This window comes from Rhizocola hellebori, assembly GCF_016862955.1.
GTDB lineage: Bacteria > Actinomycetota > Actinomycetes > Mycobacteriales > Micromonosporaceae > Rhizocola > Rhizocola hellebori.
On record NZ_BONY01000048.1, the window covers coordinates 1 to 57671 of the forward strand.

53 protein-coding genes and 1 pseudogene (1 of these 54 running past the window's edge) are annotated in these 57671 nt (G+C 66.1%); 25 read left to right on the plus strand and 29 right to left on the minus strand.

From position 1 onward, the window contains the following. The first annotated feature begins 99 nt into the window (after window positions 1–99). Window positions 100–1392, plus strand: a complete 1293-nt coding sequence (gene mycP / locus Rhe02_RS31620) for a type VII secretion-associated serine protease mycosin (protein ID WP_203912085.1) — start codon at window positions 100–102, stop codon at window positions 1390–1392. On the opposite strand, the gene Rhe02_RS31625 is transcribed toward mycP, so the two are convergent. Continuing rightward, window positions 1389–2273: a phosphotransferase family protein gene (locus Rhe02_RS31625; protein WP_203912086.1), complete on the minus strand. Its 885-nt coding sequence runs from the start codon at window positions 2271–2273 to the stop codon at window positions 1389–1391. The genes mycP and Rhe02_RS31625 overlap by 4 nt on opposite strands. A 27-nt stretch (window positions 2274–2300) precedes the next feature. Beyond that, a complete protein-coding gene (gene eccD, locus Rhe02_RS31630) occupies window positions 2301–3749 on the minus strand; it encodes a type VII secretion integral membrane protein EccD (protein ID WP_239124175.1) in 1449 nt (482 codons plus the stop codon). A 95-nt stretch (window positions 3750–3844) separates the two neighbouring features. Here eccD and eccCa point away from each other — a divergent pair, with 95 nt between their 5' ends. Next, complete coding sequence (gene eccCa, locus Rhe02_RS31635) at window positions 3845–7831, plus strand: type VII secretion protein EccCa (protein ID WP_203912087.1); 3987 nt, start codon at window positions 3845–3847, stop codon at window positions 7829–7831. Here the strand turns inward: eccCa and Rhe02_RS31640 are convergent, their stop codons facing one another. Then, window positions 7832–8332 carry an inorganic diphosphatase gene (locus Rhe02_RS31640; RefSeq protein ID WP_203912088.1) on the minus strand — a complete coding sequence of 167 codons (501 nt, stop codon included), beginning with the start codon at window positions 8330–8332 and terminating at the stop codon, window positions 7832–7834. Window positions 8333–8602: 270 nt separating this feature from the next. Here Rhe02_RS31640 and dacB point away from each other — a divergent pair, with 270 nt between their 5' ends. Then, a complete protein-coding gene (gene dacB, locus Rhe02_RS31645) occupies window positions 8603–10018 on the plus strand; it encodes a D-alanyl-D-alanine carboxypeptidase/D-alanyl-D-alanine endopeptidase (RefSeq protein WP_239124176.1) in 1416 nt (471 codons plus the stop codon). On the opposite strand, the gene tilS is transcribed toward dacB, so the two are convergent. After that, window positions 9999–10985, minus strand: a complete 987-nt coding sequence (gene tilS / locus Rhe02_RS31650; protein WP_203912089.1) for a tRNA lysidine(34) synthetase TilS — start codon at window positions 10983–10985, stop codon at window positions 9999–10001. The two genes, dacB and tilS, sit on opposite strands and share 20 nt — an antisense overlap. After that, window positions 10972–11988, minus strand: coding sequence for an Rv3626c family coenzyme F420 biosynthesis-associated protein (locus Rhe02_RS31655; protein WP_203912090.1), 1017 nt, complete (start codon window positions 11986–11988; stop codon window positions 10972–10974). Before Rhe02_RS31655 ends, tilS begins: the two co-directional genes overlap by 14 nt. Before the next feature lie 140 nt (window positions 11989–12128). On the opposite strand from Rhe02_RS31655, the gene Rhe02_RS31660 reads away from it, so the two are divergent. After that, the gene (locus Rhe02_RS31660; RefSeq protein ID WP_203912091.1) at window positions 12129–13643 is read left to right on the plus strand and encodes a gamma-glutamyltransferase family protein; all 1515 of its coding nucleotides are present in this window, start codon (window positions 12129–12131) and stop codon (window positions 13641–13643) included. A gap of 73 nt (window positions 13644–13716) precedes the next feature. Next, window positions 13717–16827 (plus strand): S8 family serine peptidase, encoded by a 3111-nt coding sequence (locus Rhe02_RS31665; protein WP_203912092.1) that lies wholly within the window; start codon window positions 13717–13719, stop codon window positions 16825–16827. 31 nt (window positions 16828–16858) lie between these two features. On the opposite strand, the gene Rhe02_RS31670 is transcribed toward Rhe02_RS31665, so the two are convergent. Then, window positions 16859–17806: a GlxA family transcriptional regulator gene (locus Rhe02_RS31670; RefSeq protein WP_203912093.1), complete on the minus strand. Its 948-nt coding sequence runs from the start codon at window positions 17804–17806 to the stop codon at window positions 16859–16861. An 85-nt stretch (window positions 17807–17891) separates the two neighbouring features. Between Rhe02_RS31670 and Rhe02_RS50625 the strand changes: the two genes are divergently transcribed. The 4 genes and pseudogenes from Rhe02_RS50625 (at window position 17892) to folE (ending at window position 21353) form a co-directional block, all read left to right on the plus strand. After that, window positions 17892–18014, plus strand: a complete 123-nt coding sequence (locus Rhe02_RS50625; RefSeq protein WP_275412658.1) for a hypothetical protein — start codon at window positions 17892–17894, stop codon at window positions 18012–18014. Window positions 18015–18018: 4 nt separating this feature from the next. Continuing rightward, window positions 18019–18582 (plus strand): hypoxanthine phosphoribosyltransferase, encoded by a 564-nt coding sequence (gene hpt, locus Rhe02_RS31675; protein WP_203912094.1) that lies wholly within the window; start codon window positions 18019–18021, stop codon window positions 18580–18582. 177 nt (window positions 18583–18759) lie between these two features. Next, window positions 18760–20682: pseudogene (ftsH, locus tag Rhe02_RS31680) on the plus strand (ATP-dependent zinc metalloprotease FtsH); the annotation flags it as partial. 44 nt (window positions 20683–20726) lie between these two features. Then, window positions 20727–21353: a GTP cyclohydrolase I FolE gene (folE, locus tag Rhe02_RS31685; RefSeq protein WP_203912144.1), complete on the plus strand. Its 627-nt coding sequence runs from the start codon at window positions 20727–20729 to the stop codon at window positions 21351–21353. 3 nt (window positions 21354–21356) lie between these two features. Here folE and Rhe02_RS31690 read toward each other — a convergent pair whose 3' ends face one another. The 12 genes from Rhe02_RS31690 to Rhe02_RS31745 all read right to left on the minus strand — a co-directional run bounded on the left by Rhe02_RS31690 (window position 21357) and on the right by Rhe02_RS31745 (window position 30438). After that, a complete protein-coding gene (locus tag Rhe02_RS31690) occupies window positions 21357–21998 on the minus strand; it encodes a hypothetical protein (protein WP_203912096.1) in 642 nt (213 codons plus the stop codon). Window positions 21999–22040: 42 nt separating this feature from the next. Continuing rightward, window positions 22041–23957, minus strand: a complete 1917-nt coding sequence (locus Rhe02_RS31695; RefSeq protein ID WP_203912097.1) for an FtsK/SpoIIIE domain-containing protein — start codon at window positions 23955–23957, stop codon at window positions 22041–22043. Window positions 23958–24013: 56 nt separating this feature from the next. Next, window positions 24014–24286 carry a hypothetical protein gene (locus Rhe02_RS31700; protein WP_203912098.1) on the minus strand — a complete coding sequence of 91 codons (273 nt, stop codon included), beginning with the start codon at window positions 24284–24286 and terminating at the stop codon, window positions 24014–24016. A gap of 10 nt (window positions 24287–24296) precedes the next feature. Then, a complete protein-coding gene (locus Rhe02_RS31705; protein WP_203912099.1) occupies window positions 24297–24812 on the minus strand; it encodes a nitroreductase family protein in 516 nt (171 codons plus the stop codon). 13 nt (window positions 24813–24825) lie between these two features. After that, window positions 24826–25899 carry a DUF2786 domain-containing protein gene (locus Rhe02_RS31710; RefSeq protein ID WP_203912100.1) on the minus strand — a complete coding sequence of 358 codons (1074 nt, stop codon included), beginning with the start codon at window positions 25897–25899 and terminating at the stop codon, window positions 24826–24828. A 186-nt stretch (window positions 25900–26085) separates the two neighbouring features. Beyond that, the gene (locus Rhe02_RS31715; protein ID WP_203912101.1) at window positions 26086–26406 is read right to left on the minus strand and encodes a hypothetical protein; all 321 of its coding nucleotides are present in this window, start codon (window positions 26404–26406) and stop codon (window positions 26086–26088) included. Further along, window positions 26399–26725, minus strand: coding sequence for a hypothetical protein (locus Rhe02_RS31720; protein ID WP_203912102.1), 327 nt, complete (start codon window positions 26723–26725; stop codon window positions 26399–26401). Before Rhe02_RS31720 ends, Rhe02_RS31715 begins: the two co-directional genes overlap by 8 nt. Further along, window positions 26726–27451 carry a hypothetical protein gene (locus tag Rhe02_RS31725; protein ID WP_203912103.1) on the minus strand — a complete coding sequence of 242 codons (726 nt, stop codon included), beginning with the start codon at window positions 27449–27451 and terminating at the stop codon, window positions 26726–26728. Next, a complete protein-coding gene (locus Rhe02_RS31730; protein WP_203912104.1) occupies window positions 27448–27786 on the minus strand; it encodes a hypothetical protein in 339 nt (112 codons plus the stop codon). The genes Rhe02_RS31725 and Rhe02_RS31730 overlap by 4 nt, the downstream gene beginning before the upstream one ends. 2 nt (window positions 27787–27788) lie before the next feature. Continuing rightward, entirely contained in the window at window positions 27789–28853 is a 1065-nt protein-coding gene (locus tag Rhe02_RS31735; protein ID WP_203912105.1) for a S8 family serine peptidase, read from the minus strand. After that, on the minus strand, window positions 28850–30058 hold the full coding sequence (locus Rhe02_RS31740) for a hypothetical protein (RefSeq protein WP_203912106.1): 1209 nt from the start codon (window positions 30056–30058) through the stop codon (window positions 28850–28852). Before Rhe02_RS31740 ends, Rhe02_RS31735 begins: the two co-directional genes overlap by 4 nt. After that, entirely contained in the window at window positions 30055–30438 is a 384-nt protein-coding gene (locus Rhe02_RS31745; protein WP_203912107.1) for a hypothetical protein, read from the minus strand. The genes Rhe02_RS31740 and Rhe02_RS31745 overlap by 4 nt, the downstream gene beginning before the upstream one ends. Window positions 30439–30791: 353 nt before the next feature. Between Rhe02_RS31745 and Rhe02_RS31750 the strand changes: the two genes are divergently transcribed. Then, complete coding sequence (locus Rhe02_RS31750; RefSeq protein WP_203912108.1) at window positions 30792–31148, plus strand: hypothetical protein; 357 nt, start codon at window positions 30792–30794, stop codon at window positions 31146–31148. Window positions 31149–31757: 609 nt separating this feature from the next. On the opposite strand, the gene Rhe02_RS31755 is transcribed toward Rhe02_RS31750, so the two are convergent. From Rhe02_RS31755 to folP, 8 genes are all read right to left on the minus strand, one after another. Then, window positions 31758–32894 carry a M23 family metallopeptidase gene (locus tag Rhe02_RS31755; RefSeq protein ID WP_203912109.1) on the minus strand — a complete coding sequence of 379 codons (1137 nt, stop codon included), beginning with the start codon at window positions 32892–32894 and terminating at the stop codon, window positions 31758–31760. Window position 32895: 1 nt separating this feature from the next. Next, window positions 32896–33429, minus strand: a complete 534-nt coding sequence (locus Rhe02_RS31760; RefSeq protein WP_203912110.1) for a hypothetical protein — start codon at window positions 33427–33429, stop codon at window positions 32896–32898. A 2-nt stretch (window positions 33430–33431) separates the two neighbouring features. Next, window positions 33432–35243 carry an MFS transporter gene (locus Rhe02_RS31765; protein WP_373320735.1) on the minus strand — a complete coding sequence of 604 codons (1812 nt, stop codon included), beginning with the start codon at window positions 35241–35243 and terminating at the stop codon, window positions 33432–33434. Then, entirely contained in the window at window positions 35240–38485 is a 3246-nt protein-coding gene (locus Rhe02_RS31770) for an ATP-binding protein (RefSeq protein ID WP_239124178.1), read from the minus strand. Before Rhe02_RS31770 ends, Rhe02_RS31765 begins: the two co-directional genes overlap by 4 nt. Then, window positions 38482–38844: a hypothetical protein gene (locus tag Rhe02_RS31775; RefSeq protein WP_203912111.1), complete on the minus strand. Its 363-nt coding sequence runs from the start codon at window positions 38842–38844 to the stop codon at window positions 38482–38484. Before Rhe02_RS31775 ends, Rhe02_RS31770 begins: the two co-directional genes overlap by 4 nt. Window positions 38845–38854: 10 nt before the next feature. Then, entirely contained in the window at window positions 38855–39145 is a 291-nt protein-coding gene (locus tag Rhe02_RS31780; protein WP_203912112.1) for a hypothetical protein, read from the minus strand. Between the two features lie 191 nt (window positions 39146–39336). Further along, on the minus strand, window positions 39337–39714 hold the full coding sequence (gene folB / locus Rhe02_RS31785; protein ID WP_203912113.1) for a dihydroneopterin aldolase: 378 nt from the start codon (window positions 39712–39714) through the stop codon (window positions 39337–39339). Next, on the minus strand, window positions 39702–40502 hold the full coding sequence (gene folP / locus Rhe02_RS31790) for a dihydropteroate synthase (protein ID WP_203912114.1): 801 nt from the start codon (window positions 40500–40502) through the stop codon (window positions 39702–39704). Before folP ends, folB begins: the two co-directional genes overlap by 13 nt. A gap of 9 nt (window positions 40503–40511) precedes the next feature. On the opposite strand from folP, the gene folK reads away from it, so the two are divergent. From folK to Rhe02_RS31810, 4 genes are all read left to right on the plus strand, one after another. Further along, window positions 40512–41030 carry a 2-amino-4-hydroxy-6-hydroxymethyldihydropteridine diphosphokinase gene (gene folK / locus Rhe02_RS31795; protein ID WP_203912115.1) on the plus strand — a complete coding sequence of 173 codons (519 nt, stop codon included), beginning with the start codon at window positions 40512–40514 and terminating at the stop codon, window positions 41028–41030. Beyond that, complete coding sequence (locus Rhe02_RS31800) at window positions 41027–41527, plus strand: DUF3180 domain-containing protein (RefSeq protein WP_203912116.1); 501 nt, start codon at window positions 41027–41029, stop codon at window positions 41525–41527. Before folK ends, Rhe02_RS31800 begins: the two co-directional genes overlap by 4 nt. A gap of 92 nt (window positions 41528–41619) precedes the next feature. After that, window positions 41620–42852, plus strand: coding sequence for an ABC transporter permease (locus Rhe02_RS31805; protein WP_203912117.1), 1233 nt, complete (start codon window positions 41620–41622; stop codon window positions 42850–42852). Window positions 42853–42979: 127 nt separating this feature from the next. Beyond that, window positions 42980–44164: a hypothetical protein gene (locus Rhe02_RS31810; RefSeq protein ID WP_203912118.1), complete on the plus strand. Its 1185-nt coding sequence runs from the start codon at window positions 42980–42982 to the stop codon at window positions 44162–44164. Window positions 44165–44388: 224 nt separating this feature from the next. Here Rhe02_RS31810 and Rhe02_RS31815 read toward each other — a convergent pair whose 3' ends face one another. Beyond that, window positions 44389–45525: an NADH-quinone oxidoreductase subunit D gene (locus Rhe02_RS31815; RefSeq protein ID WP_203912119.1), complete on the minus strand. Its 1137-nt coding sequence runs from the start codon at window positions 45523–45525 to the stop codon at window positions 44389–44391. Next, window positions 45522–46379, minus strand: coding sequence for an SAM-dependent methyltransferase (locus Rhe02_RS31820; protein ID WP_239124179.1), 858 nt, complete (start codon window positions 46377–46379; stop codon window positions 45522–45524). Before Rhe02_RS31820 ends, Rhe02_RS31815 begins: the two co-directional genes overlap by 4 nt. Before the next feature lie 117 nt (window positions 46380–46496). Between Rhe02_RS31820 and Rhe02_RS31825 the strand changes: the two genes are divergently transcribed. Genes Rhe02_RS31825 through Rhe02_RS31860 form a run of 8 tightly spaced genes read left to right on the plus strand, consistent with a single transcriptional unit; the run spans window position 46497 to window position 53812 of the window. Continuing rightward, entirely contained in the window at window positions 46497–47366 is an 870-nt protein-coding gene (locus Rhe02_RS31825; RefSeq protein WP_203912120.1) for a Rossmann-like and DUF2520 domain-containing protein, read from the plus strand. Then, window positions 47363–48172, plus strand: coding sequence for a pantoate--beta-alanine ligase (gene panC, locus Rhe02_RS31830; protein WP_203912121.1), 810 nt, complete (start codon window positions 47363–47365; stop codon window positions 48170–48172). The genes Rhe02_RS31825 and panC overlap by 4 nt, the downstream gene beginning before the upstream one ends. Next, window positions 48172–48600: an aspartate 1-decarboxylase gene (gene panD / locus Rhe02_RS31835; RefSeq protein ID WP_203912122.1), complete on the plus strand. Its 429-nt coding sequence runs from the start codon at window positions 48172–48174 to the stop codon at window positions 48598–48600. Before panC ends, panD begins: the two co-directional genes overlap by 1 nt. A gap of 46 nt (window positions 48601–48646) precedes the next feature. Next, on the plus strand, window positions 48647–49510 hold the full coding sequence (locus Rhe02_RS31840; RefSeq protein WP_203912123.1) for a septum formation family protein: 864 nt from the start codon (window positions 48647–48649) through the stop codon (window positions 49508–49510). Between the two features lie 50 nt (window positions 49511–49560). After that, window positions 49561–50463, plus strand: a complete 903-nt coding sequence (locus Rhe02_RS31845; protein WP_203912124.1) for a septum formation family protein — start codon at window positions 49561–49563, stop codon at window positions 50461–50463. 40 nt (window positions 50464–50503) lie between these two features. Further along, a complete protein-coding gene (locus Rhe02_RS31850; protein WP_203912125.1) occupies window positions 50504–52147 on the plus strand; it encodes an L-aspartate oxidase in 1644 nt (547 codons plus the stop codon). Beyond that, window positions 52144–53028, plus strand: coding sequence for a carboxylating nicotinate-nucleotide diphosphorylase (nadC, locus tag Rhe02_RS31855; protein ID WP_203912126.1), 885 nt, complete (start codon window positions 52144–52146; stop codon window positions 53026–53028). The genes Rhe02_RS31850 and nadC overlap by 4 nt, the downstream gene beginning before the upstream one ends. Before the next feature lies 1 nt (window position 53029). Then, the gene (locus tag Rhe02_RS31860) at window positions 53030–53812 is read left to right on the plus strand and encodes a type III pantothenate kinase (RefSeq protein WP_203912127.1); all 783 of its coding nucleotides are present in this window, start codon (window positions 53030–53032) and stop codon (window positions 53810–53812) included. Window positions 53813–53844: 32 nt separating this feature from the next. Here Rhe02_RS31860 and Rhe02_RS31865 read toward each other — a convergent pair whose 3' ends face one another. After that, window positions 53845–54579 (minus strand): class I SAM-dependent methyltransferase, encoded by a 735-nt coding sequence (locus Rhe02_RS31865; RefSeq protein WP_203912128.1) that lies wholly within the window; start codon window positions 54577–54579, stop codon window positions 53845–53847. 70 nt (window positions 54580–54649) lie between these two features. On the opposite strand from Rhe02_RS31865, the gene lysS reads away from it, so the two are divergent. The 3 genes from lysS to Rhe02_RS31880 all read left to right on the plus strand — a co-directional run. Beyond that, complete coding sequence (gene lysS, locus Rhe02_RS31870) at window positions 54650–56104, plus strand: lysine--tRNA ligase (protein ID WP_203912148.1); 1455 nt, start codon at window positions 54650–54652, stop codon at window positions 56102–56104. A 46-nt stretch (window positions 56105–56150) separates the two neighbouring features. Further along, entirely contained in the window at window positions 56151–56504 is a 354-nt protein-coding gene (locus Rhe02_RS31875; RefSeq protein ID WP_203912129.1) for a histone-like nucleoid-structuring protein Lsr2, read from the plus strand. A gap of 258 nt (window positions 56505–56762) precedes the next feature. Then, window positions 56763–57671, plus strand: partial view of an ATP-dependent Clp protease ATP-binding subunit gene (locus Rhe02_RS31880; RefSeq protein WP_239124180.1) — the 5' portion only. The gene runs 1635 nt beyond the window's last position; the window shows 909 of its 2544 coding nt (coding positions 1–909); its start codon is at window positions 56763–56765; its stop codon lies beyond the right edge, outside the window.

Sequence of the window (57671 nt, forward strand, 5' to 3'; positions counted from 1 at the left end):
GGCGTGAGCTAGAGCAACGCGCGGGGGTGGGGAGGTCGGGGGGAACTTCTTCTGGTCGATGGGGCGAGCTTCGTGCAGAATGGCGGCATCGTTCCCCCGATGACCACACCGAGCCAGGTTCCCGTGGCTCCCAGCGCCGGATCGCGTTCCCCCATCGCGACGGCGCTGTTGCGCGTTGCCGCGTCCGTGCTGCTGGCTGCGGTTCTGGTGGCTGCGCCCGGGTTCGCCAAGCGCGACGCCAAGCCGAAGCCGGTTGCCGTCATCGCCGAGATCCCGCGTGACAGCGTGCGCAGCGACCAGTGGCAGGTCGATCTGCTCAAGGGGCAGAAGGCTTGGCGGCTGTCGACCGGCAGCGGCGTGATCGTGGCGGTGATCGATTCGGGGGTGGCCGCGGACCATCCCGATCTGGCCGGGCAGGTGCTGCCCGGTATCGATCTGGTGAATCCGGGTGGTGATGGCACCGCCGACGCGGTCGGCCACGGCACCACGGTCGCCGGCCTGATCGCCGGCCGCAGCGACGACGGTCAAGGCGTGCTCGGCCTCGCTCCCGACGCGAAGATCCTCCCGGTGAGGGTTCTGGACGCGGAAAACAAGTACAACGACGCCAAGGTGGTGGCCGAGGCCCTGGTCTGGGCGGTGGACCACGGCGCGACGGTGGTCAACCTGTCCCTTGGCGGTGGCGTGGCCAGCCCCGCGCTGGCCGAAGCCATCGATTACGCGTTCGCCCGGGACGTGGTGGTCGTCGCATGTGTTGGCAACGTGCTCCCCAACGGGCCCACCTCGGTGTGGCATCCGGCTAGTGAGCCCGGAGTGCTGGCGGTGACGGCGCTGACCCCCACTGGCGATCTTTGGCGCCGTTCGCTGACCGGTGCCTCCACTGTGCTGGCCGCGCCCGGCTCCGATCTGGTCGGGGCCCGGCCCGGCGGTTATCAGCGGGTGCAGGGCACCAGCTTCGCGGCCCCGCTGGTCGCCGCGACCGCCGCGCTGATCCGCAGCCGTTGGCCGCAGATGTCGGCCGCCAACGTGGTGCAGCGATTGATAGTCACCGCCGATGACACCGGGTCGCCGGGACGCGACGACAGCTTCGGCTTCGGCATCGTCGACCCCTTCGGCGCGCTTACCGCGGATGTTCCCGAGGTGTTGACCAACCCGCTGGACAACACTCCGCCGCCCGGAAAGTCGGGCTTCGGCCCGGCCGCATCCGAGCCTTCCGTTGACGCCTGGCCGCCTCGCGAGCGCGGCCGCATCCGGCCCTTGCCCGGCCTGTCGCCGAACACGATGGCCGCCACAGGACCCGTTCCCCGCGGCGAGAAACCGGTCAGCCTTGCCGCGGCCATAGCCGGCGTCGGTGTTCTGGTCGTTGGCGGGCTGTCCCTGGTCCGCCGCCTCTAGCCGCCGGCGGGAAACAGCCAATCCATTGAGGCAAGGCATTTTTCGGTGTACCGGTCGAGCCCGGTTTGAAGGCCATACGCCAGATCTTCGAAGACGCTGCATCTGGCATAGAAGACGGCACGTTCCCGGAGCACCGCCACGTCGTCTCCGCCGATCGGATAGCGGTCAAGGGCTTCCCGAAGCGCACCCGGGCCGAGGTCGCGATAGATCAGCCCGAAATCGTGGGCCGGGTCGGTGATGGCGGCGTCGCCCCAGTCGATGATGCCGGTAGGCGTCCCCGAGGCGGGTTCGATCAGCACATGTTCGATGCCCAAATCGTTGTGGGAGAACACCAATTCCCTCCTGGCCGGTGGCGACGGGGCGTGCAGGAAGGTCTCGATGTCAGGCCGTAGCGACGCCGGTATCCACTCGGCGACGGTCCCATACGTCTCGGCCGCCTCGCGCTGCCACTGCGCCAGCGGCTGGTCATCGACGTCCACCAGGTCGGCCCATCGCTGCGCCGGTGAGGCGTGGAGAACCGCCAGCAGCTCGCCGAGGCGGGCCGCGATCGACGTGCCGACTTCTGATCGCCGATGGCGGGGCACCTCCAGCAGCGGGACGCCGGGGAGTTTGAAGTAAGCCAGGCAACCATGTTCCGCGGCAACGAACACCGGCTCCGGGACGGGCAGCGGTGAAACACCTGCGACCGCGGAAAGCAGGCGGGCCTGCTTGCCGAGCAGCGCTTGGTCCGGATCGTTGCTGAAGCGCACCACCAGCTCGCCGTTGACCTTGTAGGCGATGTTGTCCAGGCCCGAACCCAGCTGCTCCACCGAGCGCACTCGATAACCGGGCAGGTGCGCCTGCACAACGTCATGGACCTCGGCGAGGCTTGGGCTGGCCATCCGCCCAAGCCTATCGACCGTCCGTGGTTACGCTGTCCAGCTTTGGATGGCGGCGTAGATGCCCAGCACCCAGCCGGCCACCGGGACAACGCTGACGACTATGAGCAGGTCGAAGATGTCTGCGGCGCGGCCGACGTAGGGGGAGGGGGTTGTCCGGCTCCACGTCTGTCCGGCTAGGACGACGATCAAGGCGAGGACCACGGCACCGACCGCGAAGAAGGCGCGAGTGGAGCCATTGGCGGTGAACACCAGGCCGCCCAGCAGCATGATGTGCCCGAGCAGGCCGGCGGCGATCAGCGGCCCGCGCTGGCGGATGGTGACGAAAAGCCGGGAGCGCAGCAGCAGGGCGGTGGCCCCGACCGCGACGAGAACCCGGCCGGCGGTGCCACCGGCGACGGCGAGGATCAGGGCGGCGAAAGAGGCCAGCACCGTGTAGCCCAGCAGCATTCCGGTCAGCAGCTCCTCCGACCGGCTCACCGCGGCGAAAACGCGTGAGCGGTCGGCGATCTCGCCGGTTGCCCTTCCGCGGCCGCCGCTGCTGATCGCGCCGAAGGACTCGGCGTCGCGGGGCAGGGTGATCGACGGAACGGGGACCTTTCCAAATCGGATGGCCAGCACGGGCAGCAAACCGATGCCGCAGACGAGAGCGGCGATGACGATCGCGGCCGCGCCCGCCGCACCGAGCCCGGCCAGCAGCGCGGATATGGCGCCGAGCAGGCCCACCAGACCGCCGGCCATGAAGATGCGCATGCCGTGACCCACGCCGGCCGCGCCGAGGGCGGCGAAGAGGAGCATCGCGACACAGCCCACCAGCAATTGGGACGAACCGAGCCACAGCACGCTGGGGACCACACCGCTCTGCGCCGCACCGCCGAGAAGCAGTGCGCCACCGGCGAATGCGTAGGGCAAGGCGAAGCCGGCCAGCGCGCTGCCGGCGATGCCATCGCCATAGGCCCGCGAGGCGAGCACGCCACCCACCAGCAGCAGGACGGCCACGGTCAGTGCCAGATAACCACCGGGGGCCCAGGTCGGGCCGCCTTTCAGCAGCGACATGACCCCGGCGAGGAGAAGGATCGCGGCACCGGCCAATGTGGACACGCGGGTGGCGTTCGGCGTCCACGCCGCACCGCGGCGACGTGATCCAGCCGCGATCGCCTCGACCACGTCGTCATATTCAAGCTCCGGCCATTGTTCTCGCGCCGGTACCAGATGCAGCACCTCACCATCGCGAACCCCCAGCTGTTGCAGGGATTTCGCTTCGTCCAAGGTGGTCCCGTCGGCGCGACGGGCGATCCAGCCGCCATGCTGTTCGCCATCGTCGGCGAGGCCTATTCCGGCATGGCGCAATAATTCCGGCAATAGCTCCGCAAGTGCCACCATGGCCGGCAGCGCAACGTCGACCCGGCGTTGCGGTGTGTGCAGCGTGACGCGGGTGAGCCCGGAGCTCGAGGTGATGGTCGTGGCGGGGTGAGTCACGCGCTACAGACTGCCATATAACACCCATCCCCAGGCACCCGATGGATGGCATAACATGGGCCACGCTCGACAAGAGTGGGGGGAGGAGCGCGGAAATGGGAACGATCATTGTCAAGCGGCTGCCGAGGCGGCCCGCGCCCGAGATCCCCGCAGGTGAGCTGCTCATCGACCCACCCCCGGAGATTCCTCAGGCGTCCGGTGGCAAGTGGCAGCAGGCGCTGATGATGCTGCCCATGCTCGGTGGCACCCTGTCGATGGCGATGATGTACGGAGCGGGCACCGGTAAAGCCAACCCGATGTCCTATGTGGCGGGCGGCATGATGGGCCTGTCCAGCCTCGGCATGATCGCGGCAAGCTTCGCCGGCGGCGCAGGTCAGCCCAAGAAAGCGGAGATGATGGCGGCCCGCCGCGAATATCTTCGTCACCTCGCCGGCCTGCGCCGCAACGCTCGCAAGACCGTGCAGCAACAGCGGCACGGGCTCTACTACCGCCACCCCGATCCGCAGCGGCTTTGGTCCACAGTGGACAGCTTCCGGCTCTGGGAGCGCAGGCCGCACGACCCCGACTTCGGCATCGTCCGGGTGGGCATCGGTCCACAGTCGCTGGCCACGCCGCTGCTCCCGCCGGAGACCCGGCCGCTGGAGGAGCTCGAGCCGATGACGGCGGGTTCGCTGCGCCGGTTCCTTGACGCCTATTCGGTCATCGATGATCTGCCGGTGGCCCTGTCGATCCGGGGCTTTGGCCGGGTCTTCCTGCGCAACGATGTCGGTCATGGCGGCTACCGCGGCGCAAGCCAGAGTTACAGCGAGGAGGAGGGCTCAGAGGCGCACGGCCTGGCCCGCGCGATGCTCGCGCAGCTGGCCACCTTCCACGCCCCCGATGATCTGCTGATCGGCATCTGCTCGTCGATGTACCGCCGCGAGAGCTGGGACTGGGCCAAGTGGCTTCCCCACCACCAGCACCCCTCCAAAGTGGACGCTGTCGGCCCGGCTCGCCTCTTCGCCAGCACCGCCGCTGAGCTGGAAAGAATGCTCGATGACGTGATCGCCAACCGCCCGCGGTTCGGCACGGGTGACGGTGCCCCGCACGTCGTCGTGGTGCTCGATGGGGCCGACATGACCAACTCGGCTCACCTGTCGCTGCCCGAAGGGCTGGCCGGGGTCACCATTCTCGACCTTGACTCGCCCCCGCCGCGGCTGCTCGACCGCAGCATGCTCACCCTCGAGGTGGTCGGCCGCGGCCGGGAGCTGCACACCACGACCGCGATGTCGGTGGCGGAGGTCGGCGTGGCCGACCGGCTCAGCCTGCCCGAGGCGGAAGCGTTGGCGCGCAGGCTTTCCCCGCTTCGCCTCAGCGCCGCGGCGGTGGCCTCCGACGCCGCGATGACCAGTGAGAAGGGCCTTGCCGATCTGCTCGGCATTCCCGACCCGGAGCGGTTCGACGTCGCCTATGGCTGGGCGCCGCGTGCCAACCGCAACCGGCTGCGGGTCCCGATCGGTGTCGGACCAGACGGCACCTCGATCGAGATGGACATCAAGGAGTCGGCACAGGACGGCATGGGCCCGCACGGTCTGCTGATCGGCGCGACCGGCTCGGGTAAGTCGGAGTTCCTGCGCACCCTCGTGCTCGGGCTCGCGGCGACCCATTCGTCGGAGTTGCTGAATTTCGTGCTGGTCGACTTCAAGGGTGGGGCGACCTTCGCCTCGCTGGACAAGCTGCCGCACACCTCCGCGGTCATCACCAACCTCGAGGGCCAGGCCGGCATGGTCGACCGCATGGGCGACGCCATCGTCGGCGAGGTGATGCGACGCCAGGAGCTGCTCGCCAAGGCGGGAAACTTCGCCAACCTCAAAGACTATGAGAAGGCGCGGGCGGGCGGAGCGCCGCTGGCGCCGTTGCCCTCGCTGTTCATCGTCTGTGACGAGTTCTCCGAAATGCTCACCGCCAACCCGGAGTTCATCGAGATCTTTGTCCAAATTGGACGGGTGGGCCGCTCGATCGGCGTGCACCTGCTGCTGGCCAGCCAGCGACTCGAGGAAGGCCGGCTGCGCGGTCTGGACACCCATCTGTCCTACCGGATCGGCCTGCGCACCTTCTCCGCCATGGAGTCCCGCGCGGTGCTCGGCGTCGGCGACGCCTACGACCTGCCCAAGGCGCCTGGCCACGGGTACCTCAAATTCGGCTCGGAACCGTTGCAGCGCTTCAAGGCCGCCTATGTCTCCGGCTCGTTCAAGAAGGCCGGCCAGGCGGGCGAGCGCCGGCGCAACCCCGATATCGATTTGATCCATGAGTTCTCGACCCGCTTCATCCCGGTACCGGAAAAGCCAAAAAACGCCGAGCCAGAGGTGAACTGGGACGTCAAGCCGGGCGAGAGCCTCCTCGACGTGATGATCGATCGGATGGTCGGGCAAGGCCCGCCGGCGCACCAGGTCTGGCTGCCGCCGCTGGATATCTCCGACCCGCTCGATCTCCCGTTCGGCCAGGTGGGTCTCGTGGAAGGGCGCGGCTTGACGGTCGCCAACCCGGAGCTGCGCGGCTCACTGCGGGTCCCGGTGGGGATCATCGACAAGCCCGCGCAGCAGTTGCGCGATCTGCAGTGGGTGCGGCTGGCCGACGGCTCGGCCGGTCACGTGGCCGTGGTGGGCGGTGGCCAGAGCGGCAAGTCGCAGCTGCTGCGCACGCTGATCACCGGTTTGGCGCTGACCCACACCCCGCAGGAGGTGCAGGTCTACTGCCTCGACTTCGGTGGCGGCTCGCTGGGCGCGATCCGTGATCTTCCCCATGTCGGCGGGGTGGCCGGTCGCCTTGACGCGCTTCAGGTGCGACGCACGGTCAGCGAGGTGGCCGAGCTGCTGAACAACCGGGAGGCCCGGTTCGCCCAGCACGGCATCGAGTCCATGGCCGCCTACCGCAAGCTGCGCGCGGCGGGCCGCTTCAACGACGACCCGTTCGGCGACGTATTCCTTGTGGTCGATGGCTGGACGACGATCCGGGAGACCTTCGACGACCTCGAGCCGATCATCACCGACATCACCACCCGCGGTCTGGCCTACGGCGTCCACGTGGTGGCCTCGACCTTGCGCTGGCGCGACTTCCGGCCGGCCATCGCCGACCAGTTCGGCTCGAAGATCGAGCTCAAGCTGGGTGATCCGAGCGACTCGATCTGCCGCAACCGCAAGATCGCCCCGAACGTCCCGTCCCGGCCAGGGTTCGGCGTCACGCAGGACGGTCTGTTCACGCTCGCGTTGCGACCCGAGATCGACGCGGTGGGTCCGGCCGACGAGCTGGTGCGCCAGATCTCCAAGCATTGGACGGGCGCGCCCGCGCCCCGGGTCCGCATGCTGCCCAACGTCTATGCCTACGACCGGCTGTCCTTCGACGGGCTCGATCGGTGGACGCTGCCGCTCGGGGTCGGCGACGACCTCACCCCGGCCGCCCTGGACTTCATGTCCGACGTGCACCTGGTGGCGTTCGGCGAGAGCGAGTGCGGTAAGTCGACCATGCTGCGCCAGATCGCCACCTCGATCGCCAAGCGCTACGCGCCCGAGGACGCGAAGATCCTCATCGTGGATCCGAGGCGCAGCCTGCTCGGGGCGGTGACGACGCCGCACCTGATCGGCAACGTCAACAGCCTGGGCCAGGTGCCCGACTACATGAACGCGATCGCCAACAAGATGGCCGAGCGCCGTCCGCCCGCCGATGTCACTCCACAGCAGATGCGGGAGCGGCCGTGGCTGGCGGGCCGGGGCGAGTTCTTCCTGATCATCGACGATTACGACATCGTCGCCTCGATGCCGGTGCACCCGCTGACGCCGCTGGTGAACTATCTATTCGAGGCGAAGGACGTCGGCCTGCACCTGATCACGGTGGCCAACATGAACTGGAACAGGGCCGGTTACGACCCGGCGCTGGCCCAGCTCAAGTCGGCGGGTGCGCCTTACCTGCTGATGTCGGCGGACAAGAGCCTGGGCAACCCGTTCGGCGGCGCGTTGCGCAACGAGCGGATGCCGGCAGGCCGAGGCCGTCTGGTCACCCGGCGCGGCGCGCGGCTTATCCAGCTGGCCGATCTGCCAGCGCTCTAGTCAGTGCGCCGCGCGCTCGAGGCGCTCCTTCTCCCGCAGGAAGGAGCGCTTGATCTCGGCCTCGGCCTCGACGCGGCCGACCCAGGTCGCGCCCTCGACGCTCTTGCCCGGCTCCAGGTCCTTGTAGACCTCGAAGAAGTGCTGAATCTCGAGCCGGTCGAACTCGGGGACGTGATGGATGTCGCGAAGGTGTTCCTGCCGCGGGTCGTGGGCCGGCACGCAGAGCACCTTGTCGTCGCCGCCCTTCTCGTCGCGCATGCGGAACATGCCGATCGCGCGGCACAGGACAAGGCAGCCGGGGAAGGTCGGCTCCTGGATCAGCACGAGGGCGTCGAGCGGGTCGCCGTCCTCGCCGAGGGTGTTCTCAACGAAGCCGTAGTCGGCCGGGTACTGGGTCGACGTGAATAGGGTGCGGTCCAGGCGGATTCGCCCGGTCGCGTGGTCGACCTCGTACTTGTTGCGCTGTCCCTTAGGGATCTCCACCGTGACGTCGAAGTCCATTTCACGCTCCGCCTTGCCTGTATGTTCACGTCTGTCAGCCGACGCCGTTAGTGTCGCTTAGCGCGTCTCACATGCCCGAGGGAGGCTCCGTTGGGGAGGCCAGGTTCACACTACGACGCGGAGTCGGCAGGTGAGGCAGGTTCGCCCTTCCCGGGTTATCCACAGGCTGTTGACCAGGGGCAAAGTGGTTTTCCACGGAGTTATCCACAGCCAGGGCCCGCTTTACCCCCCAGTTATCCACAGGCTGTGCACAAGTCCACACCGCCGCCTGTGGAAAAGCGCCGGAAGCTGCGCCCGATCGTGCTGTCCGCGGCTCTGGCCCTTTTGCTGCTGATCGGGGTCGGTGGCTGGCACTGGTGGCAGAACAGGGCGACGTTCACCACACCCGCTCCGGCATCGAGCAGCGAGCCGATCCCGGGTCCGGTGCTCAAGCCGTTGACGGGTGCCGCGGTGCCGACCGGCAGCACCCTCAAGGAGCAGCTTGAGCCGCTGGTCGTGGGCACGGTGCTGGGCAAGAACGTGAGCGTCTCCGTGGTGGACCTGCGCTCCGGCAAGGTGCTTTACGAGCGCGATCCCACCAACACCGTGATTCCAGCCTCGAATACCAAGCTGGTGACCGCGGCCGCCGTTCTCGCCACCCGAGGCGCCGCATATCGGATCACCACCACGGCCGTCGCCGGTGCCAACCCCGGCGAGGTTGTTCTGGTCGGCGCGGGTGACGCGACCCTGGCCGTCGACGGGGAGGGCTTCTACGCCGGCGCGGCGCGGCTCGACCAGCTGGCGGAGCAGATAAAGAAGTCGCTCGGCACCACCAAACCCACCAAGGTGATCGTCGACGGCTCGCTCTACTCGGGGCCGGTGCTCGGCCCGGCCTGGGAGGCGAACGCGAACGAAGAGGGCTACACCTCCAAGATCACAGCCTTGATGATCGATGGGGCGCGCGAGGATCCGAAGGATCAGGAGACGCCTTTCGATCGCTACTCCGATCCGGAGCTGGCCGCCGGGCAAGCTCTTGCCAAGCTGCTGGGCGTGCCGAACAGTGCCGTGTCGCGCGGCACCGCGCCCGCGGCCTCCGGCACCGCCGCCCCCTCGGCTTCCGCGCCGATCGCTCCCGGCGCACAGCTGGGCGCGGTGAAGTCGGCGCCGATGTTGCGCCAGCTTGAGCAGATGCTTGGCCACAGCGACAACACTCTCGCCGAAGCGCTGGCCCGCCAGGTGGCCTTGGCGAAGGGAAAACCCGCCTCCTTCGAGGGCGCCGCGGAAGCGGTCGAGCAGGTGCTGACCGAGCTTGGCCTGCCCGTCGGCCAGTTCGACCTCGCTGACGGCGCGGGCTATTCGACGCAGAACCAGCTCAGCCCCAATGTGCTGACCGGCCTGATGACCAGGGCGGCCGACGGTAAGCACGCCGGGCTGGCCGACCTTTTCAACCTGCTGCCGGTGGCCGGTTGGTCGGGCTCGCTGGACTACCGCTTCGCCAAGCCCGAAGCAGCCAGCGGTCTGGGCGTGGTGCGGGCCAAGAGCGGCACGCTGCAGAAGGTCAACTCGATCTCCGGCGTCGTGCAGACCGCCGATGGAGGCCTGCTCGCCTTCGCGGTGCTTGCCGAAAACGTGCCGACCTGGCAATACCCGGCCCAGGACGCGCTCGACAGGATCGTCGCGAAGATCGCTAGCTGCGGCTGTAGCTGAGGGTTCGTCCCGACCGGTGCACGCTGATCCCGCCCGGCAGCTGGGTCGCGCCCTGCCCGTGCCAGGCGGTGACGAGCGCGTCGATCGCGGCCACGTGCCGGTGCGAAAGCGCCGCCCGGGGCACGCCCAGCGAGGTCACCCAGTGATGCAGCACGCGTGTCCTGATCGGGTCGGCAAGCGCGGCAAGCGCATCGACCGACAGGCCCGCTTCTGCCGCACACCGTCCAAACGCGACGATGGCTTCTTCATCCAGGTACCGGGAGTCCGCCGCCACGAGCGAAGCTGTGCGAGCGAGATTGGGCACCACATCGGCCCCCAGCGCCGCGACAATCGCGGGCATGACCGACGCCCGGACCCGGGCGCGCGTATAGGAAGGATCGACGTTGTGCGGGTCGTCCCAGACGGTCAAGGTCTGCGCCTCGCACGCGGCCCGGCAGGTGGCCCGCGAAATCCCCAGCAATGGCCGCACGAAAAGCACGCCATGGCGCTCGAATCGGGCCGGCATCGCGGAGATCCCGCGCGGCCCGCTGCCGCGTGCCAATGCCAGCAGCACGGTCTCGGCCTGATCGTCCTCCGTATGTCCTAACAGGACACAGGTCGCGCCGAGTCGTTGCGCCGCATCGGCAAGCGCCAGATAGCGCGCCTCCCGCGCCGCCGCTTCCGGCCCGCCCGAAGTTCCCACCTCCACGGTGACCACCTCGTTAGGCGTCGCCCCCGCCGAATCGGCCCACTTAACCACCGCCTGCGCCCGCTCGGCGGAACCATCCTGCAACCCGTGGTCCACCGTGACCACTCCCACGCGCGGCGCAACAAACACCGCAGCCGCTGCGAGCGCCAAAGAATCCGCGCCCCCCGAACAAGCCACCACCACCAACCCAGCGGCGGGCGGTGGGGGCGGGGTGGCGGTGGGGAGGGCCGCGCGGACGGCGTTGCGGACCGCTGCTACCGCGGGGCTAAGCCGCGACACGGTCCACCCAGGACTGCGGGGATGACAGCTCGTCGAGGCGGGGGAGGGTCTGCGGCGAGTCGAAGATGTGGTTGAAGCCGTCCATGCCGATGGTTTCGATCACCTTGGCCACGAAGGCTCTGCCCTGTGTGTACTGCTTGAGTTTCAGCTCGACCCCGAGCAACCGCCGCAGGTATTGCTCCAGCGGATTCGCCGCTGCCCGGCGGCGGTCGAAGGAGGCTCGGATTCGGCTGACGGAGGGGATGACCGAAGGGCCTACGCCGTCCATGACGACCTCTGCGTGTCCCTCCAACAGGGTCATGATGCAGGTGAGACGGTCGAGCACGGCCTTCTGCTCCGGGGTCTGCATGGCGTCGAGCAGGCTCACGCCATCTTTGCCGCGCGCAGCGTCGAGCATCTTGCCGGCCTGCTGCCAGACCTGGCGCGACGGTTCGGTGGCGGCGACGAACTGATGGATCTCGGCGACGAAATGGTCCCTCAGCCATGGGACGGCCGTGAACTGCGTGCGGTGGGTGACCTCGTGGATGCTCACCCAGAGCCGGAAGTCGCGCGGGTCGACGCCGAGTTTGCGCTCCACCGCGACCACGTTCGGCGCGACGAGCAGCAGTTTTCCGGGATTGTTGCCGAAGACCTCGTACTGCCCGAGGACCTTGCCCGATAGATAGGCCAGCAGGGTCCCGGCCTGGACCCCGGCCACCTTTGAGCTGACCGCGCCGGCCACGTTGCCGATCTTCGGATTGAGCTTGTCGGCCAGCGGCCCCAGGACTGTGCGCAGCCCGGCCACGTTTTCGGCGGCCCAGCTTTTGCGGTCGACCACGGCCACGGGCGCGTCGGCGAGCTGTGGCACCAGCCGGGTGTAGGCCGCGACGTGCTCACTTGCCTCCTCAGCGCACCGGCGCAGGTCGGCGACGACCGCGGTGGCCTCGCTCAAGGTCACGGAAGGCCCGGTCGGCCCGAGCCGTGCGGCGGTAGAGGTGGCCAGGTCCCAGTCAACGAGTGGCATATACCGACACTAGCCCGGCGTCGGCCGGGGACCTCACCTGTTCGCCGCACACCTCGCGAACCGGTTTGCGACCGCCATCGCGGGACAAACGCCCAAGGTCGGGCCTAGAGAGAGCTCTCAGCTGGGCCTAGGCTTGACCGATGCGTGCTCAATCGACCGGTCGATCACCGATCTACGGAGCTAACGGCGTCGTCGCGACGTCCCAGCCCCTCGCCGCCCAATCGGGTTTGGCGATTCTGCGTGAAGGTGGCAACGCTGTCGATGCCGCGATCGCCACGGCGGTGACCCTGACCGTGGTGCAGCCCGGGTCCAATGACATCGGTGGGGACCTGTTCGCCCAGGTGTGGGATGGCACGTCGCTGTATGGACTGAACGGCTCTGGCCGTACCCCACAAAAGCTTGGTTTAAATGTCTGGCAAAACGCCACCGAGCGCACCTTCGGATGGCTGCCGGTGAGCGTGCCGGGAGCTCCGGCCGGTTGGCGTGATCTGCACGAGCGCTTCGGGCGGCTGCCCTTCGAGAGGTTGTTTGCCGACGCTATTCGTTATGCGGAGCATGGGTTTCCGGTGTCGCCGGTGATAGCCGCCGGCTGGGCGCGGGTGAACGTGCCGGACCTGCCCGAGTGCCGTGAGTGGGCAACCGTCTACGGTCAGCGGCCCGGAGCGGGGGAGCTGTTTGTCAGCCATGAGAAGGCGCGCACGCTGCGTCTGATCGCGGGCAGCCATGCGGGCGAGTTCTATCACGGCGAGATCGCTGACGCCCTCGACGCGTTCGCGCGGGAGACCGGTGGGCTGCTCACCGCACAGGACATGGCGGCGCACACCAGCGAATGGGTCGAGCCGATCAGCGCGAGCTATCGCGGCTACACCGTGCACGAGCTGCCGCCCAATGGGCAGGGAGTGGCTGCGCTGCAGGCCCTCGCGCTGCTCGACGGGCTGCCCGAGCATGGCCTGCACGAGCAGATCGAGGCGATGAAGCTCGCCTTCGCCGACACCTTTGCCTATGTCGGCGATGCCCCCATGCCGGGGTTGCTCGAAGAGTCCTATGTGGACTCCCGACGCAAGCTGATCGGGCCAAAGGCGATCGAGCCGGTGCCCGGCGACCCGGTTCGGGGTGGGACGGTCTATCTGGCCGCGGCCGATGGCGAGGGGATGATGGTGAGCCTCATCCAGTCCAACTACATGGGCTTCGGATCCTTCGTGGTGCTGCCCGGCTACGGCTTCGGCCTGCAGAACCGGGGCGCCGACCTGTCGGACGACCCCGCTCATCCCAACGCGGCGGGGCCTGGGAAGCGGCCCTTCCACACCATCATTCCGGGCTTCCTGAGCCGTGACGGCGTGCCGGTCGGGCCGTTCGGGGTGATGGGCGGGCACATGCAACCCCAGGGCCATCTTCAGGTGGTGCTGGCCACCGTCGACGGCGGTCTGGATCCCCAGGCGGCGCTGGCCCAGCCGAGGTGGCGCTGGGAACGCGGCCTGCATGTCTTCGCCGAGCCGGAGCTGGACACCGACGGCCTCGCCGAGCGCGGCCATCGGGTCGAGGTGACCCGCGAGCGCGGCGGGTTCGGGATGGGCCAAGCGATCTGGCGGCTCCCGTCGGGAGGCCTGGTGGCCGGTTCCGAGCCGCGGGCTGACGGTCAGGCCGCAGCCTGGTAATACGAGGCTCGTTGTCCGGTTTGTGAAGCTACCGGTGATCGTGGGCCTAGTGATCTTGGCCAGTCTGTCCCAGGTGACAGTGAATTCCGCGGCCCATGCGGCCGACCAGAAGATAGGACCGGTGGCCAGGGAGGAGGCGGGCCGGACAGCGAGCAGCCGAATTGCCCGCACAGATCGAGCGCTGCTCGGCCGCAACGACACCGAGCCGATTCCGGTCCTGGTCAAGCTCGACCACGATCCGGTGGCCAGCTACCGCGGCGGGATCTCGGGCTACGCCGCCACCAGCCCGGCGCTGACCGGGCGGCGGCTGACCGGCTCGGACGCCGACGAACTCGCCTATGCCAAATACCTGGAACAGCGGGAGACGCGCTTCACCGACCAGCTCACGCAACGGCTGCCACAGGTCAAAGTCCGGCAGCGGCTGCGGACCGTCTACGGCGGGATGGCGCTGACCGTCCCGGCCAACCGGGTCAAGGATCTGCTCACGCTCGACAGTGTGGTGGCCGTACAGAAAGACGAGCTGCGCCAGCCGTTGACCGACTCGTCGTCACAGTTCATCGGCGCCGACCGCGTGCAGCAGGACCTGGGTGGAGCACGCCGTGCGGGCAAGGGTGTGCTCGTCGGCATCCTCGACACCGGGGCATGGCCCGAGCATCCCTCCTTCGCCGACCAAGGCGTGCTGGGTACCCCGCCCACGCTGAGCCGCAGGCGCCCATGCGACTTCGGGGAAGGGTTCACCTGTAACAACAAGCTCATCAGCGGGCAGGCGTTCCTCGACTCCTACCTGACCGTTCACGAGACCGAGACCTACACCACCGCCCGCGACAGCGACGGCCACGGCACCCACACCGCCTCCACCACGGCGGGCAACGTGCTTGAGAGCGCCAAGGTCTTCGGGGTCGAGCGCGGCCCCATCCGGGGGGTGGCTCCCGGCGCTTGGCTGGCCGTGTACAAGGTCTGCGGCGCGGAGGGTTGCATGTCCTCGGACTCGGCGGCCGCGATCTCGCAGGCGATCTACGACGGGGTCGATGTCGTCAACTATTCGATTTCCGGTGGTACGGATCCCTTCACCGACCCGGTCGAGATGGCGTTCCTGGACGCTTACGCCGCAGGCGTTTTCGTGGCCGCATCGGCCGGCAACTCCGGGCCCGGCGAGGGTACGGTCAACCACCTCTCGCCCTGGGTCACTACTGTCGCGGCGTCGACGCAGACCCGGGCGTTCGAGGCGACGCTGACCTTCAGCAACGGGCAGAAGCTCACCGGCGCCTCGATCACCGCCGGCGTGGGCCCGGCACCGGTGGTGCGCAACGGCAAATGTCTGGAGCCGGCCAAGGCCGGTGCCTTCCTGGGGAAGATCGTCGTGTGTGAGCGCGGCGGAAATGCCCGTGTGGACAAGGGCTGGAACGTCAAGCGGGGCGGCGCTGTCGGCATGATTCTGTTCAACCCGACGCTTCAGGACGTGGAGACCGACAACCACTGGCTGCCCGCCGTGCATCTTCCGGACAACGCCATCGTGTCCATTCTGGACAGTGCGCCGGACCTGACGGCCACCATCAGCGCTGGCGTCAAAGCCAAGGGCCGGGGCGACGTGATCGCCGGGTTCTCCTCGCGTGGCCCGGGCGGGCTCGCGCTCAAGCCGGACGTCACCGCCCCGGGCGTACAGATCCTCGCCGGGCACACCCCAAAGCCGACCGAGACCGCCGGCGGCCCGCCCGGCGAGCTGTTCCAAGCCATCGCCGGCACATCGATGTCCTCACCGCACGTGGCTGGCGCGGCCGCGCTGCTGGCCGCGAAGCGCCCCGAGTGGACCCCGGGTCAGCTCAAGTCCGCGCTGATGACGACCGCGCTCACCGACGTGGTCAAAGAGGACCTGACCACCCCGGCCGACCCCTTCGATTTCGGGGCGGGCCGGATCGCGGTCGACAAAGCAGCCCAGCCCGGGCTGACCATCGCCGAGACCGCGGAACGGATGCTGCGCTACGCCGACGACGAGGTCAACGCGATCAACCTCAACCTGCCGTCGGTCAACGCACCCATCATGCCCGGCCGGCTTCGTACCACCCGGGTCGTGCGCAACGACACCAACCAGCTGTTGACCTACCACCTGAAGTCGGCCGATGACGCGGTCACGGTCAGCCCTGCCGTCGTCACGGTCGCGGCGGGCAAGACCGCGTCGATTCAGATCACCATTTCCAGTCTCGCGAACGATGCCAAGTGGCGCTTCGGTTCGGTGACCCTCACCCCGGTGCTGGGCGGCTATCCGACCCTGCACCTTCCGGTCGCCTACCGGCCGAGCCAAGGGCTGGTGACGCTGACAAGCAAATGCACCGCGGAGCGAGTGGAGATCGGCGATTCCACGGAGTGCCGGGTGAAGGTGGCCAACACCGGATATGAGGACGCGTCGGTTTCAGTCTCCACCGAGACCGGACCCGAGCTGCGGCTCGCCTCTGGCGCCATCCGCAAAGCCGATCTCGCCGGCGTGGTCCCGGGGATTCCCGCACTGTCCAAGGTGGAGGATCGCCGGTTCAAGCGGCTTGCCGTCGACGCCGACCCGATCGGCGATGAAGAGATCCTCACTTACGACGTGCCGTCGTTCACCTACGCCGGGCAGAGTTACCAGCGCATCGGGGTGGTTTCCAATGGGTACCTGGTGATCGGCACCGCGACGAGTCAGGACATCCGTTTCGAGCCGCCGACCGAGGTGACCAAGGATCGGCCGAACAACGTTCTCGCGCCCTACTGGGCCGACCTGGACGGGACCGGGGCCGATGGCATCCGGGTGGCCACGGTGCAGTCCGAAGGCAAGACGTGGATCGTGGTCGAGTGGCAGGTCAACCTCTACGGGACCGACCAAACTCAGGTCTTTCAGGCCTGGCTGGCGACCGGGGCACAGGAGAGCGTCCGCTTCGCCTACGACGCGGACGCTTTGCCGAACGGGGCCAAGACCTTCGCGGTCGGGGCTGAAAACGCTTTGGGCAAGGGCGAACTGGTCAGCGTCGCGCCCTCGAACGATGTCGCGGTGGCCAGCTCCGGTGGGCGGCCGGGCGGAATGCTCGACTTTTCGGTGACGGTCACCGGTGTGCTGCCGGCGGCTCACGCCGCGGTCACCACTTCCATGCGGAGCGACGGGGTTCCTGGTACCACGCTGAAACAGGTGAAATTTGGGGTAGACGCGCCGCGTTGAAATTTGGCGCGTGCGAAGCAACGCGCATTTGCTAGCCGCGGAATGTTTGGCGGTAGTTCTGGGGTGTGGTGCCGGCTCGCTTGCTGAAGTGATGCCGCAGCGTCGCCCCATCGCCGAAGCCGGCCCGCACGGCAACCTGCTCGATGGGCAGGTCGGTCTCTTCCAACAGCCGTCGTGCGAAAAGCACACGCTGATGGGTGAGCCAGTCGTGCGGGCTGGCGCCTGTCTCGGCCCGGAACCGGCGCGCGAAAGTGCGCGGCGCCATGTGGCTGCGATGGGCGAGATCATCAACGGTCAGCGGCTCGTCAAGGTGGGTGAGCAGCCACTCCAGCAGCGGCTGGATGGTGTCGCAGTTGGCCATCTCGGCCACCGGCGCCTCGATGAACTGGGCCTGACCGCCCGCCCGGTGCGGCGGGACCACCATGCGGCGGGCCAGTTTGTTGGCGAAGGTCGCGCCGTGTTCCTGGCGCACCAGGTGCAGGCAGGCGTCGATGCCGGCGGCCGTGCCGGCGCTGGTGATGACGCGGCCGTCGTGCACGTAGAGCGCGTCGGGCACCACCTCGGCACTGGGGAAAGCCTTGGCGAGCTGGTCGGCGTACTTCCAGTGGGTGGTGCAGCGCCGACCGTCGAGCAGCCCGGCCTGCCCGAGCGCGAACGCACCCGAGCAGACGGAGAGGATCCAAGCCCCCCGCTCCGCCGCCTCCGTCAAGGCTGCGATCGCCTCTGGCGGGACGTCGGTGGTGACCGGATGGGCCGGGACGGCCACCAGATCGGCCGTTCTTAGTGGTTTGAGATCGGCGTGGGGCGTGACCATGAATCCCGAGCGGGTTTGCACCGGCCGGCCATCGACCGAGCAGAGCGCGAAATCGTAGAGCGGGAACCCGTCAACCGACCGATCGGTGCCAAACACCTCGCAGAGCACGCCAAGCTCAAACGGCGCGATCTGGTCGAAAGCGAGGACGGCAACCCTAGTGAGCATGGTTACATCCTACGTGGCAGAAATTCGAGGAGCAATGGCATGACTGCCACTGTCCTATCTGTCCCGGGCGGGCCAAACTAAGGACATGACACTCTTCCTGGTCCTTACAATGCTGGTGATCGTCGGTGGCCTGCTCGGCAACCTCGGGCTCATCAAGACGAATTACGACCCCGACGAGCCGCAACGCCCCTTCATCCGGCACTCTTGACCACATGGGCTGGTATGACGCGGACATCGAGCGCGTGATCATCACTGAAGACGAGCTACGCGCGAAAGTGAGCGAGCTTGCGAAGCAGGTCGCCACCGATTACGAATCGGTTGACGGCCTGCTTCTTGTTTGCGTCCTCAAAGGTGCGGTCATGTTCATGGCCGACTTCTCCCGCGCGCTCGCCGCTGCTGGTGGTCCCGCGGTCGAGCTTGAGTTCATGGCGGTCTCCTCATACGGCCAGGGAACGACCTCCTCCGGCGTGGTGCGGATCATCAAGGACCTGGACCGGGACATCGCCGGTAAGCACGTGATCGTTATCGAGGACATAGTCGACTCTGGTCTCACCCTGAGCTGGCTGCTGCGCTACCTGGAATCCCGCTCCGCCAAGTCGGTAGACGTCGTGGCGCTCTTCCGTAAACCGGACGCGATCAAGGTGCCGGTACCGGTGAAATATGTCGGCTTTGATATCCCCAACGAATTCGTGGTGGGATATGGGCTTGATTACAGCGAGCGTTACCGTGAGGTCCCGTTCGTCGGTATCCTCCACCCAGACGTCTATTCTCGGTAAGGTTCGGCCACTTTTCGCTCTGGGCGAAAGCCCGCTGTGAAAGAGCTGAAGCTTTAGCGCTCAACCGCCCGCGTGGATGAGCGGAGAGTTGGCACGGTGTACCTTCGACTGAGCTGACCTAACGGTAGTGAGGAATCACCACCGGCCTCTACTGACGATCAGGACCCGATAACCAGCATGGAGAGAACTCGAATCTTCCGCCGGCCCATCTTTTGGATCTTCGTGGTCATCGCTGGCGCGATCCTCGTCAGCCAGATGTTCACGAGTGGCCCGACATATAAAGATGTCGACACCTCGGTCGCCCTTGAGCAACTGGACAAGGGCGGCATCAAGAAAGCCCTGATCCTGGACAAGGAGCAGGTGCTTCAGCTTGAGTTGAAGGACAAGGCCAAGTTCGGCGACACCGAGACCAACCGGATCCAGACGCAGTACCCGTCCACGCAGGACGTCGACATCTTCACCGAGGTGCGCGACGCCAAGACGGCGGGCAAGGTCGACACCTGGAGCACCGAGGTCACCAAGGAGAGCGTGCTGCTCTCGCTTCTGGTCAACCTGCTGCCGATCGCGATCCTGGTCATCCTGCTGCTGCTGTTCATGTCGCAGATGCAGGGCGGCGGCTCCCGGGTCCTCAACTTCGGCAAGTCCAAGGCCAAGCTCGTCAGCAAGGACACGCCCAAGACGACCTTCGCCGACGTCGCCGGTGCCCAGGAGGCGGTCGAGGAGCTCCACGAAATCAAGGACTTCCTTCAAAATCCCGCCAAATACCAGGCGCTCGGAGCGAAGATTCCTAAGGGTGTCCTGCTCTTTGGCCCTCCCGGTACGGGTAAGACCCTGCTCGCCCGCGCTGTCGCAGGCGAGGCGGGAGTCCCCTTCTACTCGATCTCCGGTTCTGACTTCGTCGAGATGTTCGTCGGTGTCGGTGCGTCCCGGGTTCGTGACCTCTTCGAGCAGGCCAAGGCCAACGCGCCTGCCATCGTCTTCGTCGACGAGATCGACGCCGTCGGCCGTCACCGCGGCGCCGGCCTGGGCGGCGGGCACGACGAGCGTGAGCAGACCCTTAACCAGCTGCTGGTCGAGATGGACGGCTTCGACGCCAAGGGCGGCGTGATCCTTATCGCCGCCACCAACCGTCCCGACATCCTCGACCCCGCGCTGCTGCGTCCGGGCCGTTTCGACCGGCAGATCGCGGTCGACACGCCGGACATGGAGGGCCGCAAGGCGATCCTGCGCGTGCACGCCAAGGGCAAGCCGTTCACGCCCGACGTCGACCTCGACACCATCGCGCGCCGCACGCCCGGCTTCACCGGTGCCGACCTGGCGAACGTCATCAACGAGGCCGCCCTGCTGACCGCGCGTCAGGACAAGCGGGCCATCGCCGACGATCAGCTGGAAGAGTCGATCGACCGTGTGATCGCCGGCCCGCAGCGGCGCACCCGGGTCATGTCCGACCACGAGAAGAAGATCACCGCCTATCACGAGGGCGGTCACGCGCTCGTGGCATGGGCGCTGCCGCACGCGGCACCCGTGCACAAGGTGACGATCCTTTCCCGTGGGCGCTCGCTCGGCCACACGCTTGTGCTGCCGACCGAGGACAAGTACACCCAGACCCGGGCCGAGATGATTGACACGTTGGCGTATGCGCTCGGCGGCCGTGCCGCGGAGGAGCTCGTCTTCCACGAGCCCACCACCGGTGCCGGCAACGACATCGAGAAGGCCACCGCCATCGCCCGCGCGATGATCACCCAGTACGGCATGAGCTCGAAGCTCGGCGCGGTCAAGTACGGTACCAGCGGCGACGAGCCGTTCCTGGGCCGCAGCTACGGCCACGAGAAGGACTACTCCGACTCGATCGCCGCCGAGATCGACGCCGAGGTGCGGTCGCTGATCGAGCTGGCGCACGACGAGGCCTACGAAATCCTCGTCGAATACCGCGACGTCCTCGACAACATAGTGCTGGAGCTGATCGAGAAAGAGACCATCTCCACCGCGGACATGACCCGCATCTGTGAGCGCGTCGTCAAGCGCCCACCGATGGCGCCGTTCAACGGCTTCGGCAAGCGGGCCCCGTCCACCCAGCCGCCGGTTCAGATCCCGGCCGAGGTAACCCTCGTCGAGAAGTCTGAGAGCACAAGCTGAACGACAAGCTGGACTTCCTAGCAGCACGTCTGGTCGACGGCTCCCTCACCGGTACCCCGGTGGAGGAGTCCGTCGACCTTAAACGTATTGCCGCCGCGGTACGCGAAATTCTGATCGCCCTCGGCGAAAACCCCGACCGTGATGGCCTGCTGGAAACACCGGCCCGGGTGGCCCGTGCCTACGCCGAGCTTTTCGCTGGGCTGCGCGCAGACCCGTCCAAGGTTCTCAAGACGACCTTCGAAGCCGACCACGACGAGTTCGTCCTCGTTCGCGACATCCAGGTGTTCTCGCTCTGCGAGCACCACCTGCTGCCCTTCAAAGGGGTGGCGCACGTGGGCTACCTGCCCGGCGCAGACGGCCGCATCACCGGCCTGTCCAAGCTGGCCCGGCTGGTCGAGGTCTTCGCCCGCCGTCCCCAGGTGCAAGAACGGCTGACCTCCCAGATCGCCGACCTGCTGGAGTCATCGCTCGGCGCACGCGGCGTGATTGTGGTTCTGGAATGCGAACACATGTGCATGGAGATGCGCGGGATCCGCAAAGCCGGATCGCGCACGGTCACCAGCGCCGTTCGCGGCCTGCACAAGACCGACTCCAAGACGCGGGGCGAGGCGCTCGCGCTAATCAACGCCCGCTAGCGCTTACAGCACCATGAACAGGAAAGCCACCAGCACCACCGGCGCCGTGCACACCAGCGCCCCAATTTCGGGCGTCTTCGGCCTTCCCGGATAGATGACTCCGAGCAGCAGCCAGGCCATGCCGAACAGCATCGCCCCCATGGTCAGCCCGCACGCCGCGGCGTAGAACACCCTTGACCGCTCATCCACAAGCAGCGCGAACACGAGCTGAATCACCGTCGTCACCGCGGCCGCAGGCCCATACGCGACAAGGTTTTGCACCGCCTGACCCGGCTCGACATCGTCTATCCGCGCCAGCGCGGCGTCGGCCACCTCCACGGTGGAGCGGGCTTGCCGCAACGCGGCCACCACCACCTTCGGGCCGCCCGCCACAGCCATCTCCGCGGAACGCTGCTCGGCCGCATTGGGCACCAGCACCAGCGACTGGACACCCGCCTGCAGCGCGGCGTCCTGCATGCGAGCGGCCTGCATCCCCAGACGCGCCTGCACCACAGGCAACTCGGCCCGCGCCGCCACCACCGCCTCAGCCTCAGCGGCGGCGGTCGCCGCGGCCTGCTGCCTCACCGCGTCCAGCCGATGGGCCGAACCCAAATACTCCGACCATGCCGATCCGCGATCGCTCACGGCCGCCCCACCTTCAGTCATCCGCCCCACCTATCCGCATTCTCGTCGCGCTTCCTGGACGGGCTAGTCATGGGCGGTGTCGGGCTGGAGAGCAGCCGGCGGCCGCGGCGCGGGCACTCTTCCCGCCGCGTAGACCAGCGGTGGCGCGGAGGCGGGCTCCCGGGCCTGCCAAAGGCGCTGCCGTAACGCCGCCAGCACCTGCGCGTCGGCATGCGGGTCGGGGAACCTCACCGTCTTCTCATGCCCACGGGTGGCACCCCTGGGACCGCCGAGCCCACCGGCCGTGTTCACCACCGCACGGCCGACCGGCAGGCTCGCGGCCGAATCGTTGGTCGCTTCGAGCACATCGCCGCCGCCGGGCAGGGCCACCCTCACCAGGAACTGGCCGAAAATGTTGCTGCTACGTGCCTTCTGCGAGCACATCACCAGATGCATGCCCACCGACCGGCCCTGCTTCGCCACCGACTCCAGCAGATTGGCCGCCTCCGCCGCGATCTCATCATTGCCCGCGAGCAACCGCTGGAATTCGTTGATCACACAGACGATTCGTGGGATTGGTGCTCCCGCACTGCGCAGCTGGTGGAAGCGGGTCACGCCGGCGTCGTTGAGAATCGCTGTGCGGCGGGTCAGCTCACGCTCCAGGGAACGCAGCACGGCCAGGCCGCCCTCGCGGTCGCTGTCCACGCCCACCTCAAGTGCGTGCGGGAGCCACGACGGGTCCTCCTCGGTGGGCGTGAACTGGCGAAGTGCGCCGGTTTCGCTGAAGTCCAGGAGGTAGAGCTGGAGCTCGTCGGGGTCGTATCTGGTACACAATCCATAAAGGACATTGATGAGGAAAGCAGTCTTGCCTGCCCCGGCTCTGCCGCCCACCAGCCAATGTGGGGTCAGATCGGTGAAATGGAGCGAGACCGGCGTGTCTCCTGCAAGGCCGACCGTTGTGGACATTCCCTCGGCCGACGTCTCTGACCACCACTGGTCGGGGTCGGGGAGCAGGTCCATCAGGTGCACCTGCCCCTGGGCCGTGAACCGCTCGGCTAGCTCACCGCAGACACGCTGGGTCAGCCTGGCCGGTGGGTCAGGGTCAAGCTTCACCGGAACGTGCAGGCCGAGCCAGACCTCAGTGGGGCTGGGCCCGGTGGGAGGAGCCGCGGTCGCGAACGGCAGACCACCGATCAACGAATATTCGGTCCGCAAGCTGACCTGCGTGCTGGCCGGCAATGCGGGCAGAGCCGGTTTCGGTCCCAAAGGCAGCGGCGGCCAGCCCGCGATGATCAGGTGTAGCCCTGCGGCGGGCCCGTTCTGTGCCAGCCCGACGATGCGTGCCAGGTCGTCCTGCGTCACAGCCGACGGCAGCGCGGCAATGATCAGAAGCATCGTGCAGTCACGCCGCCGCGGACGGGCCGCCGGCCGGCGCTGATCGGCGGGCCTGTTCGGCATCACCCAGTGCTCGGCCTCGGTGAGGATCGCCTGCAGCCCCGCCCGCTCGGTCACCGCGGGCGGCATCAAACCCGCGTCGGCGAGAGCCCCGAACGGCGCGAAAAGCGCACCGCCGACCGCGTCGACGGCTCGCACAATCAAGGTGCCCGCGGGCGCCGTGGCGAGCAGCCGCAGCAGTATCGACCGCAGAGCCCCCGCCACCCGCGGATCGCGCGAGTCGGCGCTGAAAGTCAAATGGCCCGCGCCCAGGAGCGGCACCACGGCCGGAAACTCCACGTCGTCGAGGGGATGGCCCGACCCGATGCGGATGAACTCCGGTCGCCGCTGCTCGCCCAGCGGCCCGGGGTCCACTTTGTCCAGAGGCGCACCCAGCCATCCCGGCGTCAGCTTCGCCGCCGCCTGCGTCAGCCGCAGCGCCAGCTCGTGCTGCTCGGCCAGGTCGGTGCGCGGCAACGGAACATGATCATCGAGCGCCTGTGCCGCTGCGTGAACCACCGCTGCGGCCTGGCGATGCAATGCCGCAGCCTGCTCGATGCGTTCCATCTGCGACCACCCTTCGTGGACAGAAGGTTTCCTCGCGAATTTAACGCTTGGAGGCGTCAGTCGGTGTTGAGGTAATCGATAAATTTCGCTCTGATGAGCGGTTCGGAATCTCCGTACTGGTGACCGGTGAACTCCCGCCACAGCTGCACACTGTCGTCCACCGCCGCTCCAAGATCGGCCAGCTCTCGCTCCTCGGTCTCCGGGGAGGTCGGGAGATGGTGGAACAGGTCCCAAAAGAACCCGATATCCAGCTGCTTGCGCGCCTTCGTAAAGGCGCGCTCGCGCAACTCCTCCGTGCTCAGCTTCTCCAACTCAGCAAAGTTCGTCACGACTCATACCCTACGAGACCTCACGGCTATCCCATGTTTCCCAGTGCACGGCGTCTGTGAGCCGCTTCCGGCCGCCCATCACCGCCGGCCTATGTGTTGGCGCTGGATATCCGAGAGAGACGACGGCCAGGAGACTCATCTCCTGCGGGACATGAAGCAGCGCTTTGGCTTCAGCCGGGTGGTAGATCGCGCCAATGCAGGAGCCGACACCCAGCTCATGAGCGGCGAGCTGCAGATAGGCAGCACACTGGCCGAGGTCGAAGTAGATCCACGGCTGGTCGCTCGGCGCGGCGAACGCGACACAAACCGACGCTCCGGCCACGTGGCCCATGTAGTCGCCAAGCTTCGACAACGCGACCAGGGTCTCCCGCTCACGAACGGCGACAAGTTGCCACGGTTGGGTGTTTTTGGAACTCTGCGCCCGCAGAGCGGACTCAAGTATCTTGTCGAGCACCTCCGGCGGCACTGGCTGATCGGTGAACTGGCGCACGGCTCGCTTGGTGTTAATCGCCTTCAGAACATCCATGACCAGTAGTCTTTCATCGAACCGACGTCAACGGCGCGCGTTGCGGCTGCAGCGAGGCGCGATCGGCGGCGGCCCGCCCCGCAAACCAGCCAGCTCTGTTGCCCACCGGCGAGGTCGTGGTGATGATCTGCGGGAACAGCTCCTTGACGGCCTCCTGCACAGCCTCTGCACGACTGGCGAGCACAGGCAGCAGTGAACTGCCGTGCTCCCGCTCGGCCTCGGTGCTTGCCGTCGCCGTCGCCTCGGTGAGCCGCTGCTCAATACGGTAGGCGTAGCCGGTGAGGAACGATCGCCGGAACGAGGCCGTGCGCCCATCGGCCGGCGCGCCCGCGTGGACCATCGCCGAGGTCGCCTGAACCAGAAGCGACGTGTAGAGGAGCTCGGTCGCGGCGACATCGGCAGGAAAGCCCATGACCGTGGCGAACCCAAGGTCGCGCGACCACACCGACCTGCACCGGTTGGCCGATGCGGTGACGCTGAGAAGCAGAGTTTTGGCCGCCTCATAGGGACTGTCGATTTGCATTCGGCGCCCACCAGCCGTCTCCCGGACACCGGAAGCCATGCTGAGCAACGCATAGTCGATGCTGTGGCGCGCCATCAGCTCTTGCGCTTTCGCGGAGTAGGTTTCGGCCTCCTCCGGAAAGTCGGTGGACTCGGCCTTTGCCAGCAGCGCACGCACCCGGCCGAGCATTCTCGGATCGATGTCGGCGCGCTTGGCACCCGCCCTCGCCTGACCCGGCAATGTCCCGAGCACCGGCAGATCCGGGAGACGGTATAGGAATTGAAGGAGCCGAGATGCGTAGCCGGTCGCCAGCTCCACCGGAACGTTCTGGCGCTGCGCCCATTGCGCGAGGTAGTCGTCGTCGCGGGTCCACCAAACCTTGGCCGACAACGACTCCAGCTGGTCGGTCCAGTGGCTTTCCACCGTCGCCGCGGCATAACGCCGCATCTCGGCCGCCATGATGTCGATGATCATTCTTTCGCCGGTCGACCCCGCTTTGCGGCGAAGGTATCCGGCCAGGTCTGCGGGCTGCCAGCCCTTGGACCAGGCGTCAGTTACTGCGCTTTCCATAACGCTTAGCTGCACGGGAGGAGGCTACCGCGACCCACCGACAAAACCCGGCAGCCCGGCCGACTGCATCGCGCCAAAACCGAAATTCCTATGTGGACAGACGTAGCCGCCCGGGTTTGCATACCCGGGGCGGCTTCCGTTCTGTATGACAGATCAGGGGACCGACTGGCTCCGCGAGACTTGCCGAGCACGCCCCAGGAATTACAGGATGTACAGCACAGCTATTGGCAGAACCGTTCCCGCTGCCACCAAACCAGCCGCCCGCCACAGCATGCGCTGCGCGCCGTTGGCTCGCGCTGTCGCCGCGGCAAACCATCCGCCGGCCGTCAGCAGGATCGTTCCAGCCAACAATATGACGGCCGTGGTCGCGCCGCCGCTGAGTGTCTCGCCAAGGATGAAATACCGATAGAGCAGATATATGTACTGAAGCACCACCACGAATGCGATCACCGCGAGGATCACCGCGGTGTCGCGGCGGTAGCTCTGCCATATCCTGGCATAGAACGGATCACGCTCACGCACTCTTCATGTCCTTGTCAGGAGCCAAGTCTTCGCGCAGCTGATCCACCCGCGCCGAGACTTGTGCCACCAATGCTCCGTGCTCCTCCTGTGTCAGCCCTTTGCGCCAATCCAGGTAGCTTGTTGCCGCGGCTTGCAAAACCGGTGCCGCAACCGACGACCTCGTCAACTCGTCGAGAGTCATCTCGCCTTTCAACAAACTCTCCGCCATGTCCCGCAGCAGCGGATGCCCACCTTGACGGATCCGGTGCAACGCACCCTCCAACAACCTCCGATGAACCTCTTGCTCCACCGGATCGAACTCGGTCAGCGGCGTCATCACTCACCGCGCCATCGCGAGACTAAGCGAACCCGAGATCGCGCGCGATGGCGCCACATCCTCGATCTCCTTGGTCGCCGTGGAAACAAAGGCGCTGAACCCAAACACAATCGACTCGGCCGCGCTAGACACAAGCGTCACCCGCGCCACGAGTCGCAAGATCTGCGCTATCTCGTACGCGGCAAGGCCATAGCCGACCGCCGCCCCCACACCCGTCTCGGCCGTAAGCGTGCCCGCCAGCGCATACAACGCCGCCCTGGCCGCCCGATCGAGCAGCGCCTGCAGAAGCCCCTTCATCGCCTCCATCAGATGCCACATCGCACGGGCCAAGCTCTTGTACTCGACACTGGCCCTCTGCACCGCCTGCGCATGCCCGGTCAGCGAACCAGCCGCCTGCGCGAAGTAAACGTAAGCGGCGTCCGAGGCGTTGCCGTCCCACACATCGTCCAATGTGGTCGAAGCAGCTTGCACGTCGGCAGAGAGGTCGCGCAGACACAGCGACAGCTTGCTCAGCGCGTCGCCATACGCGCTGACCATCGTCCAATGTCCAGAAAGCGGAGAAACAAACTCGCCCAACACGTCCACGTTGGTAAACGCCTTGACGACGTCGAACAGCCACGCCGACGGGCTGAACAAGTCAAACAGCGCCGTGGGGCTGACAAAACCCGCCGCCACCGACTGAGCCTCCGGAGTCGGCGTCGTGAGATGCCGCGTCGGGTCATCCATCATCGTCCGCTCCAAGGGCTGTGGTCAGCACGCTCCACCGCCGGCAACGTCGCGTCTACCCTTGCCGCGGCCGCCAGATCGGTCTGGCTGTAAAACGTCGCCACCCTGCCCAACTCCTCGGCACTGGCCTTCAACGCTGCCGCGGCCCCATCCAGCCTGGCCTGCAACAGTCCCGCGAACTCCTGATGAGAGTCCTCAATCCTCCTGATGAGCCCCTTGTCGAAGAACTCCAGCTGACTCGGCGCCCGATGGTACTGGGCTGCCTTAGCTAGGCAATTCGCGCTCACTTCGAAGCTCTCCGCGGCCGCTATCACCGCGACTGGATCCACTTTGAACACCGCTATTCCTCCCGTGTCTTGCGGCGCATGAAAAAGAACGCAGCGGCCCCGCCGACAATGACTACCGGCACAGCTACAAGCCACCACGGAAAGCCCCCGCCCCCGCCACCCCCACCCAGCGGACCCGCCGGACTCGAGGTCAACGCAGCCGTGGGCGGACTCGTATCCTGCGGAAGATCCGCCGTCAACGCCCCCACTATGTTCAGAATTCCGTAACCGTACTGACTGTCCCTACCCGGTGGGCCTTTGTCGATCGCCGTGGCGGTCAGCCGCCGAACCACCTCGGGCCCCTTCAACTTCGGAAACTTCGACCGCACCAACGCCACCGCCCCAGCCACAATCGCCGCCGAGTATGAGGTTCCACTCCCGACTCCATAGGTCCCACCAAGACTCGTGGTGGAGATGTCGTCGCAAGGCGCCGCAATAACGGCCGCTTCGCCAGCCACCGAGGTGCTTGACACGCCACCATCTCGACCAAGTCCAGTTACTGCAACGACACCCGGAATGGCAGCAGGAAAGCCAATACCTTGATCCACAGATCGATTGCCAGCCGCTGCGACGACGACAACATCGGCCTTCAATGCAGCTTCGACCTCCTGGCGAATCAGAAGATTATCTCTTCCGATGGCTAACGAGAGTGAAATTACCTGAGCCCCCGCGGAAACGGCCGTGCGTATGCCCCGGGCGATCAGCTCCGAGTAGTTAGAATATTCGTCGCGCAGGATGACTCGTACTGGCAGTACTCGGGCGCCTGGTGCGACTCCTGTCGTACGTCCTTTTGCTACAACCAACCCGGCCACTTGCGTGCCGTGGCCGAACGTATCTGTCCGACCGTCACCTGGCCCGGTCATGTCGGCGCCCGGAAGTATTGCGTCCTTGAGATCGCCGTGGCCGCCGTCGACTCCGGAGTCGACTATTGCCACCGTGATGCCTTGCCCTGTGGATATAGCGTGTGCCGTCCGCGTATCAAGGAATACGTGAAACCATTGTCCGTCGTCAATTCGATCCGACTGAGGGAATCCTGTGATGAGAGAAATGAGTACAGTTAAGATCGACGAAAGGTTCATTGCTCCACCTTCCGAAATTCGATCTTCGGCTGCGCGTCGCTGCTTTCAGACTCTGCACGCCACGGATGCGCCAGATCCGCGAACCAGTCGTGAAATGCCTTCTCCTGCTGTTCGGAAGGTCGGCCAGGAATAATCGTGTCGTCGTCTGGTGCCTGAATAACTGGGCTAACTCCAGAATTTGTCCTCCAGATCTCAGAACGGCGCCGGTAGAGCGTCCGCTGCACACGTTCACCATTGCCAGGCGGTTGCAGTCCTACCGGCATTGGCGTGAACCCGCCGGAGCCGCTAACAGCGCCTGCGGTCGCTGGCAATGGTCGACCAAGGGGTGTTCCATTGCCTCTTTGCGGCATAGGCACGACGTAGCCTCGTGACCCGACTCCGGGACCCGGCAAGACGTAGGCACCGCCGTACGGCGCATATGCGCTACCTGGAGAGATAGGCAGCATTGAGACGGGCTGGCCCGGCACGGCGGGGATAATCGTTGGCATTCCGGCAAGGCCTTCTCCGAGATTTTCCGGGTGCGGATTGCCTGGCTTGGCATCAATCGGTTCGTAACCCGGAATTGGGGGCACCACGCGGCGCGTTCCAATCTGCTGAGCCTCGCTCGGCGCTGGCTCTGTCCACCAAACGTCGCGGCGAGTCGGCGGTGTCTCAAAATCTCTTGGTACGGTAATCCTCGAGCGATGGTCGCGTACCGCGTCGTCAACCGCGGACATCAGTCTTTGTGCCTCGGTGTTCAGCTCAGCTGCGTTGGCGTCCCAGCAAAATGGTTGCCATTTTGCTGTGGTCCCGTTCCAGCAATCGTTGAGGACGCTTACTCGTTCCCGAGCCTCCGAGTAGACGGTTACGATTGAATCGATGGCGTTTGCAGTAGCAGATGCGCAATGTGCGTCAGACAGCAGCGATTCACATAGGACGTCAATTCTCGAAAGAAGCATTGCGGCAGCCGGCCCCTGCCAGAAGGCGGCCAGCTGATCTCGCTGCATTCGAAGTGTCGTCTGATGGTCGAGAAGTAGCGTGTTGAGTTGCCTGAACCCCGCTGCCTGTTCCCAGCTGACCGCATCGTTGTTTGGGTGAAGGATATCGAATATGCGCGGCACATCGTAGGCGCCCCAGCCGATACACCATGCAGTGAAAGAAGGTTGGGCCGGTAGGTATGAATCAGTTTTGGTTGGAGGGGTGGGCCCCACAAATGGCTGGCTCATTGCTCGACCCAATGCTTAGCCGTCGGTCGCTGGGGGAGTGCCTCCTCAAGAAGAGCCTCCATGCGCTGCACATCCAGTCTGGTCAGCTCATCGGTGCTTCGATAGTGTTGTAACACGATCTTGATCGTCGACGCGAGATGGTCTGCCATCGCGATCTGATTGCCACTGTTATAGGCGTGCACACGCAAAGCCTCACGCAGTGCTCTTCGTGCTGCATCCAGTTCGCCGGATGGCGATCTCTCGCCGAGCCAGACTCCATGTTGGATCTGTGAGTCGACTTGTCTTAGCCCAGTGCGTAAACGTGCCGCGGCCGCTTCCATGGCGGCGCGTGTCACCTCGACAATGAGGAGATCCACAGCTACTGGCTGGTTCCCCGTCACATTGCTCTCCTTTCATGAGCGGCGCGAAAGCGGTAAACCTTCATCCGCATCGATGGGAGGTTATCTCATGTCAGCTATGTTGTGAGAGCGAAAATTCGAGCCTGTGGATATCATAATCAATGAAGTAGGTCAAGCAGGGCCTTGATAGATCCACTGCGTGCGAAGCGATCTCGGCGTGATCGGTCCGGGGGTGATCTGCGGAGTGGCCGGGTGGAGTTCCGGAAAGCTCTTCGTTGCCACACAATGGTTGGATGCGTTGGCGGCGTGTGGCGGTTATTGGCGGAGTGGTCGCGTTGGCGGCGTCGGCTAGCGCGGTGGGCTGGGGGCTTCTCGCGTACAACGAGGTGACCAGAGTGGATCGAAGCGATCCGCAGGTCGTAACAGACCAGTTCCTCAGGGCCGTTTTCGTCAGAAAGGATCATCCTGGTGCGGCGCTCTACACCTGCAGTGATCAATCACAGGACGATGACGTGTGGGCACTTCGATCAGAGCTCGATCGGAGAGAGAGCGAATTCAAAGTTACCGTAATCGTCAGTTGGGGTGCATATGATCGCGAAGGCAACGATCTGCGCACCAGCCTGACGATCACGGCCAATCGAGATGGAGTTGAGCAGAGCAGCAGCGAACAGGTCTGGCGATTCCATCTTGTTGAAGAGGATGGTTGGCGGGTGTGCGGAGCGGATCGGGTCGAAGGAACGGTGCCGACCTGAGTTATTCAAGCCATAGCTCTGCAACGGGCAGCGCACGCGCAGCGGGGAGCTTGCCGGTCGCGGCCCAGGCGTACCAATCAGACTCTGTCACAACGAGGATTTGCGGCAAGCTGTCTGGTCCCTTGTGGGCCTCGCTTGCCGCCCGCAATGCACGAGTCTCCCCTTCTCGACCTGTGTGCACCAGCCGTCGCCCCATCACCTGAGCGGCGCCATCCAATGGGAGGGCTGCCCGGGTTGGCGGTGAATCCAGTGAAACAAGCTGCGGAGCATCAGCTGGCGAAGGAGTGAGGTCATTGGCCGCGTCGGCTGTGCTTAGTGTTTCTATCCAAACCCTTTCGACTGGTACTAGCGCGGCAACCACTTCGACCCGATCGCGCTCTGCTCTATACCAGTCGGCCTCGGGCAGCACGGGAACGAACGTCCGTGCGCCTTGTTTTACCAAGGCATCGGCACGCATTTCGCCACGCCACCCGTGACCTGGTAGGCCTATAAGCACGCGGGCTCCGCGCAAGGTCCCCCCGCTGCCGTCGACTGTCAGAGCTGGCACTGGCACGATCGCTGCGGGTGGCGTGCGCCATTGTGCCGCCCACCGTGCGAAGTCAGCCTCGGTCACGCTGCAACCCCCAACGCTGCGCCTTTGGAAGCCATAAATATCTCCGGGTTTACGGCGCCACGCGACGAGCGGTCGCCGTCAAGGTGGACCTCGAAGTGTAGGTGAGGTCCGGAGGAGTTGCCTGTCGTTCCGACGACACCGATCACTTGGCCCGCCGCGACCCGGTCCCCGATGTTGACATGGGGGCGGGTGTTCATGTGGCAGTAGCGGGTAATTACTTGCTCGGCGTGAAGAACTTCGACGAACCAGCCGCAGCCGGGAGTGCTGGGCGAACCATCGCGATCGCAGTTGCCGACATCGCAGCGGCTCATAATGACAACGCCGGAGGCTGCCGCGCGAATAGGAGTGTTTCGGGAAGCACCGAGGTCGACCCCGTGATGCGACGGGCGTTCAGGCGTTCGGAAGGCCGACACAATATTCGCGCCGACAGGTGCTGTCCAGCCGGATGCCGCGATCTCGCCGAATCCGGCGCATCGCAACTGGCCGTTGACAAGAACAGAACGAGCAGCGCCATCTGTGAGTTGGTTGACGACCAGCGTCGCCATCGGCTCGTGTTTGGCGTAGGCATTTGGATAGGCACTGATCTGAACCAGCTGAGCCGCGACAGTGAGCGGCAAAGTTAGCCAACCCGGGACCTGTGTGAGTTTGTTGTAGAACTTCGTGGACGAGTAGACCGGGTTCATGATTTGTTCTGGGGTACCCCAGCCTTGGCTCGGTCGTTGCTGAAAGAGCCCAAGCGAGTCGTGATCATTGATGGCGCCCAAATGGCCGTGGTTCGTGAGACTGCTCTCTTGCATCGCGGTGGCCACGGCGATAACCCACCCGCGGGGCGGCACCTGTAGGTCCTGACCCGTGCGAATAATCACCGCGGCGTTCCGGACCTGATCGGGACCGTAAGGCCCCATCCGATCGAACTCACCGTCCACACTGATCGCGCCGCGTCCACCGCAGCTCAAGGAGTTGGCGAGGCTTGATTGGTTTGTCAGGTCGCCAAAGATGATTGCGCTGATAGCGCCACCACAGCAAAGGACCGCGAGAACCGCGGTTATTGCCACGATGAGACCCGGCTTCACGAGCCTCTTGTGGGGGCCGCGTAGGGGTGCGGAAGCGAGGGGGACGGGGGATAGCTTCATCTCATGCTCGCTCCCAGTCGATCCCGTCCACCAGCCAGCGTCCTTCCGCTACGAAAACCAGGCGCAGTCGGAGCTTGCCGGCGTCGGTTGGGAAGATAACGTCCGCAGACGTTTCGGCGTGAACCTCGGTGGTGGCTTGCCCGCTAAGGCGTTGCGCGGGCACGGAAATGGGATCTGATTGAGCGAGCTCGCCAGTGAGCGTCTTGGTGGACAACGGCTGCAACGAATTACGCCAAGCGGAGGCACTGCGGTTCTTTTTGATCCAATTTTCGGCGAAGGCAGTAGCCACAGTGAGCGCCGTCTGGCCGCTTGACTGCTGCTTAAGTGAAGGGCTGGGATCAATGTTGACGACGCTGTCGTTTCCGGTCGTCGGGTCGACGGTCGACACTTGGGATGAGCCGTCAGGAAAGCTCTGCGGGGCTTCGCCACCGATCAGTTTGCCGATCACAATGACCACGCCGACCACGGCGAGCAATGCAAGAGCGATTGCGGTGCGTGGCCGCACCGGCAGCGCGCTGAAGAATCGACCGACCATCGCTACCGCGACTCCGAGCGCGCCTCAGTTCGGGCAGGCTGTTGAGGCTTAGCTGAGACGCCTCCGCCGACCTTAGGTGGAGCGGCTTGATGTGGAACCGAGGTGGGACGGTAGATCGCGTAACCGGATTCTGTTTCCGGCACATCTGCAGTGGTCCACGCTCGTTGCCGGGTGCTTTCGGCGGCAGGAGATGCTTCAGCCCTTTGCAGAACAGTCTGGAGCTCCTCTTTGACTTCGAGCTCAAGCCTGCCCTCGTTGCGCTGCCCATCGTGGCTAACGTCGACGGTGGTCGTTGCCGTAGTTGTCGTGACCGCCGGGCGAGCGGTGAGAAGCGCCGCGCCGCTGCTGCGTCCACTTAGCTGGGTGATTCGGGTATACGGCCGTAGCAACATCCAGCCGACGACGCCACACAGAAGGACAAGGGTTACCTGAAGCCATCCGGGGAGGCTAGCGGTGCTCATGATTAGGTCCACGGCGAAGAGGTACACCGCCGCGCCCGTACCAAAGATGGCGATGTTGATGGCTGCCGCGATGACGGCGTTTACGAGGCGCCGCAAGCCAGCACTAGCCGGCCGCAGCAAGCCGACGGTGCCCAACGCAGGCGCGGCGACAACAGCCCATCGAATGATGAGAAAACCAAGAAGCACAAGCAGAGAGGCGACTATATCGAAGGTGGCGTACGCCGCGGCGGCCAGAATGGCGACAAAGCCCGCCCCGACCCGCTCCATCCCCTTCGTTCCGCGAAGGTACTCGTAAGCGTCAGGATCCTCCGTGCGGATCTGCTCAGAGACCTTCATCCAATCGCGCTTCTTCGCATCAAGGATTCCCTGCCGACGGGCGGGATTCGACTCGATGGCCTCGATGTCTTGCCAGCTCAGGGACTTTGCTCGATAGAGAGCTGGGCCGTATTTTAGGGCCGTCTCGCTATCGGCCGAGCCGAGTGAGCCGCGAAGCCAGTTTTTGTAGAGCAGGCTCTCCACGGCTGTATCGCCGGCGCGGACAGAGGGTGGTCGTTTGTCGTCACACGCTCCGGGAGCGGGGTCGTTACACGGGCCTGCAGATTCGGAGGACTTAGGCCCGATGGCGTCGTGAACGACGCTCAGTGTGGCGACCAATGCGTTGTCCGCAATGTTTGCGGACTTGACGGGCCACGCTGCCAGTGCGGTGACGGCTACCAGGACCAGGATTGCCCAGCCAGCTGTGGTGAGCGCCGCCGACATTTGGGCTTGGCGTGAACGCCAGAGAAGGTAAAGGCCGACTACGGCCAGAGTTACCACACCGAAGACGCTGAACACCCGTTGGTAGATGGCCTGAGTGGCGCCTTCAACCAAAGGGTCGGCCCAGGCCCACAGGTCGCCAGGATCCCAGGCCTTTTCGCGAAGTCCGTTGGAAGCGGCCACGATCCCGGTCGCGATCATGAATTCGCCGTTGGCGATGGTGGACTCGATTTTGTAGTCAGGATGCATGAGCGTGTCGGCGCACCCGATGTCGTAGGTGGTGTAGTCGTAGCCGGCGTATCCGTAGCGGGTGTATTTGCCGACGGGGCCTGAAACTTGCCAGGTTGGCTTGGTGGCGAACCAGCCGCCGAAGCCGGAGTCGGGGGCGGCGGCGTCTGGGGCGCGTAGGCATTGGACTCTGGCGGCGGAGACTTCTTGGAGGCGGGAGATGCATTCGTCCAGGCCTCGTGAGCGCCATTCTTCCAGTGAGCACAGTGGGTCGCCGGGGGCGGTGGACGGGGGTGGGGCGGCGGCGGAGGCGGGGACGCCGAAGAAGGTGGAGATGAACAGGACGAAGACGGCTGCGAGTTTTCTCACCGGCGTCCCGCCTGTCCGGTGGGGGTGGTGTCCAGAGTGGTGAGCAGACCGTCCACATAGGATACATCGATGCGCACGCGCTGGACGCGGCTGTCCACGTCGCGGAGGACGAACTCGCGGTAGCCGAGGCGGCCGGCGCTGTTGGCATCGGGCGCGGAAAGTGAAGCTAGCACCGCCTCATAGCCAACATCGGTCGGTACCCGCAAAAGTCTCAACGCATCAGAAGCGATCTCAGTGTCCTGAGCGATGCGGCCGACAAAGACCGTAGAGACAAGGTTTTGCACGTCGAGCCCCAGGATGTCTTTCGGGTTCTGCGAGGCAACAAATGCGGAGAGGTTCCACTTGCGTGAGTCACGGGCGAGCCGCACGAGGAAGGAGCGGCCGGAGCGCCAGCCTTCCATGAAGTGGGCTTCGTCGAGCCCGACGAGCTTGCGCTGGTGCATGTCGCCGGAGTAGCAGCGCCGCACGGCGAGCCGGTGTGCGGTGTGCAGCATGGGCAAAGCCAGCGCTTCTTCGGCCGACCAGTATTCTCGCTCGATTTTGAGATCGGGCAGGCGCAGGCCGGACATCGTGATGACGGTGAGCGCGGCGTCGGTGCCGAGCAGGTCGGGTGGCGGAGAGCCGAAGAACAGTAGGGCCAATGGCATTTCGGCGGTGTCGAGCAGGAGGTTGGCCAGCTCGCGTCCGCTGTCGTCGACGCCGGATAGGCAGCGCACCACGTCGTCGAGGGTGGAGGTTTCCTCCGCCGGCACCGTGCGCACAGCGTGGCGGAGCAGGGTGGCGGTTGATGCCTCGCGCGCAACCTGTGGTGGCACAAGCATGGAGCAGATGTCTTGGACGAGCATCCGGCGCTCGGCGCGGGCGTTGGAGACTGCGATTTCGAATTCGCGGTTGCCGGCGTGGCCGGGTGCGAACTCTTCGCGCGACGGTGTGGGGATGAGCGAATAGGGCGCAAGTGTGCCTTGCTCACCACCGGTGAGGTTGAGGACGCGGGTGAAGGGGCGCAGCTCGGGCATGGCGGCCAGGCGTGCCAGGGGGCCGGACGGGTCGAGCAGTGTCACCTGCACACCGCGGCGCGCGTTCAGGTAGCCAAGGGCGCCAAGCAGAGTGGACTTTCCACCGCCGGGCTCGGCGACCATGACGGCCAGGCCGCTTCGTTCCCTGACCTCCATGGGGAAGTGGGGGTCGAGGAAGACCGGGCGGCGGCAGGTGCCGGCGGTGCGGCCGATCAGGTCGCCGCGGCGGTCGCCGACGGTGGAGGCGGCCTGCGGCAGCGCGGCGGAGAGCAGGCGAACCGGCATGCGCCGCAGGTATCCGGTGTTGGCAATGGGTTCGCCGGGGATGAACTCGCGCGCCAATTGGTCTTGTTGCTTGGGATGTTGCAAGGCAACGCGAAGCTCACGGCTGTAGGTCGCGGTGACGGCGCGGGCGCGTTCGAGGCATTCTTCGCGGGTGCCACCGCTGACCGCGATGCGGTGCCAGCCGTGGGCGCGGGCCGAGTCGACGGGCAGACCGGTGGTCATCTCGTCGCCCATGGTCAGGGCACGGCTGGCCAGGCGCTCCAGCTCGGGTGGGGCGTCCATGCCGTGCTCGAGGTAGTCCTGCTGCTGCGAGCGGATCATCCGGAGCCGGTGCTCGAGGTTGCGGAAGCTGTCCTGGGGGCCGAGGATGTCGACCCGCGACGAAAGCTCCATCGGCCACGGCATGCGCTCGTGGAAGTGGAGCCAGGGCTCGTGGCGCTCGGGGATGTCCAACGGCTCCATCCGGCCCACGGTCAGTACGGCCACGTGCCGCTCTTCGTTGGTCATGCGATTGACGAGCTTCACGGTGCTGCCGTAGGGCGTGCGATAGCGCTCGATGTTCTCGGTCAACGCCAGCAGATCGCCTGGTTCCCATTTGCCGTGCCCGATCGAGCTGAGCATGGTGGGCGGCGCCATCCCGAGCGCCACCGATCGGTAGAGCAGCCATTCCAGCTCGGCCGCGGCGGCGCGTTGTCCACGCATCCCGAACGCGGCCAGTACCTCGTCAAACTGCTCCACCTGACGGCCAAGCTTCTTGCGTTCCGACTCGGGCGTGCCCTTGCCGAACATCTTGAGCAGCCGCTCGGACATGCTGTCGCCCAACGCCCGCCGGGCGAAGGTGACGCCGAGGAAGGTCTGGCCTTCGGCATGGTTGACCTGACGCAGGTGTCGTTGCGCGGCCACGAGGTGATCGCCCCAGCTGGGCGAGTTGGGCACCGCCGGTAGCGGACGGGTGGTCAGCTGGTCGAGCTGCGCAGCCCACAGGTCGGCCGGAAAGGGCCGGGTGGTCCGTCGCAGGTGGAGGCGGAAGCCGGCCAGGCCGGCGTATTGCTCGCTGATCGCGGAGAGCAGCGCCTCACGCTCTGGGTCGGGACGGAAGGCCCAGCGGACCTCGGGAAGCATGTACCACGCTGTCACCGCATGCGGTGTGAAGGTGAGATGCCCAGCGATTTCGGTGATGGCCAGTTCCTGAGCGGAGCCACGGTCCTTGGGCGGCTTGGGCATTCTGGCGGGCTTGGGCTTGCCGGCGGCGGAGGGGTGCGGGCGGGGGCTGACGTTGGCCGGGCGCGTGGTCACCGGCATGGCGCTGATCGGCGCCGCGCTGACCGGCACCGCACTCACTGGCATCGCGCTGACAGGAGCGTTGACTGGAGCGTTGATCGGAGCGTTGATCGGCGCGTTGCGAGGAGCGTTGATCGGCGGTGGAGGCGTGAATGTGGGCTGGGTGAACTGAGGCGGTCGCGCAGGCCGTTGCGGCGCTTGGGCCGGAGGTGCCTGGCGAACGACAGGTGGTTGTGCCGGCGGTTCCCTGCGGTCAAACGAGTCGCCGTCAAAGGACCGCGGCTGGCGCTCAGATCCGTGCGCTGGCGAGTACGGCGCGGGTGACGCGACCTTGACCGACTCGGGCGAGTGGGCGGAGGCGTCGAAGAGCTCAAGGAACGGCGATTCCACGTCGAGTTTGGCCGGGGCGGGCGGGGGCGGGGCCGGAGCACGTAAACGAGCCGCGGCCTGGGCCGCGGCTTCGCGCATCTCGGCTGCCCGGCGATCGGCTGCGCGCTGCAGGTCTTCCGATCGCTCAGAGGATCGCTCGGAAGGTGGGGAGGTGCGCTCAGGGGACGTGGCCGGGCGGGGTGGCTGGAACGAGGCCACCGGCCCGTCCACCGACGGGATCGTGTCGTTGACCGACTCGTCGAGGTCGAACTCTTGGTCATGTGTCGTCATGTGAGCGCCTTCCGGACCATCACGCGGCGAGCGACGAGCTTCGGGTCACGCTGCTCAGTGCTGGGTTCACGTGTGCGCCGCCAATCGGTGAGGGCGGTGCGGATGACCATCCGGGCCGGACGGTCTGGGTCGACGTGCCGGAATACGTACGAAGTGATGACGATCGCCAGCGCGATCTCCCAAGCCGGGAGATAGTCGACATCCCCCGTGAGGATCCAGCGAATCCCCATGATCGCCGGAACCAGAAGTGCGAAGAGGCCGTACTGCGCGTAGGGCAACTGGATCGGCAGGGTGTATCCGGGTGGTCCCAGGTAGACCAGGCGGGCCCGGTAGATGTCGTCGTCCGTACGCAACCGCATGAGCTTTGTCCTACTCGAACATGATGTTGACCAGATTCGCCCCGACGAGGAACAAAGCGCCCGCCCCGACGATGAATGCGATGCCGATGATGGCGATCGCCGAACTGGTCAGCACTTTGGACACCTCACCCCGGCTGGCCCGGCCGATGAAGATCACGCCCAGGACGGCCAAAAGGATCGGAGCGATTTTACTGGCGAAGAATTCGAGGATATTTGTTGTCGCGATCTCGCCCTTGGGAGCCGGGGTAGGGGCCGCGAGCACGAAGTCGGCAACCGCGCCGAACAGCGACGTGGCGTTCATTTGGTGGTACCTCCCCCGGGCATTTCGGCGCTGGATCAACTTGCTAAGCCTTACGGAAAGGTGTGCTCAGCTGTGGGATGCGCCGATGACACCCTGTTTCGTGTCGAACACTGCGTGTGAACATGTGCCGGTCAGCACACACCCAGAGGGTACGGTGCGTGACCCCCAGCGACAAGCTATGTAACTACGTCTTAGGGGCGGGCGACGGTGTCGGATGAACGCCTGTGCAAAGTGACGCTCACGTCGTTAAACGTGTGCGGAATAGGTGCTTGGGGCTTGTGGACAGTGACGGTCGCCTCGGCCACACGTTTGTCGGCCAGGCAGATGTCAACCAGCCGAGAGGCCAAGGTTTCAATCAAGTTCACGGGCTCACCTGCGATCACCGCCGCCAGCTGTGAGGCCAACTCGCCATAGTGGATGGTGTCAGCAACGTCGTCGGTCGCGGCAGCGTGAGTGAGTGATAGCCCCAATGTCACGTCGACGACGAAATCCTGGCCGTCCCGGCGCTCGAAGTCGAAGACCCCGTGGTTGCCGCGCACCCGAAGGCCGGTAAGCGTTATTCGATCCATTCTCGCCAAACCTTAAGTGCGTCAACGGTGGCCTGCACGTCATGGACGCGTACGCCCCACACCCCCGCTTGGGCGGCCAGCACGCTGGTCGCGGCGGTGGCGACGTCGCGCTGCGGGGCCGGGCGGCCATCGAGCAGCAGGCCCAGATAGGACTTGCGGGAGGCAGCAAATAGGACAGGATAGCCAAGCCCGACAAAGGATGGCAGCGCGCGCGAAAGTGCCCAGTTATGGGTGGCGGTCTTCGCGAAGCCGAGGCCGGGGTCGATGATGATCGATGAGGCGTCCACCCCGGCATCGAGTGCGGCATCGATGCGCGCGGATAGTTCGGCGCGCACGTCGGCCACCACGTCGGTGTAGGTCGCCAGTTCCTGCATGGAGGCGGAGTGGCCGCGCCAGTGCATGATCACATACGGGCACCCGGCCGAGGCGGCCACCGCAAGCATCGCCGGATCGGCCAAGCCGCCGGAGACATCGTTGATGATCGCGGCGCCGGCGTCCAAAGCGGCCGAAGCGACCGCGGCTCGCGTGGTGTCCACACTGGTCGGTACCCCGGCGGCGTGCAGCGCGGCGATCACCGGCACGATCCGTTCGATCTCCACGTCCGCGTCTACCCGGGTGGCTCCGGGCCGGGTCGACTCGCCGCCGACGTCGACGTACTGAGCCCCTTGCTGGTAAAGGAGAACACCATGCTCGACAGCGGCCGAAAGATCTTCATAGAGCCCGCCATCTGAAAAGGAATCGGGTGTCACATTGAGCACACCGATCACCACAGGCAGATCATCGGTCACACTGCCATTGTGACTCAGGTGGTCTTCTCGATCGGGAGCAACCTTGGCGATCGACAGAGCTATCTGCGTGGTGCGGTGGCCGGTCTGGCCGAGGTGGGCGAGGTGCAGGCGGTTTCCGGTGTGTACGAGACCCCGCCCTGGGGTGATCCCGATCAGCCGTCCTACTACAACGCTGTCGTGCTGGTGACCGGCGAGCTGACTGTCGAGCGGTGGCTAGAGGAGGCCATGCGCATCGAACAGCTAGCGCAGCGAAGCCGCGACCAGATCCCGCGCACGCTCGACGTCGACCTGATCGCCGCGTGGGAGGACGACGGGACGCCGATCATCCGGGAGACCCGCGAGCTGACGTTGCCGCATCCCCGTGCGCATCTGCGGGCCTTCGTGCTGCGGCCGTGGCTGGAGATCCAGCCCTACGCCAAGCTGCCCGGACATGGCTGGGTCAACGATCTGGTGCTCTCTGAAGACCTGGCCGATGATGTTGCGGCCATGACCGCGTTGCCTCACCTCCAGATACAGTCGACGCCGTGAGCACAGGGGATCCCAGCGCGCCGGAGCCAAGGCTCAAACCCACCAACCCCGCGACCCTTGTCGTGGCGGGCCTGGCGGCAGCCGCCGTGGCCTTGCTCTCGGTCAGCCATTGGTACTACGAGCTGCCCTCGCTGCCGCTGCTGCCGGCGCTGACCCTGCTCGCCCTGGCGATCGCCGAGTTCGTGCTGGCCCAGCAGACCAGGGCCAGAATTGAGCGCAAACCAGGCCGCCCGCCGGTCGAGCCGCTGGCCGTCGCGCGCTACGTCGTGCTTGCCAAGGCGTCGTCGCTAGCGGGAGCGATCTTCGCCGGCTTCACGATCGCCGTGACGATCTGGCTCGCGATCGAGGCGCAGCGAATCGATCACGCCTCCCAGGGGCTGCCGGCCGCCGCGGTGTCGGCCGGCTCGTCGCTCGCCTTGGTCGCCGCCGCGCTTTGGCTGGAGCGAGCCTGCCGAGTGCCAGGCGATCCCGACAAATCGCAGGCAGATCAGCGTTAGGACTGTTGCATTCACCTTTAAGCCGGTACGGTCCTCCCGGTAGCCGGTTCGTACCCCCGCGGACCGGTCGAAGGCTTGCGGAGGCGTGGGCCATGGCCTATGGACACGACAATGATGCGACGGATGCCGGCCAGTTCGGTGGGAGGCACAGCGCCTCACGTCCAGCGACCAATCTCGAGGACGTCTTTGACGACCCGGCTCACGGCGAAATCGGCCGCGATCGGCTCGGCGTCCATTTTGCTTGGGAAGGCGTCCTTTTACTAGGGGTGCTGGCGCTCGGGTACCTGCTCTTCGCCAACCACCGCGAAGCACTCAAGGGCGACTCGCTCAAGATATTGCTGGTCTCCTGGGCGGCGCTGGGCATCCTCGCGCTCGGTGCGGCGATCACGCTGCGGGTAGGCGCGGTGAACCTGGCGTTGGGCTCGGTCGCGGCGGCCAGCGCGCTCTACTACGCGCAACACAGCGCTGATCGTTTGGTACCAACCTCGATTTGGCCGCTTCTGCTGGGTTTGGCGGTGGGGGCCGGGATCGCCGTGCTCGTGGTGGGCTTCCATGTGCCCGGCTGGGCGGGAAGCCTGGTGGGCGCCCTCGTGGCGATCGCGTGGATAGAAAAGAACTTCTCCGGCCCGGTTGAGGTCGCTGACGGGTTCAACCCGGCCGATCAGGCCTATTACCTGGCTGGCGGCTTCGTGCTGATCAGCATCGTGGGTGGGCTGCTCTGCTTGATCAAACCGATTCGCCGTGGGGTGGGCCGGTTCCGTTCGGTCGCCGATCCGGCGACGCGTCGGGGCGGGCTTGCCGCCGCGGTGACCTCGGGTGGCCTGATCCTCTCCGGGGGCCTCGCCGCGATCGCGGGCATCGTGGCCGGCGCGGCCGCTGGTGTGGCCAACGAGCAGGTGCCGGCGCCGGTGACCGGGCTCCAGACCACGGCCCTTGCCGTGGGCGCCGCCCTTGTCGGCGGTGTCAGCGCCTTCGGGCGCCGGGGAGGTGTCTTTGGCACGGTCCTGGCCAGCGCTCTGATCACTTTGCTGACTGTCTATGGGCAGGAAGAGAATTGGGGCATTTCTCCCTGGGTACTGGCCGCAGGCGCGATCGCCACCGGCCTGGTGGTGACCCGGCTGGTCGAGACCTTCGGCAGGCCGCTGAGCATGGATGACGGGCCGGACGACTGGTCCGACGTGGGCATCGCCAGCACTTCGAGCTGGTCGACCACGAGTGCCAGCACCACGGCGGCTGACACCTGGTCCGGCCTATCGGCCCAGCCCACCTCGCCAGCGACCACCACTACCTCGCAATGGGGAGCCGAAACGGACCGCTGGCGCTAAACGGGCGGTTATTCGTTAATACTTCGTGACGACAGTCAGGCCAAGCTCGCCGATCAAAGACTTTTGGCGCGATCTATGGACTGCGCGGCCTTTCGCTTCCTGGCAACGGTCGGTAACCTCTAGCACCATGCCGACCTCAGACGCGCAGGAAGAGCAACGCCGTGCGCGTCTCTTCACAGCGCTGTTTTGGACCGGGGTGGGACTCGCCCCGCTGGCAGCGTTGTTGCTGCTTGTCGGTTCAAGCATGGGCTCGTTGCGGGCAGCTGTCGGCATTCTGATCATTTCGGTCATCCTCGTCGGGGTGTCGATCACTCTGCGTCGAGACTCGGAAGGGATCAAGTCCGAGCTCGAAGACACGATGTACGACGAGATCGACACTGTGCGCGCCGAAGTGCGCGACGACCTCGGGCACGCGGTTCAGGCGACCCAGCGGGCGCTGGGCGAGAAGATGCAATATCTGATGGACCAGGTGGAGTCGACGCGCGCAGAGCTCGAAGCCACCAAGGCGCAACTGGAGACCCTGCGCCATCAGCCGGTCGCCGCCTCACATCGCGCCGGCGCACCCGCGCCCGGAATTGCTCAGCACGGTCAGCGCCAGGCGATGCCCCCGGGTGTGCTGCGGCACACCGAAACCGTTCAGGTGACCACCCGGCACACGATCATGGACCCGCACGAGGACGCCTCGCGCGGCACCACCTACGGCACGCGCCAGCCGATCGCCAGCCGCGGTGCGGTGCAACCGCACCACGACCGCGATGACTATCGCGACGACTACCGCGAGCGTGACCGTGACCAATACCGCGAGCGCGACGACTACCGGGAGCGCGACCGCGAGGAGTCCTGGACAGAGCAACGGCTGCGCGAGCAGCTCGACCGGCGTCGGGACGCCAACGATTCGGGTGCGGCAGTCGACCGCTGGCAGCGCGACTCGCACGACGACCGGTGGGTCGGCCCGGTCATCGACGAAGAAGACGATCGCCGCCCAGCGGTTCGCGCCGGAGATCGGTGGGCCAGCGTGCGCAGCGATGATCATGGTCGTGAGCTGCGCATGGGCGAGCGCCGGGCTGGCGTCTACTCTGACGGCCGCGGCACCGAGGTGCGCATTGAGGATCGATGGGCCGCAGTCCGTCGCGAAGCGGGCCTCGACCGCCCGCGCTGGGACGACGACGAACGCCTAGACGCCCCGCGCGACTTTCCCTACCGAGACCGCGACCGCGAACGCCGTGCCATCAGCGCCTCAGACCGTGACGACCGCTGGTCCGACCGCAGCCGCGACGACCGCCGCCACGACGACCGCGAGCGGTACCGCTAGGCGCGTGCAAGCAACGCGCGGCAAATCCGCCTGGAAGGCGGTGCCATCCCTTGCGATCTTGAAGACAAAGAGCGCGTCTTCAAGATCGCGGCGCGATAGCACCGCCGCGGATTTGCGGCCGTGCGAGCTGAGCGGGCTGAGCGCGTGGACGAGCCGTGGTGGCCCGAGCGGCGAGGCCGGGCCGTGCGGGCCAAGCCGGCCGGGGGCGAGCGCGGGCGGGGGTTTTACTTATCGACGTCGCCTACTACGAAGAACATTGAGCCGAGGATGGCGATCAGGTCGGGGACCAGGCAGCCGGGGAGCAGGGTGGACAGGGCCTGCACGTTGGCGAAGGAAGCGGTGCGCAGCTTGAGCCGCCAAGGGGTCTTCTCGCCGCGTGACACGAGGTAGTAGCCGTTGATGCCCAGCGGGTTCTCTGTCCAGGCGTAGGTGTGACCCTCTGGCGCCTTGACCACCTTGGGCAGCCGCACGTTCACCGGGCCTTTGATCTGGTCGACCCGGTCGAGGCATTGGCGTGCCAGCTCCAGCGACACATAAACCTGGTCGAGAAGGACCTCGAAGCGCGAATGGCAGTCGCCTGCGGTCCGGACCACCACGGGAACCTTGAGCGATCCGTAGGCGAGATAGGGCTCGTCGCGGCGGAGGTCGAAGTCGAGACCGGACGCCCTCGCAACCGGGCCGGAGGCGCCGTAGGCGGCGGCTTGGGCGGCGGTGAGCACGCCGACTCCGACCGTGCGGGCCATGAAGATGTCGTTGCGGCGGATCAGCCGGTCGAGGTCGGGCAGGCGCTTCTCCACCAGACCGATGGCGTCGCGGGCGCGGGAGGTCCAGCCGGCCGGGGCTTCCTCTTTGAGCCCGCCCACCCGGTTGAACATGTAGTGCATCCGGCCGCCCGAGATCTCCTCCATGACTGCCTGCAGGGTCTCGCGCTCACGGAAGGCGTAGAAGACCGGGGTTATGGCACCGATTTCCAGCGGATAAGAGCCGAGGAACATCAGATGGTTGAGGACCCTGTTCAGCTCGGCCAAAGCGGTGCGCAACCACACCGCCCTTTCCGGCACCTCGATGCCCATCAGGCGTTCCACGGCCAGGGCCGCGCCGAGCTCGTTGCTGAAGGCGCTCAGCCAGTCATGCCGATTCGTCAGCACCAGGATCTGGCGGTAGTCGCGCACCTCGAAGAGCTTCTCGGCGCCGCGGTGCATGTAGCCGATGATTGGCTCGGCGCTGATCACCCGCTCGCCGTCGAGTTTGAGGCGAAGCCGCAGCACTCCGTGCGTTGAAGGGTGCTGCGGGCCGATGTTGAGCACCATGTCGGTACCAAGACCGCCGGTTCCGGTCGCGACAGTGACTTCCGCCGTCATAGCGCACACCCTAACGGGTGCAGGAGCCACCAGTGACCACCTAATCCATTTGGATCGGTGAGTGTGGCGGCCTCGCTTGCCTCGGCCAGGGCACGTAGATATCCAGCGGGATCGTGATAGGCCAGCTCCAGCGGAGGCCGGGTGCCGTTGACGCCCAGCCAATGCAGGGCCTCGCGTTGGGTCAGCACGGTCCAGGGCAGGCCGGTCGCCGCGGCGGCGGAGTCGATCGCGACGTGACAGGTCAGGTCGGTGCTGCCGTCGAGGAGCGGTTCCACCTCGCGCCCGTCGCGGAAACCGGCCAGGGTCGGCGCGCTGGGTCTGGTACCCAGAAAATGTCCATAATCGACGGTGAGAGCCAGCCCTCGGTTGAGGTGGCTGACGGCCTTTGCCCACGCCTTGTCGCGCTCGCGTCCTATCTCGACGGTGCCTTCCGGGTTCGGCCACCACCGCTGAATCCACTCCGCGTCGGGGGCGCTGACCGGCTCGCCGTCATGCAGGTAGCGACCGTCCTGGGCGAGGTCCAGCGGGACGTTGTCGAGCCATTCGGTGGCCAGGAGCAGGCCGACGATGCCGTCCGGGATGTGGTCGCCGATCTCGACCGGGCGCAGGCGGGCACGGCCGGGCAAAAGCGGCTGGAGGTTGGCCAGCAGCTCGCCGCCACCGGCTCCGACATCCACCACGTCGAACGGGTCCGGCCTGCCCAGCTGCTCGTCGAGCTCGCCGATGAGACGGGCCAGGGCGCGGGCGAAAAGTGGCGACTGTGCGCTGGTCAGGAAGTGTGAGGCGGGCCGGGCGCGCACGAAGAAGCCTGCTGGCCCATAAAGCGCCTCGTGCATCGCTGTTCGAAACCGCATTCGATGACTCTAAGGCGACTAAACGCCACCGTTAGGTTTCGCACAGATGCTTGGCAAGCGAACAGGTCGCGGACGCATACTGATCGCGACCGGTACCCCAGGGACGAGGACTGGATCATGATTGTTGGTGTCATCGGCGCCGGCCGGGTAGGCGCTGTCATGGGCGCGGCCCTGCGTGCGGCAGGTCACCGCGTGGTCGCCGTTTCCGGCGCTTCTCCTGCCGCCAGGCGTCTCCTTCCGGGCGTAGCTCACCTGCAGCCCGACGAGGTCGCCGTGCGGGCCACCGATCTGCTGATCGTGGCCGTTCCCGACGACGCGCTCGCGGGAGTGATCTCGGGTCTGGCCCGGATGGGCGCCCTGCAGCCGAATCAGATCGTCGCGCACACCTCCGGCGCACACGGGCTTGAGGTGCTTGCCCCCGCTGTCGCCGCCGGCGCTCGCCCGCTTGCGCTGCACCCGGCGATGACTTTCGCCGGAACTGCCGCCGACCTGGGGCGGCTGCGTGGTATTTCGTTTGGTGTGACCGCACCACCCGCCATGCAGGAAACCGCCGCCGCTCTGGTCGACGACCTCGGCGGCACGCCGGAGTGGATCGCCGATGAGAAGCGTGCGCTTTACCACGCGGCGCTGGCGCACGGCGCCAACCATCTGGTGACCCTCATCAATGAGGCCGCCGATCGGCTTCGTGACGCCGGCGTTCTGCACCCGGAGAAGGTGCTGGACCCGTTGGTCCGCGCGGCGCTGGAAAATGCGCTGCGGATGGGGGACAACGCGCTGACCGGCCCCGTTTCGCGGGGCGATGCCGGCACCGTCGCCCGGCATGTGGCGGTCCTCGGCGAGACCGCACCGGAGTCGCTGCCGGTTTACCGGGCGCTGGCACGCCGCACAGCCGATCGCGCGATCTCAAGCGGGCGTCTGCGCAGCATGGACGCGGAGGCCCTGCTCGACGTGCTGGCAAGCCCCGGCACGGTCGAGGCAGTGTCATGACAGAGGTGGTCAACACCCGCAACGCCCTGTTCGAAGCGAAGCGATCGGGGAAAACCGGCGTCGTCATGACGATGGGCGCGCTTCACGCGGGTCATGCCGCGCTGCTTCGGACGGCTCGCGCGCAGGCCGACTTCGTGATCGCGACCATCTTCGTGAACCCGTTGCAGTTCGGGCCTAACGAGGACCTGGCGCGCTACCCGCGCACCTTCGACGCGGACGTGGCCATGTGCGAGGCCGAGGGGGTCGACCTGGTCTTCGCGCCGCCGGTCGAGGAGATGTATCCGGGCGGTCAGCCCGTGGTCACCGTGGATCCGGGTCCGCTGGGCGGCCAGCTGGAAGGCGAACACCGCCCCGGCCACTTCGCCGGGGTGCTGACCGTGGTGCTCAAGTTGCTCAATCTCACCCGAGCCGACGCCGCGTACTTCGGCGAGAAGGACTATCAGCAGCTCACTCTGATCCGCCGGATGGTTCGTGACCTTGAGGTGCCGGTCGAGATCGTCGGGGTGCCGACCGTACGCGAGCCCGACGGTCTGGCGCTCTCGAGTCGGAATCGCTACCTATCCGACGCGGAACGCGATCTGTCGCTTAGCCTGTCTCGGGCGCTGCGACGCGGTGGGGCACAGCGCACAGTCGATGCGGTTCTGGCCACTGCGGCCGCGGAGCTGGCGGGGATCGACGTTGACTACCTTGAGCTTCGCGACCCGGAGCTCGGGGCACCTCCGGCGCAGGGTTCGGCCCGTCTCCTGGTTGCGGCAAGGATCGGGACCACCCGGCTCATCGATAACACCCCTTTGGAGCTGAGCTGATGTTCTCCCGCACCATGTTCAAGTCGAAGATCCACCGCGCCACGGTCACCCAAGCTGATCTGCATTATGTGGGATCGGTAACCATCGATGAAGATTTGATGGAGGCCGCCGATCTGCTTCCCGGAGAACAGGTGGCGATCGTCGACATCACCAACGGGGCACGTCTGGAGACCTATGTCATCGCGGGCCAGCGCGGCTCGGGAGTGATTGGCATCAACGGTGCCGCCGCCCACCTGGTGCACCCTGGGGATCTGGTCATTCTGATCTCGTACGCGCAGATGGACGACGCGATTGCTCGCAGCTATGTGCCAAAAGTGGTGCATGTCGATGCCGACAATCGGATCCTGTCGCTGGGCGCCGACCCGGCCGAGGCGGTGGCCGGGATGGCCGGCGATGTCATCCGGGGAGACCTCACACTCTCGCGCTAAAGCGGCCGAATCGGATACGCTCCCCGCGTCATGGGGAGGGGTGTCGATGCGGCGATCTGTGCTCGGCGTGGGTCTGTCGTTGGCGATCCTGTCCGGAGGTTGCGATCTAACCCGGGCCAGTCTCACCGATGAGTGGCCGCAAATGCCTGCGGTGCAAGCGTTTGCGCCCCAGGCGGAGGTGTGCCATGCGGCGGTCGCCGCCTCGGTCGACTCGCGCAGCTACCGGCCGGTCGACTGTGCCCAGAAGCATCTGGTGCAGACTGTCCACGTCGGACAGTTGACCGGCGACGTGGCCACGCTCGCGGCGCCGCCCAAGCTCTCCGACGCCGCGGCGGAGCCCGCCTACGCCGAGTGCGACCGGGGCGTAAAGGCGAGACTTGGCCGCGATTGGCGAGACTTCCGGCTCAACGTGGTGGTCCACCTGCCGACCGCAGCCGCCTGGACCGGTGGCGCGCGCTGGGTCCGGTGCGATGCGGTGATTCCCCGCGATCTCGCCCGGCTGGACGACCACGACCTGATCGAGCGGGAAGGCCCGCTGACCGGGCCGGCCCTCGAGGCGCTGGCGCTGGGCTGCTTCGCCTACCGCAGCGCGCCCGGCGCGAGCCTGACCGGGGTGGAGTGCGCTCAGCCTCACAACGCCGAATACGTTGGCGCAGACTTCATGCCGGCCGGCACCAAGTACCCGGACGTGGATAGTGACTGGGACAAGCTGCACGAAAAATGCTTCGTTCTCGCGGCCGCGTTCGTCGGGGTGACCCGCTCGGCGCTGACCACCGGGGTCAGCTCGTGGATCGAGAACGAGAGCCGTTGGCAGGGCGGCGATAGATCCATCCGCTGCTATCTCTGGTTGGACGAAAAGACGATGTCGGCGTCGGCCAAAGGGAGCCGAGGGCTGGGCATTCCCTCCTGAGAAAGTGAAGTATGCTCGCCCCCTTGCTTTTACTTTGGGGAGGGCCGCAGATGCGACCGGGGATCAAGCGTGGGATAGCAGGCGTGGTGCTCGCCGGCCTCACCCTGCTGGCATCGGCATGTGCCAACCCTCCTGGCACGGACGGCAACCTCGTCAACGAGTGGCCGGAGATAGCGGCGCCGGAGGGCTGGGTGCCCAAGGCTGACACCTGCCACAAGGAGTTCGCCATGACCTCCTACCGGCGCGCCTACACGCCGGTCTCGTGCACCACTGAGCACCGCTACGAGACCGTTCACCTCGGCGAGTTCACCGGCGATGCCGCCAAGCTGACGGCTCCGCCGACCGCGCCGGGCAACGCCGATCTGCTCGCCGCCTACAAGGATTGCGACGCCAAGACCACCGCCTTCGTCGGCGGTGAATGGCGATCAGGGCGGCTGTGGATCGGGGTCTCGGTGCCATCACCCGGCGCGTGGGAAGGCGGCGCGCGCTGGTACAGGTGCGAGGTCTCGCTCAGGGAGGACGACCCCTATCTGCCCGGCCCGGCGAATTGGTCCAAGAGCCTCAAGGGCGAGTTCAGCGCCCAGTCCGAGCTGAAGTACGGCTGCTACGACATCCCCTCCGACGAGAAGAAGGCCTGGGTTGTTGTGGCGTGTACGGCGGGCCACAACGCCGAGTTCGTAGGGACTTTCCCGGTGACCGATGCGTGGGCGACGCTCAACGACGAGGCCGTCGCCAAGACGATCCACACCAAGTGCCGCTCGATGATCGCTGGATATGTCGGGGTACCAGACAACGGTGACATGAAATACCGCACCGGCACCTACTACCACTATCCGAGCGAAGCCGAATGGGCCGATGGCGATCACGCCATCCGCTGCCACCTCTGGCTTAGTGGCAAGACTCTTACCCGCTCGCTGAAGGGCACCGGAAACAGCGGCCTGCCGATCAACTGAGGGTGACGATCAGCACAGGCCACCTGTATGTGAACGGGGTATGGCGGCGAGGTTGACTGTCCTTGTGCCTTTGCCTGTTTTGCCGACGCGTCTCGCGGCGCGGCAGCCGACCTGGTTCGAGCCCACCGACGTGGTGGTCATCGGCTCCGGGGTGGCCGGCCTGACCGCCGCGCTCCACCTGCGTGAGGCGGGTCTTCACGTCACGGTCGTGACCAAGGTCAACATTGATGACGGGTCGACACGATGGGCGCAGGGCGGCATAGCGGCCGTCCTCGATCCGTTCGACACCCCCGAAGCCCACGCGCAGGACACCATGGTGGCCGGGGTGGGCATCTGCGATCCGGCGGCCGTCGATGTCCTGGTCCGGGAAGGCCCGGCCCGGATTCGCGATTTGATTAAGCTGGGCACCTCCTTCGACCGCCACCCCGACGGTTCGCTGATGCTGACCCGGGAGGGCGGGCACCACGCGAACCGGATAGTCCACGCGGGCGGTGACGCCACCGGCGCGGAGGTGCAGCGCGCCCTCCATGCCGCGGTACGCCGGGATCCGTGGATTCGCTTGGTGGAACACGCTTTGGTGCTCGATCTGCTCCGCGACGAGTCGGGCAGCGCGTGCGGGGTGACGCTGCACGTGCTCGGCGAGGGAAGCCCCGACGGCGTGGGAGCGGTGACGGCCCGTGCGGTCGTGCTCGCGACCGGTGGGCTGGGCCAGGTTTTCGCGGTCACCACCAACCCGTCAGTGTCCACAGGGGACGGTGTCGCGCTGGCGATCCGGGCCGGGGCCGCGGTTACCGACGTCGAGTTCGTGCAATTCCATCCCACCTCGCTCTACCTGCCCGGCCATCGCACCGCTCAGCAGCCTCTGGTCAGCGAGGCGCTGCGGGGCGAGGGTGCTTATCTGGTCGACGGCGACGGCAAGCGCTTCATGGTGGGCCGCCACGAGCTGGCCGAGCTGGCGCCCAGAGATGTTGTCGCCAAAGGGATCCATCGGCAGATGCTGGCCGACGGCACCGATCACGTCTTCCTTGACGCTCGGCATGTGGAGGAGCTGGCGGCCCGATTCCCCACCATCACCGCCTATTGCCTCTCGGCGGGAGTGGATCCGACCGTCGACCTGATCCCGGTGGCGCCCGCGGCCCACTATGCCTCCGGCGGCGTGCGCACCAACCTCGACGGCCGCACGAGCATCGCGGGCCTTTACGCGTGCGGCGAGGTGGCCTGCACCGGGGTGCACGGCGCGAATCGGCTCGCGTCCAACTCGCTGCTCGAAGGTCTGGTCTTCTCGCGGCGGATAGCGGAGGACATCGTGCGCGACCTTCCGCCGCAACGTGACCCGGTGCTCCCCGCGGCCGCTGCAGCACCCGCGGGCCAGGAAAATGCGGCCGCCCGGACGCTTCTGCAGCAGGCGATGACCCGCGGCGCCGGCGTGCTGCGCAGCGAGGCCACGCTGGCGCAGACCACCGAGGTGCTGGCCGAGGTTGCGCAGGGCCCGCAAAGCTGGGAGCTGTCCAACCTGATCACCGTGGCGAGCGCTCTGGTCGGGGCCGCGTCGGCCAGGCGCGAGACGCGGGGGTGTCACTGGCGGGAGGATTTCCCTGACGCGCTCCCGGCCTGGCGGGGCCATCTCCTCGCCGAGCTGGCCGAGGACGGAAAGCTCACCCACACCTGGGAGGCTATGGCATGAGAGATGACACGGGGCTTCGTCTTCGCGAGGCCGGGCTCGACCCGCTCGACGTCAGCTGGATAGTGGAAAACGCGCTGCGCGAGGACATGGGGCCACAGCACCTCGATGTCACCAGCGTGGCGACCATCCCGGCTGAGCAGGTCGACACCGCGGAGCTCGTGGCACGACAAAGCGGCGTGCTGGCCGGGCTGGCGGTGGCCGCCGCGGTTTTCGAGATGGCCGGGCCCGGGGCGCAGGTGAGCTACGCCGCCACCGACGGCTCTCGGTTCGAGCGCGGTGACGTGCTGGCCACCATCACCGGTCCCACCCGCACCCTGCTCGCCGCCGAACGAACCGCGCTGAACCTGCTGTGCCGCATGTCGGGTGTGGCCACTCACACCCGAGCCTGGGCCGATGAGCTGACCGGGACAGACGCTCAGGTCCTGGACACCCGTAAGACCACACCCGGGTTGCGTGCGCTGGAGAAATACGCGGTACGGGCCGGCGGCGGCACCAACAAACGCATGGGTCTGTACGACGTCGCGATGATCAAGGACAACCACAAGCTGGCCGCGGGTTCTATTACGGCCGCGTTCGAGCGGGTGCGTGCCGCGTACCCGGAGGTGACCGTTCAGGTCGAGGTGACCACGGTCGACGAGGCCCGCGAAGCGGTCGCGGCGGGCGCCACATTTCTGTTGTGCGACAACATGTCTCCGGCCACTCTGCGCGACGTCGTGGCGGCGGTCGGGGAGTCGGCCGAGCTGGAGGCGACCGGCGGTCTCACCCTCGAGGTGGCGCGCAAGTATGCCGAGACCGGGGTGAACTACCTCTCCGTGGGGGCACTCACCCATTCCTCGCCTATCGTGGACATCGCGCTCGATTTGCGGCCCAGGGAGATCTAACGTGCTGCTGACCATCGACATCGGTAACACCAACACGGTGCTGGCCACCTTCGACGGCGACAAGCTCGTGCACTCCTGGCGGGTCAAGACCGACTCACGCAGCACGGCCGACGAGTTGGGTCTGATGTTCCGAGGGCTGCTGGCCGGCGACAACGTGGAACTGACCGGCATCTGCGCGTGCTCCACCGTTCCGGCCGCGCTTCGCTCGCTGCGCACCATGCTTGCCCGCTACTACTCCGGCCTGCCGACGGTCATCGTCGAGCCGGGCGTGAAGACCGGTGTGCAGCTGGCGATCGACAATCCCAAGGAGGTGGGCGCCGATCGCGTGGTCAATACCCTTGCGGCGCATCATCTTTTCGGCGGCCCGGCGATCGTCGTCGACTTCGGCACCTCCACCAACTTCGACGCGGTAAGCGCGCGGGGTGAGTTCCTCGGCGGCGTGCTCGCGCCGGGCATCGAGATCTCGGTGGACGCGCTGGCCGCGCGCGCCGCCCAGCTTCGCAAGGTGGAGCTGGTCAAACCGGCCCGGGTCATCGGCAAGAACACCGTGGAGTGTCTGCAATCCGGTGTCATATATGGCTTCGCGGGCCAGATCGACGGCGTCGTGGCGCGGATGATCGAGGAGCTGGGCGAGGTCACCGCGGTCATCGCGACGGGCGGCTTGGCACCCGTCGTCATTGACGAGTGCCGCACCATCACCCATCACGAGCCCATGATCACTTTGATCGGGCTCCGCCTGGTCTACGAACGCAACGAACCGGCGCGACTGGCCGCAGGCCAGTGACAAGCCGGCCGAGGCGCCGACAGGCGCTCATGTCACTTCTTGAAAGCGCGAAAGACGCTGGTTGTCAGCTTGAGGTGGAACTCGTCGCGGCCGCGTAGCTCGGGGTCGGTCGCGCACAGCTGTGCCACCTGAGCCCGCAGCTCGGCCTGCTGCTCGGGCGTGGCCACCAGGTAGTAAGAGCGGGAGCTGATGAGGTCGACGAGGCCCTGCGGAGACTGGGTCACCACGTGCTCGAAGTTGTTCGTCTCGATCTGTGTGAACAGCGGCCCGAAGTCTGTGACGTTGTTCGCCGCCCACTGATGCGACTGGCCACCGGACATGATGGAGTCGAGCTTGGCGGCCCACGCCTTGGTGGTGTCGCGCTCGTTCCACATGGCGGCGAAGACGCCCCCGGTCTTGAGCACCCTGGCGATCTCCGGATGGGCCAGCTCCGGGTTGAACCAGTGGTAGGCCTGACCGCTGATGACCGCGTCGACGGACGAGTCGGGCAGCGGGATGTCCTCGGCAGCGCCGGCTAGCGCGGTCACACCGGGGGTAGTGGCATCCAGTTGCGCCCTCATGCCCGGGTCGGGCTCAACCGGTACCACGTCAAAGCCTGCTTTTATAGCAACTCGGCTCAGCAGGCCGGTTCCAGCGCCCAGGTCCACGACGCGCTTTGGTGGCGAACCGAGCGCCCAAGTCAGGGCGGCGAGGGGGTAGGTCGGGCGGACTCGGTCATAGTGCGCGGCGGCCGCGCCGAAGGAAAGGCGATGCGAGTCAAAATCCACGCTCGGTAGGCTAGTCGCCGTGACGACGACGAGCGAAGCAGGCCAGGGCCAGGATGATCTCCCGGAGCAGATGAGGATCCGGCGAGCCAAGCGAGAGTCCCTGCTTGAGGCTGGCCACGAGCCCTATGCGCTGACCTATCCGCGCACCGCGACGCTCAAGCAGATCCGCGAAAAATACCCAGATCTGCCAATCGATTCGGCCACCGGTGACGTGGTCGCGACGACCGGCCGGGTCATGTTCGTGCGTAACACCGGCAAGCTGTGCTTCGCGACCCTGCAGGACGGCGACGGCACCCAGCTGCAAGCGATGCTCTCGCTGGACAAGGTCGGCGCGGAGCGGCTGGAGGAGTGGAAGCGGCTTGTCGACCTCGGCGACCAGGTCGGGATAACCGGTGAGGTGATCAGCAGCAAGCGCGGAGAGCTGAGCGTGCTCGCCTCCGATTGGTCGATGACAGCTAAGTCACTGCGGCCGCTTCCCGTGGCGCACAAGGCGATGAGCGAAGAGGCCCGGGTGCGGCAGCGCTATGTCGACCTCATCATGCGGCCGGAGGCCCGGGACATGGTCAGGGCTCGGGCCACCGCTGTGCGAAGCCTGCGCGACTCGTTCCATCAGCGCGGCTTCGTCGAGGTGGAGACCCCGATGCTGCAGCTGATCCACGGAGGCGCCGCCGCGCGCCCCTTCATCACCCATTTCAATGCGCTTGATCGCGATGTCTATCTGCGGATCGCGCCGGAACTCTTTTTGAAGCGCTGCCTCGTGGGCGGGATCGACAAGGTATTCGAGATCAATCGGAACTTCCGAAACGAGGGTCTTGACTCGTCTCATTCGCCCGAGTTCGCGATGCTCGAGTTCTATGAGGCCTACTCCGACTACGACCGGGGCGGGACGCTCTTACGAGAGCTGATTCAGGAGGCCGCAATGGCCGTCGCCGGATCACATGTGGTCACCCATGCCGACGGCACGGAATTCGACCTCGGTGGCGAATGGCGATCCATCACCGTGTTCGGCTCGCTTTCCGAAGCGCTTGGCGAAGAGGTGACCGTAGAAACGCCCTATGAACAACTCGTTGGCTTTGCGCAAAAAATCGATCTCGCGGTTGATCCGAAGTGGATTCCAGGCAAGCTGGCCGAGGAGCTGTTCGAAGAGCTGGTCGTGCCCACTCTGCAACAACCCACATTCGTGAAGGACTATCCCGAGGACACCTCCCCCCTGGTACGGGCGCATCGCTCGCAGCGCGGGCTGGTGGAAAAGTTTGACCTTTATGTGAGCGGATTCGAACTCGGAACGGGCTATTCCGAGTTGATCGATCCGGTGATCCAGCGAGACCGCTTCGAGCTTCAGGCGAAGCTGGCACAAAAGGGTGACTCGGAAGCCATGCCGTTGGATGAGGATTATCTGCGCGCAATGGAGTATGGGATGCCTCCCGCGGGTGGCGTCGGAATGGGAATCGACCGGCTCTTGATGGCGCTGACCGGCCTGGGCATTAGGGAAACGATAATGTTCCCTCTGGTCCGACCGGAATAGGTTGGTTTATTCTGGCGGTTCACCCATTTAATCGGAGGGCACCCGCATGGCGAGGCGCGAAATCATTGTGCTGCAGGATGACCTGGACGGATCTGAGAAAGACGTTCGTGTGGTGAAGTTCGGATTCGAGGGCGTGAATTACGAAATCGATCTCGGCCCGGCCAACTTCGACAAGCTTGCGCAGGTGCTCGCGCCCTATGTGGCGGTGGCCCGTAAGGACCCCTCCTCCCGCCGGACGGCCGGTCCCGCGGTGAAGACCAAAGGGCTTTCCGCGGCCGAGCAGCGGGCGAAGAATCAGCGCGTGCGGGATTGGGCCAAGAGCCAGAAGATGAAGGTCAGCGAGCGGGGAAGGGTGCCCGCAAAGCTAAGCGAGGCTTATCACGCAGCAGGGCTTCGATAGAGCCGTGGTCGCGGCGGTTTTCGCTCTGCGCGTAGACGTCGGTACCGCGGAACACGCGAGCAGGCGGCAAGGTTGGCTCTAACGCCCCCACTTCTAAGGCTTCGGCGGGATGTATGTCCCGCTTTAGCTAGCTTTGGTGGCAACAGTATGTGACTAGTCAGTTACCTGACGGTGGCTAAAGGGGTGCTTTCCGTACACCGACTCCGTCAGCGACTGGCGTTAGAGTGAGTGAAATAGCTTCGCTGGTGAGGAGCGGGAATGTTCGAGCGGTTTACCGACCGGGCGCGTCGGGTTGTGGTCCTGGCTCAAGAAGAGGCCCGGATGCTCAACCACAACTACATCGGTACGGAGCACATCCTGCTTGGTCTCATCCATGAGGGTGAGGGCGTCGCAGCGAAGGCGCTGGAAAGTCTCGGCATCTCGCTGGAGGGTGTGCGCCAGCAGGTAGAAGAAATCATTGGCCAAGGCCAGCAGGCACCGAGCGGGCATATCCCGTTCACGCCGCGGGCAAAAAAGGTGCTCGAGCTCTCGCTGCGGGAAGCGTTGCAGCTCGGTCACAACTACATCGGCACCGAGCACATCCTGCTTGGCCTCATCCGTGAGGGCGAGGGCGTGGCAGCTCAGGTGCTCGTCAAGCTGGGCGCAGACCTTAACCGAGTTCGCCAGCAGGTCATTCAGCTGCTCTCGGGTTACCAGGGCAAGGAGCCGGCGGCAGCCGGCACCACGCCGGGCACCGGCGAGGGCGCTCCGTCGACCAGCCTCGTGCTCGACCAGTTCGGCCGCAACCTGACCCAGTCGGCGCGCGAGGGCAAGCTCGACCCGGTCATCGGGCGCGAGAAGGAAATCGAGCGCGTGATGCAGGTGCTCTCCCGGCGCACCAAGAACAACCCGGTGCTGATCGGTGAGCCAGGTGTGGGCAAGACCACGGTCGTGGAGGGCTTGGCCCAGAAGATCGTCAAGGGCGAGGTGCCGGAGACGCTCAAGGACAAGCAGCTCTACACGCTCGACCTGGGTGCTCTGGTGGCCGGCTCGCGGTACCGCGGTGATTTCGAGGAGCGCCTCAAGAAGGTGCTCAAGGAGATCCGCACCCGCGGCGACATCATCCTGTTCATCGACGAGATTCACACCCTGGTGGGCGCTGGTGCCGCGGAGGGCGCCATCGACGCG

Excerpts from the sequence above, each read along its gene's own strand:
- mycP (WP_203912085.1), top strand. The coding sequence starts at position 100 with ATGACCACACCGAGCCAGGTTCCCGTGGCTCCCAGCGCCGGATCGCGT.
- Rhe02_RS31625 (WP_203912086.1), bottom strand. The coding sequence starts at position 2,273 with ATGGCCAGCCCAAGCCTCGCCGAGGTCCATGACGTTGTGCAGGCGCAC.
- eccCa (WP_203912087.1), top strand. The coding sequence starts at position 3,845 with ATGGGAACGATCATTGTCAAGCGGCTGCCGAGGCGGCCCGCGCCCGAG.
- Rhe02_RS31640 (WP_203912088.1), bottom strand. The coding sequence starts at position 8,332 with ATGGACTTCGACGTCACGGTGGAGATCCCTAAGGGACAGCGCAACAAG.
- Rhe02_RS31655 (WP_203912090.1), bottom strand. The coding sequence starts at position 11,988 with ATGCCACTCGTTGACTGGGACCTGGCCACCTCTACCGCCGCACGGCTC.
- Rhe02_RS31660 (WP_203912091.1), top strand. The coding sequence starts at position 12,129 with ATGCGTGCTCAATCGACCGGTCGATCACCGATCTACGGAGCTAACGGC.
- Rhe02_RS31670 (WP_203912093.1), bottom strand. The coding sequence starts at position 17,806 with ATGCTCACTAGGGTTGCCGTCCTCGCTTTCGACCAGATCGCGCCGTTT.
- Rhe02_RS50625 (WP_275412658.1), top strand. The coding sequence starts at position 17,892 with ATGACACTCTTCCTGGTCCTTACAATGCTGGTGATCGTCGGTGGCCTG.
- hpt (WP_203912094.1), top strand. The coding sequence starts at position 18,019 with ATGGGCTGGTATGACGCGGACATCGAGCGCGTGATCATCACTGAAGAC.
- Rhe02_RS31690 (WP_203912096.1), bottom strand. The coding sequence starts at position 21,998 with ATGACTGAAGGTGGGGCGGCCGTGAGCGATCGCGGATCGGCATGGTCG.
- Rhe02_RS31695 (WP_203912097.1), bottom strand. The coding sequence starts at position 23,957 with ATGGAACGCATCGAGCAGGCTGCGGCATTGCATCGCCAGGCCGCAGCG.
- Rhe02_RS31705 (WP_203912099.1), bottom strand. The coding sequence starts at position 24,812 with ATGGATGTTCTGAAGGCGATTAACACCAAGCGAGCCGTGCGCCAGTTC.
- Rhe02_RS31725 (WP_203912103.1), bottom strand. The coding sequence starts at position 27,451 with ATGATGGATGACCCGACGCGGCATCTCACGACGCCGACTCCGGAGGCT.
- Rhe02_RS31735 (WP_203912105.1), bottom strand. The coding sequence starts at position 28,853 with ATGAACCTTTCGTCGATCTTAACTGTACTCATTTCTCTCATCACAGGA.
- Rhe02_RS31740 (WP_203912106.1), bottom strand. The coding sequence starts at position 30,058 with ATGAGCCAGCCATTTGTGGGGCCCACCCCTCCAACCAAAACTGATTCA.
- Rhe02_RS31755 (WP_203912109.1), bottom strand. The coding sequence starts at position 32,894 with ATGAAGCTATCCCCCGTCCCCCTCGCTTCCGCACCCCTACGCGGCCCC.
- Rhe02_RS31760 (WP_203912110.1), bottom strand. The coding sequence starts at position 33,429 with ATGGTCGGTCGATTCTTCAGCGCGCTGCCGGTGCGGCCACGCACCGCA.
- Rhe02_RS31770 (WP_239124178.1), bottom strand. The coding sequence starts at position 38,485 with ATGACGACACATGACCAAGAGTTCGACCTCGACGAGTCGGTCAACGAC.
- Rhe02_RS31775 (WP_203912111.1), bottom strand. The coding sequence starts at position 38,844 with ATGCGGTTGCGTACGGACGACGACATCTACCGGGCCCGCCTGGTCTAC.
- Rhe02_RS31780 (WP_203912112.1), bottom strand. The coding sequence starts at position 39,145 with ATGAACGCCACGTCGCTGTTCGGCGCGGTTGCCGACTTCGTGCTCGCG.
- folB (WP_203912113.1), bottom strand. The coding sequence starts at position 39,714 with ATGGATCGAATAACGCTTACCGGCCTTCGGGTGCGCGGCAACCACGGG.
- Rhe02_RS31805 (WP_203912117.1), top strand. The coding sequence starts at position 41,620 with ATGGCCTATGGACACGACAATGATGCGACGGATGCCGGCCAGTTCGGT.
- Rhe02_RS31810 (WP_203912118.1), top strand. The coding sequence starts at position 42,980 with ATGCCGACCTCAGACGCGCAGGAAGAGCAACGCCGTGCGCGTCTCTTC.
- Rhe02_RS31815 (WP_203912119.1), bottom strand. The coding sequence starts at position 45,525 with ATGACGGCGGAAGTCACTGTCGCGACCGGAACCGGCGGTCTTGGTACC.
- Rhe02_RS31820 (WP_239124179.1), bottom strand. The coding sequence starts at position 46,379 with ATGCGGTTTCGAACAGCGATGCACGAGGCGCTTTATGGGCCAGCAGGC.
- Rhe02_RS31825 (WP_203912120.1), top strand. The coding sequence starts at position 46,497 with ATGATTGTTGGTGTCATCGGCGCCGGCCGGGTAGGCGCTGTCATGGGC.
- panC (WP_203912121.1), top strand. The coding sequence starts at position 47,363 with ATGACAGAGGTGGTCAACACCCGCAACGCCCTGTTCGAAGCGAAGCGA.
- panD (WP_203912122.1), top strand. The coding sequence starts at position 48,172 with ATGTTCTCCCGCACCATGTTCAAGTCGAAGATCCACCGCGCCACGGTC.
- Rhe02_RS31840 (WP_203912123.1), top strand. The coding sequence starts at position 48,647 with ATGCGGCGATCTGTGCTCGGCGTGGGTCTGTCGTTGGCGATCCTGTCC.
- Rhe02_RS31845 (WP_203912124.1), top strand. The coding sequence starts at position 49,561 with ATGCGACCGGGGATCAAGCGTGGGATAGCAGGCGTGGTGCTCGCCGGC.
- Rhe02_RS31850 (WP_203912125.1), top strand. The coding sequence starts at position 50,504 with ATGGCGGCGAGGTTGACTGTCCTTGTGCCTTTGCCTGTTTTGCCGACG.
- nadC (WP_203912126.1), top strand. The coding sequence starts at position 52,144 with ATGAGAGATGACACGGGGCTTCGTCTTCGCGAGGCCGGGCTCGACCCG.
- lysS (WP_203912148.1), top strand. The coding sequence starts at position 54,650 with ATGAGGATCCGGCGAGCCAAGCGAGAGTCCCTGCTTGAGGCTGGCCAC.
- Rhe02_RS31875 (WP_203912129.1), top strand. The coding sequence starts at position 56,151 with ATGGCGAGGCGCGAAATCATTGTGCTGCAGGATGACCTGGACGGATCT.